Source organism: Nocardioides hwasunensis (genome assembly GCF_014779665.1).
Taxonomy (GTDB): Bacteria; Actinomycetota; Actinomycetes; order Propionibacteriales; family Nocardioidaceae; genus Nocardioides; species Nocardioides hwasunensis.
On sequence record NZ_JACXYY010000006.1, the window covers coordinates 1 to 56,001 of the forward strand.

The 56,001-nt window shown below is 71.7% G+C and carries 53 protein-coding genes, 1 pseudogene and 1 other annotated feature (1 of these 55 only partly in view); of the genes and pseudogenes, 32 read left to right on the forward strand and 22 right to left on the reverse strand.

What is annotated here, in order from left to right; all coding sequences use genetic code 11:
• Both IEZ25_RS14470 and IEZ25_RS14475 read right to left on the reverse strand, forming a co-directional pair.
• A pseudogene (locus IEZ25_RS14470) lies at window positions 1-495 on the reverse strand (transposase); the annotation flags it as partial.
• Window positions 86-214: a sequence feature (AL1L pseudoknot), on the reverse strand. It overlaps the preceding pseudogene by 129 nt.
• Before the next feature lie 48 nt (window positions 496-543).
• Entirely contained in the window at window positions 544-2,004 is a 1,461-nt protein-coding gene (locus IEZ25_RS14475) for an HNH endonuclease signature motif containing protein (protein WP_191200176.1), read from the reverse strand.
• A 341-nt stretch (window positions 2,005-2,345) separates the two neighbouring features.
• Between IEZ25_RS14475 and IEZ25_RS22310 the strand changes: the two genes are divergently transcribed.
• Window positions 2,346-2,960: a GNAT family N-acetyltransferase gene (locus IEZ25_RS22310; RefSeq protein WP_191200177.1), complete on the forward strand. Its 615-nt coding sequence runs from the start codon at window positions 2,346-2,348 to the stop codon at window positions 2,958-2,960.
• A 133-nt stretch (window positions 2,961-3,093) separates the two neighbouring features.
• Here the strand turns inward: IEZ25_RS22310 and IEZ25_RS14485 are convergent, their stop codons facing one another.
• Complete coding sequence (locus tag IEZ25_RS14485; protein ID WP_191200178.1) at window positions 3,094-3,402, reverse strand: hypothetical protein; 309 nt, start codon at window positions 3,400-3,402, stop codon at window positions 3,094-3,096.
• Window positions 3,399-3,749 (reverse strand): GNAT family N-acetyltransferase, encoded by a 351-nt coding sequence (locus tag IEZ25_RS14490; protein ID WP_191200179.1) that lies wholly within the window; start codon window positions 3,747-3,749, stop codon window positions 3,399-3,401. The genes IEZ25_RS14485 and IEZ25_RS14490 overlap by 4 nt, the downstream gene beginning before the upstream one ends.
• 151 nt (window positions 3,750-3,900) lie before the next feature.
• On the opposite strand from IEZ25_RS14490, the gene IEZ25_RS14495 reads away from it, so the two are divergent.
• The 12 genes from IEZ25_RS14495 to IEZ25_RS14550 all read left to right on the forward strand — a co-directional run bounded on the left by IEZ25_RS14495 (window position 3,901) and on the right by IEZ25_RS14550 (window position 18,912).
• Window positions 3,901-5,328: a uracil-xanthine permease family protein gene (locus IEZ25_RS14495; protein ID WP_191200180.1), complete on the forward strand. Its 1,428-nt coding sequence runs from the start codon at window positions 3,901-3,903 to the stop codon at window positions 5,326-5,328.
• Between the two features lie 4 nt (window positions 5,329-5,332).
• On the forward strand, window positions 5,333-6,199 hold the full coding sequence (locus IEZ25_RS14500; protein ID WP_191200181.1) for an FAD binding domain-containing protein: 867 nt from the start codon (window positions 5,333-5,335) through the stop codon (window positions 6,197-6,199).
• Entirely contained in the window at window positions 6,196-6,714 is a 519-nt protein-coding gene (locus IEZ25_RS14505; protein WP_191200182.1) for a (2Fe-2S)-binding protein, read from the forward strand. Before IEZ25_RS14500 ends, IEZ25_RS14505 begins: the two co-directional genes overlap by 4 nt.
• Entirely contained in the window at window positions 6,711-9,137 is a 2,427-nt protein-coding gene (gene cutA, locus IEZ25_RS14510) for an aerobic carbon-monoxide dehydrogenase large subunit (RefSeq protein ID WP_191200183.1), read from the forward strand. The genes IEZ25_RS14505 and cutA overlap by 4 nt, the downstream gene beginning before the upstream one ends.
• A gap of 76 nt (window positions 9,138-9,213) precedes the next feature.
• The gene (locus tag IEZ25_RS14515; protein ID WP_191200184.1) at window positions 9,214-9,879 is read left to right on the forward strand and encodes an SRPBCC family protein; all 666 of its coding nucleotides are present in this window, start codon (window positions 9,214-9,216) and stop codon (window positions 9,877-9,879) included.
• The gene (locus IEZ25_RS14520) at window positions 9,876-11,270 is read left to right on the forward strand and encodes an amidase (RefSeq protein ID WP_191200185.1); all 1,395 of its coding nucleotides are present in this window, start codon (window positions 9,876-9,878) and stop codon (window positions 11,268-11,270) included. Before IEZ25_RS14515 ends, IEZ25_RS14520 begins: the two co-directional genes overlap by 4 nt.
• Window positions 11,271-11,280: 10 nt before the next feature.
• Window positions 11,281-12,153: a DUF2262 domain-containing protein gene (locus IEZ25_RS14525; RefSeq protein ID WP_191200186.1), complete on the forward strand. Its 873-nt coding sequence runs from the start codon at window positions 11,281-11,283 to the stop codon at window positions 12,151-12,153.
• A gap of 471 nt (window positions 12,154-12,624) precedes the next feature.
• Complete coding sequence (locus tag IEZ25_RS14530; protein WP_191200187.1) at window positions 12,625-14,745, forward strand: hydantoinase/oxoprolinase family protein; 2,121 nt, start codon at window positions 12,625-12,627, stop codon at window positions 14,743-14,745.
• Window positions 14,742-16,739: a hydantoinase B/oxoprolinase family protein gene (locus IEZ25_RS14535; RefSeq protein WP_191200188.1), complete on the forward strand. Its 1,998-nt coding sequence runs from the start codon at window positions 14,742-14,744 to the stop codon at window positions 16,737-16,739. Before IEZ25_RS14530 ends, IEZ25_RS14535 begins: the two co-directional genes overlap by 4 nt.
• A gap of 8 nt (window positions 16,740-16,747) precedes the next feature.
• Window positions 16,748-17,440, forward strand: a complete 693-nt coding sequence (locus tag IEZ25_RS14540) for an SDR family oxidoreductase (protein ID WP_318152247.1) — start codon at window positions 16,748-16,750, stop codon at window positions 17,438-17,440.
• Between the two features lie 10 nt (window positions 17,441-17,450).
• On the forward strand, window positions 17,451-17,897 hold the full coding sequence (locus tag IEZ25_RS14545) for a GNAT family N-acetyltransferase (RefSeq protein WP_191200189.1): 447 nt from the start codon (window positions 17,451-17,453) through the stop codon (window positions 17,895-17,897).
• Window positions 17,898-17,994: 97 nt separating this feature from the next.
• The gene (locus IEZ25_RS14550) at window positions 17,995-18,912 is read left to right on the forward strand and encodes a hypothetical protein (protein WP_191200190.1); all 918 of its coding nucleotides are present in this window, start codon (window positions 17,995-17,997) and stop codon (window positions 18,910-18,912) included.
• Between the two features lie 3 nt (window positions 18,913-18,915).
• Here the strand turns inward: IEZ25_RS14550 and IEZ25_RS14555 are convergent, their stop codons facing one another.
• Together IEZ25_RS14555 and IEZ25_RS14560 are read right to left on the reverse strand one after the other, a co-directional pair.
• Window positions 18,916-19,560 carry a response regulator gene (locus IEZ25_RS14555; protein ID WP_191200191.1) on the reverse strand — a complete coding sequence of 215 codons (645 nt, stop codon included), beginning with the start codon at window positions 19,558-19,560 and terminating at the stop codon, window positions 18,916-18,918.
• On the reverse strand, window positions 19,557-20,546 hold the full coding sequence (locus tag IEZ25_RS14560) for a sensor histidine kinase (RefSeq protein WP_191200192.1): 990 nt from the start codon (window positions 20,544-20,546) through the stop codon (window positions 19,557-19,559). Before IEZ25_RS14560 ends, IEZ25_RS14555 begins: the two co-directional genes overlap by 4 nt.
• A 77-nt stretch (window positions 20,547-20,623) precedes the next feature.
• On the opposite strand from IEZ25_RS14560, the gene IEZ25_RS14565 reads away from it, so the two are divergent.
• Genes IEZ25_RS14565 through IEZ25_RS14580 form a run of 4 tightly spaced genes read left to right on the forward strand, consistent with a single transcriptional unit; the run spans window position 20,624 to window position 23,686 of the window.
• Entirely contained in the window at window positions 20,624-21,172 is a 549-nt protein-coding gene (locus tag IEZ25_RS14565; protein ID WP_191200193.1) for an SPFH domain-containing protein, read from the forward strand.
• Entirely contained in the window at window positions 21,169-21,654 is a 486-nt protein-coding gene (locus IEZ25_RS14570) for a TrkA C-terminal domain-containing protein (protein WP_191200194.1), read from the forward strand. Before IEZ25_RS14565 ends, IEZ25_RS14570 begins: the two co-directional genes overlap by 4 nt.
• Window positions 21,651-22,943, forward strand: a complete 1,293-nt coding sequence (locus IEZ25_RS14575; protein ID WP_318152248.1) for an ArsB/NhaD family transporter — start codon at window positions 21,651-21,653, stop codon at window positions 22,941-22,943. The genes IEZ25_RS14570 and IEZ25_RS14575 overlap by 4 nt, the downstream gene beginning before the upstream one ends.
• Window positions 22,944-22,957: 14 nt before the next feature.
• Window positions 22,958-23,686, forward strand: coding sequence for an SDR family oxidoreductase (locus IEZ25_RS14580; RefSeq protein ID WP_191200195.1), 729 nt, complete (start codon window positions 22,958-22,960; stop codon window positions 23,684-23,686).
• Here IEZ25_RS14580 and IEZ25_RS14585 read toward each other — a convergent pair.
• Window positions 23,683-24,168: an AAA family ATPase gene (locus IEZ25_RS14585; protein WP_191200196.1), complete on the reverse strand. Its 486-nt coding sequence runs from the start codon at window positions 24,166-24,168 to the stop codon at window positions 23,683-23,685. The genes IEZ25_RS14580 and IEZ25_RS14585 overlap by 4 nt on opposite strands.
• Before the next feature lie 214 nt (window positions 24,169-24,382).
• Between IEZ25_RS14585 and IEZ25_RS14590 the strand changes: the two genes are divergently transcribed.
• From IEZ25_RS14590 to IEZ25_RS14605, 4 genes are all read left to right on the forward strand, one after another.
• On the forward strand, window positions 24,383-25,318 hold the full coding sequence (locus IEZ25_RS14590) for a carbamate kinase (RefSeq protein ID WP_191200197.1): 936 nt from the start codon (window positions 24,383-24,385) through the stop codon (window positions 25,316-25,318).
• Between the two features lie 22 nt (window positions 25,319-25,340).
• Window positions 25,341-26,447 (forward strand): barbiturase, encoded by a 1,107-nt coding sequence (locus IEZ25_RS14595; protein WP_191200198.1) that lies wholly within the window; start codon window positions 25,341-25,343, stop codon window positions 26,445-26,447.
• Window positions 26,448-26,524: 77 nt separating this feature from the next.
• A complete protein-coding gene (locus IEZ25_RS14600) occupies window positions 26,525-29,758 on the forward strand; it encodes an ATP-dependent helicase (RefSeq protein ID WP_191200199.1) in 3,234 nt (1,077 codons plus the stop codon).
• Window positions 29,755-33,000: an ATP-dependent DNA helicase gene (locus tag IEZ25_RS14605; RefSeq protein ID WP_318152249.1), complete on the forward strand. Its 3,246-nt coding sequence runs from the start codon at window positions 29,755-29,757 to the stop codon at window positions 32,998-33,000. The genes IEZ25_RS14600 and IEZ25_RS14605 overlap by 4 nt, the downstream gene beginning before the upstream one ends.
• 389 nt (window positions 33,001-33,389) lie before the next feature.
• On the opposite strand, the gene deoD is transcribed toward IEZ25_RS14605, so the two are convergent.
• Window positions 33,390-34,100: a purine-nucleoside phosphorylase gene (gene deoD / locus IEZ25_RS14610; protein WP_191200200.1), complete on the reverse strand. Its 711-nt coding sequence runs from the start codon at window positions 34,098-34,100 to the stop codon at window positions 33,390-33,392.
• Between the two features lie 53 nt (window positions 34,101-34,153).
• Between deoD and nudC the strand changes: the two genes are divergently transcribed.
• Complete coding sequence (nudC, locus tag IEZ25_RS14615; RefSeq protein ID WP_318152250.1) at window positions 34,154-35,077, forward strand: NAD(+) diphosphatase; 924 nt, start codon at window positions 34,154-34,156, stop codon at window positions 35,075-35,077.
• 6 nt (window positions 35,078-35,083) lie between these two features.
• Here the strand turns inward: nudC and IEZ25_RS14620 are convergent, their stop codons facing one another.
• A complete protein-coding gene (locus tag IEZ25_RS14620; RefSeq protein ID WP_191200201.1) occupies window positions 35,084-35,545 on the reverse strand; it encodes a hypothetical protein in 462 nt (153 codons plus the stop codon).
• A 43-nt stretch (window positions 35,546-35,588) separates the two neighbouring features.
• Window positions 35,589-35,831, reverse strand: a complete 243-nt coding sequence (locus IEZ25_RS14625; RefSeq protein ID WP_191200202.1) for a mycoredoxin — start codon at window positions 35,829-35,831, stop codon at window positions 35,589-35,591.
• 44 nt (window positions 35,832-35,875) lie between these two features.
• Between IEZ25_RS14625 and IEZ25_RS14630 the strand changes: the two genes are divergently transcribed.
• The 5 genes from IEZ25_RS14630 (at window position 35,876) to IEZ25_RS14650 (ending at window position 39,357) form a co-directional block, all read left to right on the forward strand.
• The gene (locus tag IEZ25_RS14630) at window positions 35,876-37,957 is read left to right on the forward strand and encodes an ATP-dependent DNA helicase UvrD2 (protein ID WP_191200203.1); all 2,082 of its coding nucleotides are present in this window, start codon (window positions 35,876-35,878) and stop codon (window positions 37,955-37,957) included.
• A gap of 157 nt (window positions 37,958-38,114) precedes the next feature.
• Window positions 38,115-38,300 (forward strand): hypothetical protein, encoded by a 186-nt coding sequence (locus IEZ25_RS14635; RefSeq protein WP_191200204.1) that lies wholly within the window; start codon window positions 38,115-38,117, stop codon window positions 38,298-38,300.
• A gap of 119 nt (window positions 38,301-38,419) precedes the next feature.
• Window positions 38,420-38,803, forward strand: a complete 384-nt coding sequence (locus IEZ25_RS14640; protein WP_425572744.1) for a WhiB family transcriptional regulator — start codon at window positions 38,420-38,422, stop codon at window positions 38,801-38,803.
• Window positions 38,804-38,855: 52 nt separating this feature from the next.
• The gene (locus tag IEZ25_RS14645) at window positions 38,856-39,050 is read left to right on the forward strand and encodes a hypothetical protein (RefSeq protein ID WP_191200205.1); all 195 of its coding nucleotides are present in this window, start codon (window positions 38,856-38,858) and stop codon (window positions 39,048-39,050) included.
• A 139-nt stretch (window positions 39,051-39,189) separates the two neighbouring features.
• Window positions 39,190-39,357: a hypothetical protein gene (locus IEZ25_RS14650; RefSeq protein ID WP_191200206.1), complete on the forward strand. Its 168-nt coding sequence runs from the start codon at window positions 39,190-39,192 to the stop codon at window positions 39,355-39,357.
• A 10-nt stretch (window positions 39,358-39,367) separates the two neighbouring features.
• Here the strand turns inward: IEZ25_RS14650 and IEZ25_RS14655 are convergent, their stop codons facing one another.
• From IEZ25_RS14655 to IEZ25_RS14695, 9 genes are read right to left on the reverse strand one after another with little or no spacing between them, the layout of a single operon-like run.
• Window positions 39,368-39,853 (reverse strand): hypothetical protein, encoded by a 486-nt coding sequence (locus IEZ25_RS14655; protein ID WP_191200207.1) that lies wholly within the window; start codon window positions 39,851-39,853, stop codon window positions 39,368-39,370.
• A gap of 60 nt (window positions 39,854-39,913) precedes the next feature.
• The gene (locus tag IEZ25_RS14660) at window positions 39,914-40,375 is read right to left on the reverse strand and encodes a thioesterase family protein (RefSeq protein WP_191200208.1); all 462 of its coding nucleotides are present in this window, start codon (window positions 40,373-40,375) and stop codon (window positions 39,914-39,916) included.
• A gap of 7 nt (window positions 40,376-40,382) precedes the next feature.
• A complete protein-coding gene (locus IEZ25_RS14665) occupies window positions 40,383-41,333 on the reverse strand; it encodes a 3-hydroxyacyl-CoA dehydrogenase NAD-binding domain-containing protein (protein WP_191200209.1) in 951 nt (316 codons plus the stop codon).
• 1 nt (window position 41,334) lies between these two features.
• A complete protein-coding gene (locus IEZ25_RS14670; protein ID WP_191200210.1) occupies window positions 41,335-42,222 on the reverse strand; it encodes a BKACE family enzyme in 888 nt (295 codons plus the stop codon).
• Between the two features lie 25 nt (window positions 42,223-42,247).
• Complete coding sequence (locus tag IEZ25_RS14675; protein WP_191200211.1) at window positions 42,248-43,381, reverse strand: serine hydrolase domain-containing protein; 1,134 nt, start codon at window positions 43,379-43,381, stop codon at window positions 42,248-42,250.
• Between the two features lie 6 nt (window positions 43,382-43,387).
• Window positions 43,388-45,199, reverse strand: coding sequence for an ABC transporter ATP-binding protein (locus IEZ25_RS14680; RefSeq protein WP_191200212.1), 1,812 nt, complete (start codon window positions 45,197-45,199; stop codon window positions 43,388-43,390).
• Complete coding sequence (locus IEZ25_RS14685) at window positions 45,199-46,074, reverse strand: ABC transporter permease (RefSeq protein ID WP_191200213.1); 876 nt, start codon at window positions 46,072-46,074, stop codon at window positions 45,199-45,201. Before IEZ25_RS14685 ends, IEZ25_RS14680 begins: the two co-directional genes overlap by 1 nt.
• Window positions 46,071-47,105 (reverse strand): ABC transporter permease, encoded by a 1,035-nt coding sequence (locus tag IEZ25_RS14690; RefSeq protein ID WP_191200214.1) that lies wholly within the window; start codon window positions 47,103-47,105, stop codon window positions 46,071-46,073. Before IEZ25_RS14690 ends, IEZ25_RS14685 begins: the two co-directional genes overlap by 4 nt.
• Before the next feature lies 1 nt (window position 47,106).
• Window positions 47,107-48,696 carry an ABC transporter substrate-binding protein gene (locus IEZ25_RS14695; protein ID WP_318152251.1) on the reverse strand — a complete coding sequence of 530 codons (1,590 nt, stop codon included), beginning with the start codon at window positions 48,694-48,696 and terminating at the stop codon, window positions 47,107-47,109.
• 100 nt (window positions 48,697-48,796) lie between these two features.
• Between IEZ25_RS14695 and IEZ25_RS14700 the strand changes: the two genes are divergently transcribed.
• Genes IEZ25_RS14700 through IEZ25_RS14710 form a run of 3 tightly spaced genes read left to right on the forward strand, consistent with a single transcriptional unit; the run spans window position 48,797 to window position 52,873 of the window.
• Window positions 48,797-49,669 (forward strand): IclR family transcriptional regulator, encoded by an 873-nt coding sequence (locus IEZ25_RS14700; RefSeq protein WP_191200215.1) that lies wholly within the window; start codon window positions 48,797-48,799, stop codon window positions 49,667-49,669.
• A complete protein-coding gene (locus IEZ25_RS14705; protein ID WP_191200216.1) occupies window positions 49,662-51,995 on the forward strand; it encodes a sulfatase-like hydrolase/transferase in 2,334 nt (777 codons plus the stop codon). Before IEZ25_RS14700 ends, IEZ25_RS14705 begins: the two co-directional genes overlap by 8 nt.
• Window positions 51,992-52,873 (forward strand): formylglycine-generating enzyme family protein, encoded by an 882-nt coding sequence (locus IEZ25_RS14710; protein ID WP_191200217.1) that lies wholly within the window; start codon window positions 51,992-51,994, stop codon window positions 52,871-52,873. The genes IEZ25_RS14705 and IEZ25_RS14710 overlap by 4 nt, the downstream gene beginning before the upstream one ends.
• A 23-nt stretch (window positions 52,874-52,896) precedes the next feature.
• On the opposite strand, the gene IEZ25_RS14715 is transcribed toward IEZ25_RS14710, so the two are convergent.
• The 3 genes from IEZ25_RS14715 to IEZ25_RS14725 form a co-directional block, all read right to left on the reverse strand.
• Entirely contained in the window at window positions 52,897-53,178 is a 282-nt protein-coding gene (locus tag IEZ25_RS14715) for a DUF202 domain-containing protein (protein ID WP_191200218.1), read from the reverse strand.
• A complete protein-coding gene (locus tag IEZ25_RS14720) occupies window positions 53,175-53,546 on the reverse strand; it encodes a YidH family protein (protein ID WP_191200219.1) in 372 nt (123 codons plus the stop codon). The genes IEZ25_RS14715 and IEZ25_RS14720 overlap by 4 nt, the downstream gene beginning before the upstream one ends.
• A 113-nt stretch (window positions 53,547-53,659) precedes the next feature.
• Window positions 53,660-53,818: a DUF5679 domain-containing protein gene (locus tag IEZ25_RS14725; RefSeq protein ID WP_090969683.1), complete on the reverse strand. Its 159-nt coding sequence runs from the start codon at window positions 53,816-53,818 to the stop codon at window positions 53,660-53,662.
• A 192-nt stretch (window positions 53,819-54,010) separates the two neighbouring features.
• Here IEZ25_RS14725 and IEZ25_RS14730 point away from each other — a divergent pair, with 192 nt between their 5' ends.
• Both IEZ25_RS14730 and IEZ25_RS14735 read left to right on the forward strand, forming a co-directional pair.
• Window positions 54,011-54,829: an enoyl-CoA hydratase/isomerase family protein gene (locus tag IEZ25_RS14730; protein ID WP_191200220.1), complete on the forward strand. Its 819-nt coding sequence runs from the start codon at window positions 54,011-54,013 to the stop codon at window positions 54,827-54,829.
• Between the two features lie 130 nt (window positions 54,830-54,959).
• A protein-coding gene (locus tag IEZ25_RS14735) for a PHP domain-containing protein (protein ID WP_318152252.1) crosses the window boundary here: on the forward strand, window positions 54,960-56,001 show its 5' portion. The gene runs 8 nt beyond the window's last position; only the first 1,042 of its 1,050 coding nucleotides appear in the window; its start codon is at window positions 54,960-54,962; its stop codon lies off the right edge, out of view.

The window sequence follows — 56,001 nt, forward strand, 5'->3', positions numbered from 1 at the left end:
GCTCGGCCGCGATCACCGCCACGATCTCGGCGTCACGCCGAGCACGTCGCGAAAGACGCCTGGACCTAGCCTCGTAGTAGGTCGACGGGGCGATCTTGATCCCATGCTCAGCGAGCACACGACAGATCGGCTCGACCCCGTAGTCGGCCTTGTGGGTGTCGATGAAATCGATCAATACCTGTTGGGGCGGTCGAGCTCCGCCGCGAAGAAAGCCGAGGCGCTCTTCAAGATCTCGTTCGCCCGCCGCAGCTCGGCGTTCTCCCGCTTCAGCGACTTGATCTCAGCCAGCTCCTCGCTGGTCTTCCCGGCCCGGACACCACCGTCGATCTCGGCCTGCCGGACCCACTTGCGCACCGACTCGGTCGAGGTGATCCCGAGCTTCGCAGCGATCGACCTGATCGCAGCCGCCTCGTGCGGATAGTCCGCACGCGACTCCAACACCATCCGCACCGCGCGCTCACGCAACTCGGGCGGGTACTTCGAGGGACGTGCCATGAGAGTGATCCTTCCAACGAATCAGCTCTCCGGACATCCCGGGGCGGTTCAGGTTCGTCGGTGGTGGCCGCGCGGTGCTGGTGGTGATGGTGCTGGGCCCGGTGGTGGTTCGGGTCTGGGTGTGGGTGCCTCGGTGGTGGTGGTCCGTCCGGTGGGGAGGGTCCACTTGTAGGCGCCGCCGGGCAGGCGGCGGTAGGTGAAGTGTCCGAAGGTCTTGGCGCGGTGGTGTCGGCGGCACAGGGGTGCGAGGTTCGCGGGGCGGGTTTGGCCGGGTGGTCCGCCTTGGTCGAGGGGGATGTACTCGTCGATGTGGTCGAGGTCGGCTTGGGTGGAGGGTCTGGTGCAGGCGGGGTAGACGCAGGTGGGGTCGCGGTGGCGGACCATGGCGGCCATCCGGGCGGGTGGGTCGTGCTCATCGACGGGCGGGTGGGCTCGTGGGTCGAGGTCGACGACGGGGTTGATCGTCACGGTGCCGGCTGCCAGCAGCCAGGTGCGGAGGCGGCCGAGGAGGACGGGTCCGAGCTTTGGCGAGACAGCGACACCACGCCTGTCGTCAAGCAAGTCGCGGTCGGTGATCCGGAACTCGAGGACCACCCCACCCGAGTGGGCGTTGATCTTCTCGCTCCCCGTCTTGCTTGGGTGGCGGAACGGGTTCGCGGTGGAGTGTGCGACGTCTTCGGCGACCACCACGGCTGGGTCGTGGTCGGGATCCAGTGTCCGGTCGGGGTCGGAGAGGTCGGTCGCGGTGAGGAGGTCGAGCGTGGCCTGGGGGTTGGCGAGGACTCCGACGGCGTGGGCGCGGCGTACGTCGAGGTCACCGGGGTGGCCGAGGACCCGCATGGTGGTGGCCATCGTGGACACGGTGTGGTCGAACGCGAGGGCATCAGCGGTGTCGAGGCTCATGTACACCTCGCTGACCCCGGGTGCACCGCGGTCGTGGTCCACGTCGACGCGTCGTGCGGCGAGGGCTGCGTCGTGGTCGGCGATCGCGCGGTCGGGGTCGGCGTAGAGGCGGGCTTCGTGGACCAGGACTCCGACCCGGTGGGGGTTCAACCGGTGGGGCTGCCAGGTCAGGAGCCGGTCGGCGTGTCCGGCTGCGGCCGGGTCGAGGTCGCGGGACTCGCGGGCTGCTTCGCGGCCGAGCCGCACCGGGACGCGTAGCTGCCTTACCAGTGCCCACAGGCGTGGGAGGCGGTGGGCGAGGTCGAGGACGTCACCGAGCAACGCCAACGTGGCCTCGTGGGAGAGGTCGAGTGCGGCCGCGAGCTCGTGGACCGCGAACTCCGCGACCAGCGGGGTGCCGGGCCCAGCGATCGGGATCGCCTGCTCCCCGAACAACGCGGCCTTCGAACCGGGAGCGGCTGGGGAGTCGGCCCGCCAACCCGCCACCGACTCGGGGTCGGTGTCGGGTGCGGCGATGTGGGCGTGGGCCCACGCGAGCGCGGAGCCGAGGATGTCGACCTCAGCACGACGGCGGGCGGCGATCGCCGCAGCCGCCCTGTCCAACACGGCGCGGTCTGACACAGCGCGGTCCGACGCGACACGAGGATCCGTGTGCGACGGAGCCGGAGCGGCGGTGGACATGCGTCCATCATCCCAGAGACCACCGACACTCTGACCTGCCCGGACTCATCCGTGGAGAAGTATTTTCGAACAGGTGCACGCTGACAGAACCCGGTTCTGGGGCCTTGCTTTCGACACGCTCGCTGGCGCTCGCTGCTCAACCGGCGGACCGGAGCGGCGCTCGTCGCTCAACCGGCGGCGGGCTGGCGCGCGCTGCTCAACCGGCGGCTCACCTGCGGCGGCCTCGTGACAGCTGCCGCACCCGGCCCTTCATAGGGTGGGGTGCCGTGACCTCCTCCGACACCTCCGTGCCGTTGCCGGTCCACGTCAGGCGGGCCGGGACGGGTGAGCTCCCGCGCCTCGGGGAGGTGCTGCGCGACGCCTTCGCCGACCACCCGTGGACGCGCTGGACGATCCCGGACGACGACCACATCGGCCGGCTCGCGGCGCTGCAGGCGATCTACCTCGATCACGCCACGCGACACGGCGGGCGGATCTGGGTGAGCGACGAGCTCGACGCGGTGGCCGTCTTCGTGCCGGCGGACCTGGCCGATCCGTCACCCGAGCAGACCGAGCGCATCCTGGCCGCCCACGGTGACCGGGTCGCGCGGCTGGCGGCCCACGAGGAACGGATGGCCGGCCGTCGGCCGGCCGCTGAGTGGACGCTCGCCACCATGGGCGTCCTGCCGGCTGCGCAGGGGAGCGGCCGGGGCAGCGCCCTCCTGCGTGCCGGCCTCGCCGACCTGGCGGGCAGCACGGTGATGCTCGAGACCTCCCAGCCGAGCAACGTACGGCTCTACGAGCGGCACGGCTTCGTGATCGTCGAGCGGCTCGACGGCGTGGTCGATGGTGACGGTGCGGGGCCGCCGGTCTGGGTCATGGTCGCGCGTCCAGCGGGTTGAGAGGTCTCGTCACGGTCGCTGCGCGGCGTCCTCGACCAACGGTGGGTGGGCGGGCGGCGGCCTTGGTTTCGACACGCTCGCTGGCGCTCGCTGCCCAACCGGCGGCGCAGGCGCTCGCTGCTCAACCGGCGGGTCAGGCGGGCCGGGGCGGCAGGCTCAAGACGCTTCTCGTAGAACACGCGCGTGAACCCGTGCTCGGCCAGGTCGAGCAGGGTGCGGCCGTGGCCGTGGTGCGAGGGCGGCACGGCGCGCCGTCCTCGAGCGCCACCCACGCCTCGGAGTCCTCGACGGCGCCGGCGTGGTCGGTCTCCATCGGGCCGGGGCGCAGGCCGCCCATGCGGGCGACGTAGGGGGAGTACGCCGCCTCGGCGATGTGCTGCTGCGCGGGTACGTCGTCGGCCGTGGCGCGGCGCAGGACTCGGTGGCGTACCCGTGACCTCACGCCCTGACCGGCGTGACACAGCTGAGCTCGAGAGGTGCCACGTCGGTGTCGTCGACGGCGCGGAGCCGTCCGGGTCGGTCCGGCTCGAGACGGCTCAGACCGATCCAGCCCACGAGGACTCCGTCGTGCTCGACGACGAACTGGGCCGGACGATCGGCCGGCACCTCGGGCAGCTCCGCTTCGAGCACATCGCGCTCGCGCGGGCCGCCGAGGTGGCGGTCGACCTCGGCGTCGGACCCCAGGTCGACGAACGTCGCGCGGTCGCGTGCCTGCGGCGCCCGGAGGACGAGGCGGGCGGTGCGGACCGGCGCCGGCGGCCAGTCCTCGACGGTGAGAGGCGTCGCCATGCACCGAGATAACGGCGACTGGTGGACCCGCCGAAGAACTTGTCATCGACCTCGGCGTTCCTTCGGCAGATGTCGCCAGTGAGGGTGTGTGATGTGGCGCACTAGTTTGTGGATTCTCGGGTACACACCCCTGCGAATCTGGAGGCCAGCGATGTCGATGTTCAAGTGGGACGTGGTCGATCCCGGACCCGGAGAGGCCGTAGCCCCGCACCAGCGGCTGGCGTGGGGCAAGACGGTCGGGCTCGGCGCCCAGCACGTGGTCGCCATGTTCGGCGCCACCTTCGTCTTCCCGATCGTGATGGGCCTCAACGCCAACCTCGCGATCATGATGAGCGGCATCGCGACGATCTGCTTCCTGCTGATCGTCAAGGGCAAGGTGCCCAGCTACCTCGGCACCAGCGCCGCTTTCGTCGGCGGCGCCTCGGCGATCTACGCCCAGGGCGGCGGCCCGGCCGACGTCACCGGCGCGATCATGGTGTCCGGCATCGTGCTGGCGCTGGTGGGTGTCGCCATCCACTTCGCCGGCCCCGGCTTCGTCAACAACCTCCTGCCCCCGGTCGTCACCGGCGCGGTGGTCATGCTGATCGGCTTCAACCTCGCCCGCGTCGCCACCGGCATCTACATGCCGGCCGACCGGTGGGTCGCGCTGATCACCATGTTCGCGGTGATCCTGATGGCTGTCGGCCTCCGCGGCTTCTTCGGTCGCATCGCGATCTTCCTCGGCCTCATCTTCGGCTTCGTCGTCTCGCTCGTCTTCGACGCCATCGGCGTCGGGGGCGTCGAGGGCAAGCGCGTCGACTGGAGCGGCGTCAAGTCCGCCGACTGGTTCGGCTTCCCGCCGCACACCGTCGACGGCCTCGTGGGCAACCAGAGCCCGTTCGGCGGCGCCAACAACCTCGCCGAGGTCGGTTGGCACCTGCCCAACCTCTCGATCACCTTCACCCTGCTGGCGATCCCGGCCGTCATCGCGCTGGTCGCCGAGAACATGGGCCACGTCAAGGCGGTCTCGGGCATGACCGGCACCGACCTCGACCCCTACATGGGTCGCGCGGTCGCCGCCGACGGTGTCGGCACCACGCTCGCGTCCTTCGTCGGTGGCTCGCCCACCACGACGTACGCCGAGAACATCGGCGTCATGGCCGCCACCCGGGTCTACTCCACGGCCGCCTACTTCGTCGCGGCCGTCGTGGCGATCCTGTTCGGCTTCGTGCCGAAGTTCGGCGCCCTCGTGGCCACCACGCCCAGTGGCGTGCTCGGCGGCATCACGCTCGTGCTCTACGGGATGATCGGCCTGCTCGGCGCCAAGATCTGGGTCGAGAACAAGGTGAATTTTGCCAACCCTGCCAACCTCGTCCCGGTGGCTGCAGGACTCACGATGGGCATCGGCCTGGCCGACAACGCCTTCTTCAACATCACCTCCGACTTCCCCCTGGGCGGCATCGCCATGGGCACGCTGATCATCGTGCTCGGCTACCACCTCGCCAAGGCCGTGGCCGGCGCTGCCGGTCTGGACGACGAGGGCGCGATCCTCGCCGTCGGTGACGAGGGCGCACACAAGACCGAGGGCGAGGCCAAGTAGTTCCGTGAAGCCAGCACCTTTCGCCTACCTGCGTCCGTCCACCCTCGACGAAGCCCTCACAGCACTCGCCGGGGAGCAGGGGGCGAAGGTGCTGGCCGGCGGCCAGTCCCTGGTCCCGCTGCTGTCCATGCGCCTGGCCGCACCGGCGATGCTCATCGACATCAACGCCCTGCCCGACCTCGGCTCGGTCCAGGTGGACGAGTCCGGTGTCCGCATCGGGGCGCTCGCCCGCCACGCCGAGGTGCTCGCGTCGAGCGAGGCCGCCGAGGTGCAGCCGCTGCTCGCGATGGCGCTGTCCCACGTGGCGCACCCCACGATCCGCAACCGTGGCACCACTGTCGGCTCGATCGTGCACGCCGACGCCGCAGCCGAGATGCCGATGGTGCTGCGGCTGCTGGAGGGATCGGTCGACGTCGCGTCGGTGCGTGGTCGTCGTACGATCCCGGCCGCCGAGCTGTTCGCCGGTCCGCTCGAGTCGACGCTGGCCCACGACGAGCTCGCGGTCGGGGCGTTCTTCCCGGCGCTCGCCGCCGGTGCGGGGGTCGGGTTCCAGGAGATCGCCCGCCGACATGGCGACTACGCCCTGGTCGGGGTCGCCGCCCACGTGCAGCTCGACGGTGACGCCGTGGCGAGTGCCCGCATCGGCTTCGTCTCGGTCAGCGACGTGCCGGTCGTCGTCGACGTGACCGACGCCGTCCAGGACACCGCAGGTGATCCCGCAGCCGCGGCGCTCGCCGAGCTCGACCCGGCCGACGACATCCACGCGACCGCCGCCTACCGCGCCCACCTGGTCAAGGTGCTGGTGCCGAAGGTGCTCGCGGCCGCGACCGACCACGCCCGTGAGAGGGCCCGACAGAGGATGGACTCATGACAAGCCAGACAGAGGAGCTCCACGACGTCCGGCTGCACGTCAACGGCACCGTCCACGAGGTGCGGGTGCCCGCGCGGCGCCTGCTCTCCGACGCGCTCCGCCACGACCTCGGCCTCACCGGCACCCACGTCGGTTGCGAGCACGGCGTCTGCGGCGCCTGCACGATCCTGGTCGACGGCTCGCCGATGCGCGCCTGCCTGATGTTCGCGGTGTCCGCGGTCGACGCGGAGATCACCACGGTCGAGGGGCTCACCGAGTCCGACGGCTCCGCGCAGGGACGGTTGAGCCCGGTGCAGCAGGGGTTCTCCGACTGCCACGGTCTCCAGTGCGGCTTCTGCACGCCGGGGTTCCTGACCACGATCACCGCCGGGCTGCGCGACAACCCCGACCCGACCGAGGAGGAGGCGCGCGAGATGATCGCCGGCAACCTCTGCCGTTGCACGGGCTACCAGAACATCGTCAAGTCCGTGCTCCGCGCGGCCGAGATCGAGCGCGAGCGGGGGGAGTCGGCATGACGACCAAGCTGTTCGGCACGAAGGTGGCGCGCGTCGAGGACCAGCGCTTCCTGCGCGGCCAGGGTCGCTACGTCGACGACCTGCTCACCGACGACCCGCGGCTGCTGCACTCCGCGGTGCTGCGCTCGCCGCACGCCCACGCCCGGATCCTCGACATCGACGTCTCCGACGTGCTCGACCTCGAGGGCGTGGTGGCCGTCTGGACGTGGGACGACCTCACCGGCCCGATGGCCGAGCCACTCCCGCTGCTGATCCCGCACCCGGCGCTCACCCACGGCCGCACCCAGTACGCGCTGGCCAGGGACGAGGTCAACTACGTCGGCGAGGCGATCGCCTTCGTCGTCGCCGTCGACCGCTACGTCGCCGAGGACGCCGTCTCGCGGATCCGCGTCGACTACGAGTACCTCGAGCCCGTCGTCGGCATCCCCGCCGCCCGCGCCGCGCAGCGCACGGTGCACGACGACGTGCCCGACAACGTCGGTGCCCGGATGACGCAGGAGAACGGCGACGCCCGTGCCGCGATCGCCGACGCCCCGCACACCATCACGCTCGAGCTCGACATCGAGCGCTCGGCCTGTACGCCCATGGAGGGCCGCGGCACCGTCGCCCGGTGGGACCCCGACACGAGCCGCCTCACGGTGTGGAGCTCGACGCAGACCAGCACCGGTGTGCGCGGCTGCGTGGCCGCCAAGCTCGGCCTCGACCTCGCGAAGGTCGACGTGATCACCCCCGACGTCGGCGGCGGCTTCGGCGTGAAGATCAACCACCCGTGGCCCGAGGAGCTGCTCGTCCCGCTGGCGGCGATGACGCTGGGCCGGCCGGTGAAGTTCACCGAGGACCGTCGCGAGCACTTCATCTCCTCGGCGCACGAGCGCGCGCAGCAGCACCACGTCGAGGTCGGCTTCGACGACGACGGCCGGCTGCTCGGACTCAACGTCGAGTTCTGGCACGACCACGGCGCCTACACGCCGTACGGGCTGATCGTCCCGATCATCACCTCGACCCAGCTGCTCGGCCCCTACAAGCCGCTCAACTACCGGGTCTCCTTCGAGTCGCTCTACACCAACACGGTCATCGTCACGCCCTACCGCGGTGCCGGACGGCCGCAGGGCTGCTTCGTGATGGAGCGGACGATGGACGCGATCGCGGCCTACCTCGGCAAGGACCGCACCGAGGTGCGCAGCACCAACTTCATCCAGCCCGACGAGTTCCCCTACGAGCACGGCCTGATCTTCCAGGACGGCCGCGAGCTGACCTACGACTCCGGCGACTACCCGGCCTCCCTCGCCAAGCTCAAGGAGCTGGTCGGCTGGGACGAGTTCGAGGACTTCCGCGCCGAGATGGCCTCCCAGGGCAGGCGGGTCGGCATCGGCCTGGCCTGCTACGTCGAGGGCACCGGCGTCGGTCCCTACGAGGGTGCCCACGTGCACATCGAGACCTCCGGCAAGGTCAAGGTCGCCACTGGGCTCACCACCCAGGGTCAGGGCCACCAGACGGCGTTCGCGCAGATCGTCGCCGACACCCTCGGCGTGCGCTTCGAGAACGTCGAGATCACCACCGGAGACACCCGCAAGATGCCGTACGCGGTGGGCACCTTCGCGTCCCGCGCGGCTGTGATGAGCGGCTCGGCGATCCACCTGGCCGCACTGCGCGCCAAGGAGAAGGCGCTGCGGATCGCGGCGGAGGCGCTGGAGGCGGCCGAGGACGACCTCGAGATCAAGGACGGCGTCGTCTCGGTGAAGGGCACCGATGCCTCGATCGACCTCGGCACCGTCGCCGTCCTCTCGAACCCCTTGCGCTACGCCTTCGACGAGGCGTCGAAGGCCGCCACCCAGTTCTCCGTCGGCGACCCCGGCAAGCCGCCGGTCGACGAGGACGACGAGCCCGGGCTCGAGGGCAAGGACTTCTACTCGCCCGAGCGCTCGACGTTCGCCAACGGCATGCACGCCGTGATCGTGGAGACCGACCCCGACACCGCAGAGATCACGATCCTCAAGTACGCCGTGGTCCACGACTGCGGTCACCTGATCAATCCCATGATCGTCGAGGGCCAGATCCACGGCGGCGTCGCGCAGGGTGTCGGTGGAGCGCTCTACGAGCGGATGGCCTACGACGAGTCGGGGCAGCTGCTCAACGCCTCGTTCATGGACTTCCTGATGCCCTACGTCACCGAGGTCCCGACCACGATCGACATCGACCACCTCGAGACCCCGTCACCGCTCAACCCGCTCGGCATCAAGGGCGCGGGCGAGGCAGGCGTGATCCCGTCGGCCGCCGTCTTCGCCGCCGCCATCGAGGACGCGGAGGGCTTCCCCATCACCGCGATGCCCATCTCGCCGTCCGAGCTGTTCGACCTGCGTCTCGCGCACGCGCCCGAGGCCACGCCCACTGCTGCTGCAGCCCCCGCACCCACTGGTACCTAGGGACGGACCGGTAGGTCGACACCACGTCCGACCTACCAGGACGTCCCCAGATATCGAGCCAGAAGGAGACCCACACATGAAGTTCACCGGCGAGAACACGCTGGCCGCCCCCGTCGCCCAGGCGTGGGACGCGCTGCTCGACCCGGCCGTCCTGGTCCGCACCATCCCCGGCTGCGAGCGGCTCGAGGCGACCGGCGAGAACGCCTACGCCATGACCGTCACCGCGGGCGTCGCGTCGATCAAGGGGACCTACGCCGGCTCCTGCCTGCTCACCGACCTCGTCGAGCACGAGTCGCTGGTGATGAAGCTCGACGGCGCGGGCGCGCCCGGCACCATCGGCGCGACGGTCAACGTCCGCTTCACGCCCGAGGGCGACTCGACGCGGGTGTCGTACGACGCCGACGCGGTCGTCGGCGGCATGATCGGCGGCGTCGGGCAGCGGATGCTCACCAGCGTCTCGCGACGGATGGCCGGCGAGTTCTTCGGCAACGTCGACTCGGCGATCGCGGGCGGCGGCGCCCCGGCACCGGCGACCCAGGCCCCGAGCACGGGGGTGAGCGCGCTCTCCTCGACCGGTGCTGCCGAGGCTCCGGCCGCGGGACAGGTCTTCACCGCGCCGGCGAAGTCCTCTGCGGGCTCGGGCTCGGGCTCGCACCAGGAGTTCCTCACCGGCGTGGCCGTCGGCGCGGGGCTCGTGGTGCTCGGTGTCGTGGTCGGTGGGCTGTTCGGACGCCGCCGGTGACCGACCTCTCGGTCGACAGCACCGCGCGTGACCAGGCGGGCGCCGTGCGCGCCGGCGAGATCTCGGCGCGCGAGCTGCTCGAGCTGCACCTCGACCGGATCGAGGAGCGCAACCCCGAGCTCAACGCCATCGTGTCCCTCGACGAGGAGCGTGCCCGTGCGGCCGCGGCCGTCGCCGACCAGGCACAGGCCTCGGGCGAGGAGACCGGTCCGCTGCACGGCCTGCCCTTCGCGGTGAAGGACACCCACGCGCTCGACGGCTGGCGCACGACCTACGGCTCCCCGCTGTTCGCCGACGCGGTCGCGGACCACGACGAGCTGCTCGTCGAGCGGGTCCGCGGTGCCGGCGTGGTCTTCGTCGGCAAGACCAACGTGCCGGAGTTCGCCTCCGGCTCGCACACCTTCAACACCGTCTTCGGCGTGACGCGCAACCCCGTCGACCCCAGCCGCTCGGCCGGGGGGTCCAGCGGGGGAGCGGCGTGCGCGCTCGCCACCGGCATGGTGCCGCTGGCAGACGGCTCCGACATGGGTGGCTCCCTGCGCAACCCGGCGTCGTTCTGCGGCGTGGTCGGGATGCGTCCGTCGCTCGGCCGGGTGCCCGAGTGGCCGCTCTACAACCAGTGGGAGACCACCTCGGTCGGCGGACCGATGGCCCGCAACGTCGGTGACCTCGCCCTGCTGCTGTCCGTCATCGCCGGGCCCGACCCGCGCGCCCCGCACGCGCTCGGCGATGCCGGGGCGAGGTTCGCCCCGCCGGTGGCGCCGGCCCCGCTGGCCGGGCTCCGGATCGCGACGAGCGTCGACCTCGGCGGGGCCTTCGCGGTCGACCACCGCGTCGCGGACGTCGTACGCGCGACGGCGGCGCGGCTCTCCGACGCCGGTGCCGCCGTGACCGAGTCCCACCCCGACCTCTCGCTGGCCGACGACACCTTCCGCACCTTGCGGGCGTGGCACTTCCAGGCCAAGCTCGGCGCGCTGCTCGCCGAGCACCCGACGTCGTTCAAGCCGTCGCTGGAGGCCAACATCCGTGCCGGCGAGCCGCTCACCGGCGCCGACGTGGCCCGCGGCTACCGCCAGCGCACGGCCCTGTCCGAGACGATGCGGCTCTTCTTCGCCGACGCCGACGTGCTGCTGCTGCCGACCTCGCAGGTGCCGCCGTTCCCGGTGGAGCACGAGTTCCCCGAGACCATCAACGGCGAGGAGATGCCCGACTACCTCGCCTGGATGCGCTCGGCCTACTTCATCAGCGTCACCGGCTGCCCGGCCATCTCCGTCCCGGCCGGCACCACGCCCGAGGGCCTGCCCGTCGGCGTGCAGCTGGTCGCCCGGCACGGCGCGGACCGGCAGCTGCTCGAGGTGGCCGCGGCGCTCGAGCAGCTCCTCGCTCCGTAGGCTCCGCCCCATGGGCGAGCAGGAGGAGCGCGCGGCGTTCGACCGTCGGCACGCGGCTGAGGTCGTCGAGATCACCGTGCTCACAGGCACGACGGTCGGTGGCGCGGGCAAGGCGGGCGACGCCGCGCTGTGGACGCCGTCGGCGGACGTCATCGCGTTCGTCGACGAACGCGGCGGCGTGGTGACCGACGAGGGCCGGCTGTCGTGGCTCGCCACCGACGACCAGCGTGGGGGATGGATCCACGACCTCCAGGCGCACACCCAGTACGTCGTCCGCGTCCGGCGGGCGGACCCCGACCCCGCCGAGTACGCGAGGTGGGGCCAGCCGGTGCCCGACCTGTCGGGCCACTTCGCGCTCGTCGAGGTGGTCGAGCGCGACGTGCACGTCCCCGCGCTCGACGAGCGGCTCGCGCGCTGGCTGCAGCCGGTCGTGCTGTCGACCGACCTCGGCGACTTCACCCTCGAGCGGTCGTTCGGGCACTTCGTCGGCGTGGTGGACTGGCCCGGCGGTCGGGTGCGCGTCAGCCTCGACGTCGATGTCGACTCGGACGAAGGCGGCGAGACCTGCACGAGCGCCCTGGCCCGGCTGATCGCGTACGCCGCCGACGCGACCGGCACCGACGCGCGCTGGCGGGCGTACGCCGCGAGCACCCTCGTCGACCTGGCCGAGGACTGGCGCCAGCAGGCCGACGCGGACGACCGCGGTGACGAGCCGGTGACCGCCGAGACGTTCGTCCGGCGGATCCGACTCATCGACCTCGGTGTCGCGGCCGATGGGTCGACCACGCCCTACTACGCCGACGGCGACCTGTTCTGGGGCCACGTGATCCTCCTCGACGTCGAGCCGGACGGCTCGATGACCGACGCCTACATCGCCGGCTGACGGGGCGGCCGGCCGACCGGCCTGTGCAGGAAGCTGTGCACGAGCCTGTGCAGAACTGCCCTGGCCTGGGGATAGAGCGACCCGTTCTGGGGACGACACGCCGTGGCTGAAAAGAGGTGTCGAATCCGCTGGCGAAACCCTTGTGCGAGGCGTGCTGGCAGGCGTAGAACTCTCCCTACGCAGCCCCGCAAGGGGAGGCGGGATGGCTCCGGAAGGAGGGTCCGCACGGCGCAGAACCAGTCCGCTGGGGAAGCACCGCAGGCACCGGGTGATGAGGTGACTGGGACCGGACAGAGGGAGCGATCGACCGGGAGCATCACCACCACCGGTCAACCGAAGGGCCCTTGGCGCTCATACCGCCAAGGGCCCTTCACCCTTGTCCGGGGCACGACAGTTATTGCCGACAGATGGGTGTTTCGTCGGCAATCTCTGCCGTGGCCCCTGCCACGTCCGCGCAGTTGAATCGTCCTCATGACGGAGCGGACGCCAGAGCGACCCCAGCGGCGGATCAGGATCGGCATCGACACCGGTGGCACGTTCACCGATGTGGTCGCCTTCGACGAGGAGTCGGGGGAGCTGGTCACGACCAAGACCCCCAGCACACCGGGCAACCCGGCCGACGGATTCATCTCGGGCATCGAGAAGATCCTCGGCATCGTCGGCGGTGAGGGCGGCGACATCACCGCCGTCTCGCACGGCACCACGGTGGCCACCAACAAGCTCCTCGAGGGCAAGGTCGAGGCGCTGGGCTTCATCACCACCGAGGGCTACGAGTTCATGCTCGAGATCGCCCGCCAGTCGGTGCCCGACGGCTACGGCAACTCCTACTTCTGGGTCAAGCCCGACCGGATCGTGCCCGCCGACCGCGTGCGCACCGTCGGCGGCCGGCTCGACTTCACCGGCGCCGAGATCCGCCCCTTCGACGAGGAGGGCGCGGTCGCGACCGCCCGCTGGTTCAAGGACCAGGGCATCACCACGATCGCCGTGTGCCTGCTCCACGCCTACGCCAACGACGAGCACGAGCTGCGGCTGCGCGAGATCCTGCGCCGCGAGCACCCCGAGGCGATCGTCTCCATCTCGAGCGAGGTGCTGCGCGAGTACCGCGAGTACGAGCGCTCGATGACCACGCTGGTCGACGCGGCCGTGAAGCCCAACGTCAGCCGCTACGTCACCAACATCTCCGAGCGGCTGGTGAACTTCACCGGCAGCGAGATCCCGTTCTACGTGATGAAGTCCAACGGCGGCGTGCTGTCGGCCGACGAGGTCGTGCACCAGCCCATCACCACCGTGCTGTCCGGCCCGGCGGCCGGTGCCCTCGGTGCCGCGCTGATCGCCAAGGTCGCGGGCTTCCCGAAGATCCTCACCTGCGACGGCGGAGGCACGTCGACCGACGTGTCCGTCGTCCTCGACGGCGAGCCGACCCTCACCACCGAGGGCACCGTCGGTGCCTACCCCAGCAAGATCCCGATGATCGACGTCGTCACCGTCGGAGCCGGCGGCGGCTCGATCGCCTGGCTCTCGCCCGAGGGCACGCTCAAGGTCGGCCCGCACTCGGCCGGCGCCGATCCCGGCCCGCTCTGCTACGGCAAGGGCGGCACCCAGCCGACCATCACCGACGCGCACGTCTCCCTCGGCCGGATCCCTCCCCACCTGCTCGGCGGCGAGATCCCGCTCGACGTGGAGGCGGCCCGGAAGGGCATCTCCGACCTCGCCGACCAGCTCGGCCTCGACTTCGAGCGGTGCGCCACCGGCATCCTCGAGATCTCCGCGTGGAACCAGGCCAACGCCCTGCGCCAGGTCAGCGTCAAGCGCGGCCTCGACGTCCGTGACTTCATGCTGACGACGTTCGGCGGCTCCGGCTCGCTGCTGGCCTGCCGGCTCGTCGACATCCTCGACCTGGCAGGTGTCGTCGTACCCCCCAACCCGGGCAACGTCAGCGCCTTCGGCCTGCTGACCGTCGACGTGAAGAACGACTACGTCCAGACCCACGTCGCGAAGGAGTCGGCGCTCGACCACGCGGCCGTGCAGTCGATCCTCGACTCCCTCACCGACCGGGCCCGCGAGGCGCTCGACAAGGAGGGCTTCGCCGCCGCCGACCACCAGTTCCAGCGCACGATCGACGTCCGCTACGTCGGTCAGGCCTACGAGGTGCGCGTCGCCGCGCCCGAGGGCGTCGTCGACGCGGCGTACGTCGAGCAGGTGGCCGAGACCTTCCACGCCGAGCACCGTCAGCTCTACGGCTACGACTTCCGCGGTGACCGCGATCAGCAGGTCGAGTGGGTCAACCTCCGCGTCACCGGCATCGGCCCGATCACCCGTCCGGAGATCCCGACGCTGGACAAGGCCGACGGCGACGCGCTGGACCGCGCGGTCCGCGGGCGCCGCGAGGTCTGCTTCGACCCGGAGCAGGGCTACGTCGACACCCCGGTCGTCTGGCGCACCGACCTCGGCGCGGGCGACACGTTCAGCGGTCCCGCGATCGTGGAGGAGTTCGGCTCCACCATCCCCGTCCACCCCGGCTTCGAGGTCGTCGTCGACGACTGGGCCAACCTCGTGATCCGCAGGTCGAGCAACCAGGAGAGCGCCCGATGAGCAGCACCTTCGACACCACGGTCGACCCCGCCTACGTCACCGCCAGGCCGGTCAACCCGGCCGGGCTGCCGACCGCCTACTCCCACGGCGGCCGCCTCACGGCCGAGGGCTCGAGCGTCGACCCGATCCTCGTCGAGATCGTCCAGGGCACCCTGGCCAGCGTCGAGATGGAGGTGGAGACCGCGATCGGTCGCACCAGTCGCTCGCCGATGATCCGCGACGCCCACGACTTCCGCGCCGGGATCCACGACCGCGAGCTCCGCAAGCTCACCGGTCGCTCCTACAGCGCGCTGGTGCACCCGATCGTGCGCGACTTCCCGATCGAGGAGATGCGCGAGGGCGACGTCTTCTTCCACAACGACGTCTACGAGTCGGAGGGCGGCATCGGCCACCTGCCCGACCTCTGCGTCACCGTTCCGGTCTTCCACGAGGGCGAGGTCGTCGCCTTCGTGCAGGCCTTCGGCCACCACGACGACATCGGCGGTGCGGTGCCGGGCTCCATGCCCAGCAACGCGACCACCGTCTACGAGGAGGGCCTGGCCGTCCCGCCGATCAAGCTCTGGGACGCCGGCGTACCCAACAGGTCGGCGCTGCGGATCATGACCCGCAACTCCCGGATGCCCGACAGCCTGGCTGCCGACCTCGACGCCGAGTGCTCGGCCTGCCTGATGGGCGCGCGCCGGCTCGGTGAGCTCTTCGAGCGCTACGGCCGCGAGGCGATCGAGACGTCCTTCGACGCGATCCTCGACGCGACCACCGAGACCTACCGTCGCGAGATCCTCTCCAAGATCCCCGACGGCACCTATGTCTGGGAGGACTACGCCGAGCACGACGGCGTCGACGAGCCGCAGCTGCACACCCAGCGGATCACCCTGACCAAGGTCAGCGACGCACCGGCGGACCCGGAGATGGGTCGCCCCGCCGGCCCGCGCCTGATCATCGACTTCACCGGCACGAGCGCGCAGGCCAAGGGGCCGATCAACCACTGCGGCGACTACGTGGGCGGCAACTTCCTCAAGAAGTGGCTCGCGCCGATCCTGCGCAACCTCGCCGACACGCCGGAGCGGATGGCCGAGCTCGACGTCAACGAGGGCATCGTGCCGCTGATCGAGATGCGCTTCCCCGAGAAGGGCACGCTGCTCACGCCGATCCACCCCGGTCCGACCAACGCGCGCACCTTCGTCATCCTGCGCCTGCTCGGCGTGCTCGCCGGCGTGGTGGCCAAGGCCGTCGACGGCAAGATGCCCGCCGACCAGGAGACGATCCGCTACACCGGCGTCTACGGCAAGGACCTCGAGGGCAACGACTACCTCATGCGCGAGGTGCTCGGCGGCGGCTCCGGCGGTCGCTACTACGCCGACGGCGAGGACACCATCCACGTCGTGCCGGACTCGCGCAACCTGCCGACCGAGTTCACCGAGTCGCGCTTCCCGTTCATCGTCGAGCGCCTGGGCCTGGCCCAGGACTCCGGCGGGGCGGGGGAGTTCCGCGGCGGCCTCGGCTACGAGAAGCACATCCGGATGCTCAAGGACGCGCACTTCATGTCCATCGCCGACCGCTCGATCCTGGCCTGCTGGGGCGTGCGCGGCGGCAAGGCCGGCATGCCGTTCCAGGTCGTCATCGACCCCGGTGGCCCCGACGAGCGCGAGGTCGACGCCCTCGCCGACGCCGAGGAGATCAAGGCCGGCCAGCTCGTGCGCATCCGTACGACGGGTGGCGGCGGCTGGGGCGACCCGCTGGCCCGCGAGCCCGAGTCGGTCGTGCGCGACGTGGTCTGGGGCAAGGTCTCGGCCGAGGCGGCGCTGCGCGACTACGGCGTCGTGCTCACCGGCTCGACCGACGCCGGCGACCTCGGCTTCGACGCTGACGCGACCGTCGCCGAGCGGGGTGGCCGTGCGGCCTGGAGCCGCGACGACGACGCGTTCTTCGACCGCGGTCCGGGCTACTCCTCCCTCGCCGACGGCGCGGCGTTCGCCGACGTCGACCGGATCTGAGCGCCCTGGTGCGAGTCGCAGTCCTCGGCGGGCACGGCAAGACCGGCCGCGCGGTGTGTGCCGCGCTGGCCGCGAGGAACGTGGACGCGCTGCCGCTGGGTCGGGCCGACTGGTCCGACCTGGCGGCGGCCGTCGCCGGCTGCGAGGCGGCCTACGTCATCGCACCCAACCTGCACCCCGACGAGCCGGCCCACGTCGCCGAGGCGCTCGCAGCCCTCAGCGACGGCGGCGTGCGACGGGTCGTCTACCACTCGGTCGCCTCGCCCTACGCCCCCGCGATGCCGCACCACCTGGGCAAGGCCGTGAGCGAGGACCTGCTCCGGCGCAGCGGTCTCGACTGGACGATCCTGCAGCCGGGCGCCTACCTGCAGAACCTCGACCTCTCCGGTCCCCTCGACGTCCCCTACTCGCCCGACGCGCAGTTCGGCTTCCTCGACCTCGCCGACCTCGGCCGGGCCGCGGCCGTGGTGCTCACGCAGCCCGGCCACACGGGCGCGACGTACGAGCTGGCGACACGCGTCGCCACGGTGCGCGAGCTGGCCGACGAGGCCGGCGTGGAGGTGCGGCGGGTCCCGGACCCGAAGACGCACCCCTGGCTGTCGACGATGTTCGACTACTACGACGACCACGGGCTGCCCGTCGGCACGCAGGTCCTGTCCGCCCTGCTCGGGCGGAGCGGTGGCGAGCGGTCCGACGGATAGGATCCGTGGCGTGGTCTCCATCGCTCCCGTCACGCCCGACGACCGTGCCGAGTGGGGCACCCTCTGGGACGGCTACCTGACGTTCTACGAGGCTTCCCTCGCCGAGGAGACGACGGCGGCGACGTTCGCCCGGATCGTCGACCCGGGCTCGGGCATCCACGGCGCGATCGCCCGCGACGACGATGGGGAAGCTGTCGGCATCGTCCACTGGCTGACCCACGCCGCGACGTGGACGACGACCACCTACTGCTACCTCGAGGACCTCTTCGTCGCACCCGACGGGCGACGCACCGGGGTCGGCGGCGCGCTGGTGGATCACGTCCGCCAGTGGGCCGAGGCGCACGGGTCGGCGAAGGTCTACTGGCTGACCGCGGAGTCCAACGCGACCGCACGCGCGCTCTACGACCGCGTCGCGACGCGCTCGGGGATGATCCACTACGAGATCACGACGGCCTGACCCGTCGGCTGGTGGAGCCTGCCCTGAGCGGTCGTCGCTCCGTCACGATCCGGCAACGACCGTTGCCCGGCGCCGCCGGTGCGTCGATGCTTCCGGGATGAACCGGGGGATGGTGCTCGGGCTGCTGATCGCGGCCGGGGCGACGGGTTGCGGTGGGGCCGACAGCAGCGCAGGACCGGCGAGGCCGGCGTCCTCGCCCACGGCCGTGCTGCCCGCCGACGGTCCGGTCCGCACCGTGACGACAGTGCTCGACGAGGGCGGGGGCCCGGTGATGTGCCTCGGCATGGTCATGCAGTCGTCTCCTCCGCAGTGCGACGGCCCCGACGTCGCCGGCTGGGAGTGGGCCGACCATCCCGAGGCCGACGCGGCCGGCGGCGTGCGCTGGGGTGGCTTCGTGGTCGTCGGCGACTGGGATGGCACGACGCTCACCGTGACCGCGGCCCGGCCCGCCACGGACGACGACTGGCCCCGCACGCAGGACGACGACTTCGTCACCTCGTGCGACGAGCCCGACGGCGGCTGGGTCGTGGTCGATCCGGCCACCACGACCAACGGAGCGAAGGGGGATGCGAACCGTGTTGCGGAGCAGCTGCCGGACTACGGCCTGATCTGGGCAGACCAGTCGATCAACCCGCGTTGGCCGGACTGGCAGCGCCTGGTGGACGGCGACCTCGAGCGGGACACGCTCGAGCTCGAGCAGGCGATGAACGACCCGCGCTACACGATCCTCAACGTCGGGGTCACCGACGACCTCGCGCGAGCCGAGGCCGCGGTCCGCGAGGTCTGGGGAGGCCCGCTCTGCGTCTACGAGCTCTACAACACCTCCGCCCGGCTCCGCGAGGTCGCCGACGAGCTGCGAGACCTGCCTGGCAACCTGACGCCGCAGTTCGGGACCATCTCCAACCGCGTCGACCTGCCGGTGATCCACGACGACGGCTCGATCCAGGCCTGGGTCGACGAGGAGTACGGCGAGGACGTGGTCGAGGTGACCTCCGCCCTCACGCCGGTCGGGTGAGCCTCAGGGCTCGATCAGGCCGGCCCGGATGGCGTACCTCGTCAGCTCGACGCGGTCGCGCATGCCGAGCTTGCCGAGGATGTTGGCGCGGTGGCCCTCGACGGTCTTGAGCGCGATGTGCAGCTCCTTGGCGATCTCGCGCGACGACCGGCCCTCGGCGATGAGCTTGATGACCTGGTCCTCACGCGCCGTCAGCACCGAGGCCGGCACCCGCTCCCCGCGACGGAGCCGGTCGAGGTAGTCGCGCACCAGCGTGCTCTCCGCCCCGGGGTAGAGGAACGTCTCGCCCCGCATCGCGGCGCGGCAGGCGTCGACGAGGTCCTCGTCGGCGACCGACTTGAGGACGTAGCCGCTGGCCCCGGCCTTGAGGGCACCGAAGAAGTACTGCTCGTTGTCGTGCATCGAGAGCATCAGGATCCGCGGCGGGTTGCGGCGTCGCGCGATCTCGCCGGCCGCCTGCAGCCCGGTCATCCGCGGCATCGCGATGTCGAGCACGACGAGGTCGACCTCGGTGTCGCGGACGCGCTCCACGGCCTCCACGCCGTCGGCGGCCTCGGCCACGACCCGCAGGTCGGGCTCCTGCTCGAGGATCAGGCGGACGCCACGACGCACGAGCGTGTGGTCGTCGGCCAGCAGGATCCGGATCATGCGACCACCTCCGCGCCGACGTCGACCGGGACCTTGAGGCGCACCGTCGTCCCGTGGCGGGGCTGGCTGATCACCGACAGCTCGGCGCGCACCAGCGCCGCGCGCTCGCGCATGCCCATCAGCCCCGATCCCTCCGTCAGGTCGGCGAAGCCGCGACCGTCGTCGCGCACCTCCAGGACGACGGTCGCGCCCACCCTCTGCAGCGAGACCTCGACCTCGTGGGCGTCGGCGTGGCGGGCGGCGTTGGTCAGCGCCTCCTGGGCCACGCGGTAGACGACGACCTCGGCCTCCGGGCTGAGGGCGGGCAGCCCGGGCGCGAACGAGCGCCGCACGGGCGCGGGGCTGTGGTCGGCGAAGTCGGTGGCGAGCGCGGCCAGGGCACTGGTCAGGCCGAGGTCCTCCAGCACGCCCGGGCGCAGCCGACGCGCCACCCGGCGTACGTCGTCGAGGCCGGCGCGGGTGCTCTCCCGCACGGCGCGCAGGTCCTCGACCAGGTCGGCGGGCGCGCGCTGCTCGACCTGCTTGAGCCCGAGCAGCACCACCGTCAGGCTCTGCCCGACCTCGTCGTGGAGCTCCTGCGCGATGCGGTGTCGCTCGGCCTCCTGCGCGGCGAGGGCCCGTGCGTCACCGTCGCGGCGCTCCTCGGCCAGGCGCGTCAGCAGGCCGTTGACGCTCTGCGCCATGCCCCGGACCGGGCCGGACCCCTCCTCGGGCAGGCGGGTCGGCTCGAGGTGCTCGATGTCGCCGAGCCGCTGGATCAGCCGGTGCAGCGGAGCCAGCGCCCAGCGCAGCAGGAGAGCGTTCATGGCCAGGATCACCACCAGCCCCAGCCCGATCACGGCGAGCTCCGAGGGCAGGGGATCCGCGGAGACGCTCGCGGGCGAGAGCACCAGGACCAGGACGCCGACCACGAACACCACGCCGTTGATCAGACAGATCGTCCAGAACAGCGGGAGGTGGAGCGGACGGCGCACGGGCTGCGGCATGGGGCCAGCCTCCCATCCCGGCCAGATGGGGTCAGGCACCCATGTTCTGGTGGACCCACGACCCGTTGACTTGAGCCATGCCGCCGCCTGACGAGAACACGACGGTCGACCCGACCGGTGCGGCGTGGGTCGTGTGGCTGGTGATCATCGGCCCCGGCCTGCTGGTGGCCACCTTCGCGTGCGTACGCCGGGTCGGTCCCGGCGAGATGGTGCTGGTGGTCCGCCAGGGCCTGGTCGTGCGCTCGCGCCGCTTCGGCTTCGTGCCGCGCGCGCCCGTGCTCGAGTCGTTCGAGTCGGTGCCGACCGGAGCCCGCGTGCTCCCGCTGGTCGTGCGCGCGCGCACGAGCGACGGCGTCGACGTGATCGCCCTGGCCGACCTGACCCTGGAGGTCCACGAGGTGGAGTCCGGCACGCCCTGGGTCCCCACGACGACCGTCGTACGCGTCGCGGAGGAGACGGTGGGCTCGGCCGTCCAGCAGCTCGAGGTGCGCACGCTCGTCGACGAGCTCGAGTCCCTCGAGGAGCGCTGGCCGGCCCAGGTGACCCGCCGGCTGCCCTGCGGCACCGAGGCCACGGCCCTGGCCGTGACCGAGGTCGAGGCGCGCCTGACCGGAGGAGCCGCATGAGCGAGACGCCCTACCTCCTGCAGGTCGCCGTCTCGGTCGCGCTGCTCGCCTCCGCGATCGGCTTCGCCGTCGGCCTGGCCGTCGGTCGCGGACGTCAGCCCCGCTGGCAGGAGAAGGGCAGCTTCGTGCACAAGGTCTCGATCGGCTTCGCGAGCCTCGACCGGCTCGACGCCACGATGCTGCGCTTCGAGGTCGAGCCCGGCTCGCGCCTGACCGGCGTCGAGATCGGCGAGCTGCGGCTCCCCGAGGGCTCGGGCGTGGCCATCGTGACCCGCGGCAAGGACGTCATCGTCCCCGAGTCCCGCAGCGTGCTGCGCACCGGCGACCAGGTGCTCGTCGTGGCCGCGATCGGCCAGGTCACCACCGTCGAGGAGCGGCTGCGCTCGGTGAGCCGCTACGGCCGGCTCGCCACCTGGGCCGAGAACATGGACGACTACTCCGGATCTGCCCGCGCCTTCGGCGTGCGGAGGCGGATCGCGTGATCCTCACCTCGGCCGCCCTGGCGGTCTTCATCGTCGCGTACGCCCTCATCGCGACCGAGCGCGTCCACCGGGTCGCCGCCGCGCTGGGCGGTGTCGCCGGCATGGTGGTCATCGGTCTGGTCGACGCCGAGACGGCGTTCTTCGACGAGCACACCGGTGTCGACTGGAACGTCATCTTCCTGCTGTTCGGGATGATGATCATCGTCGGCGTGCTCAAGCAGACCGGCCTCTTCGAGTTCCTGGCGCTCTGGGCCGCGCGGAAGTCGGGCGGACACCCCTACAAGCTGCTCGTCCTGCTGGTGCTGGTCGGGGCCGCAGTGGCACCGATCCTCGACAACGTCACCTGCGTCCTGCTCGTGGCTCCGGTGACGCTGTCGGTCTGTCGCCGGCTCGGCCTGCCGTCCGCGCCGTACCTGATCTCGCTCATCCTCGCCTCCAACATCGGTGGGATGTCCACGCTCATCGGCGACCCGCCCAACATCATCATCGCGAGCCGCGCCGGGCTGACGTTCACCGACTTCCTCGTCCACTCGCTGCCGCTGACCGTCATCTTGCTGGCGCTGTTCGTGGTGATGGCACGCTGGCTCTTCCGCAAGGACCTCCAGCAGATGGGCGACGTGCACGGCCTCGACGACCTGCGCCCGGCCGACGCGATCACCAACGTGCGGATGCTGCGCCGCTGCCTGGTCGTGCTGCTGCTGGTGATGGTCGCCTTCACCCTGCACGCCGTCCTCCACCTCGACCCGTCCGTCGTGGCGATGATGGGTGCCGGCGCCATGGTCCTGGTCTCGCGCACCGAGCCCGAGGAGTTCCTCGAGGAGGTGGAGTGGGCCACCCTCGCGTTCTTCATGGCGCTCTTCGTGCTCGTCGGCGCACTCGTGCAGGTCGGCGTGATCGGCGCGATCAGCGAGTGGGCGGCCGAGGCGATGGGCGGACGCGAGCTGCTGGGCGCCACCGCGCTGCTCTTCGGCTCGGGTGTGGTCGGTGCCTTCGTCGACAACATCCCCTACACCACGGCCACCGTGCCCGTGGTCGAGGAGATGGTGGCCAGCACCACCGCCACCGGTGCCGACAGCCCCCTGTGGTGGGCCTTCGTCTTCGGCGCCGACCTGGGCGGCAACGCGACCGCGGTGGCGGCGGGCGCCAACGTCGTGGTGCTCGGCATCGCGGCCAAGGCCGGCGAGCCCATCAGCTTCTGGGGCTTCACCAAGTACGGCATCCAGGTGACCGTGATGACCCTGCTCGTCGCGTGGGGCTGGGTCTACCTGCGCTACTTCGCCTTCGTGTGAGGTAGACACCTCTCATGCGTACCCTCGTCACCGGCGGCACCCGCGGCATCGGCGCGGCGGTCGCCCGGCGGCTAGCCGCGGACGGCCACGACCTCGTGCTCGGCTACGCCCGCGACGACGCGGCGGCTTCTCGTACGGCGTCCGCGTGTCGTGAGCTCGACGTCTCGTGCACCACGGTCCGTGGCGACCTCACCACGGACGCCGGGATCGAAGCGCTCTTCGCCGAAGCCGGCGAGCTGACCGGCGTGGTCAACAACGCCGGCGCGACGCTGCACCTCGGCCCGCTCGCCGCCACCCCGTCCGACGTCGTACGCGCGACGGTGGACCTCAACCTCACGTCGGCGCTGCTGGTGGCGCGGGCAGCGGTCCAAGCACTCGGGCGCTCGTACGGCGGCTCCGGCGGCGTGCTGGTCAACATCAGCTCCGGCGCCGCGACCCTCGGCTCGCCGGGGGAGTACGTCCAGTACGCCGCCGCCAAGGCCGGTGTCGACGCGCTGACCCTCGGGCTCGCGCAGGAGGTCGCGGGCGACGGCGTCCGCGTGGTCGGCGTCGCGCCCGGCATCATCGAGACCTCCATCCACGCCGACGCGGGTGAGCCCGGACGTGTCCAGCGGGTCGGACCGCTCGTCCCGATCGGTCGCGCCGGGTTGCCGGACGAGGTGGCGAACGCCGTGGCGTGGCTGCTGTGCGACGAGGCGTCCTACGTCACCGGCACGACGCTGCGGGTGGCCGGCGGCCGCTAGCGGCTGCGCTCGATCTCGTCGACCACCTCGGCGAGCGGCCGCGTCGAGTCGATCGGGACGGCGTCGGCAGGGATGTCCTCGCGCGACGCGTGGAGCCGCAGCACCATCGCCGCCTCCTCCGGGTCGCCGCCCCACTCGTCGGCGGGTCTGGCGGCGAGGCGCTCGGCCAGCGTCGCTGCGTCCAGCTCCAGCACGAAGACCTCGTCGAAGAGGTCGATGAAGCGCTCGAAGTTCCGGGACCCGCCGCAGAAGTACGTCGCCGGGGTGCTGTGATCGGCAATGATCCGGCGGACCTCGGCCACGTCCCAGACGTGGTGCTCGTGGACGTGGCCGGGAAGCGGCTCGCCGGTGACCGGGTCGCCCTGGTAGGCCAGCGCCCGGTCGCCGTGGACGACGTGGTGCCCCCGGCGCTCGAGCTCGGTGGCCACCGTCGTCTTGCCCGCGCAGGAGACGCCTTCGACGAGGTAGTTGCGGATTCCCACCGGGCCAGTATCGGCGAACTCGGTCGCGACACGTGTCCGAGAAGTGGCCCTCTCTGGCCCGGATCCAGGGCAACATCGCGGACACGTGTCTCGCGCAGCCTCGCGGGTCGTACGCCTCACGCGACGGCTATCGTCAAGACCTGCCCCTCTCCCAGTCTCGGACTGACAACTGTTGCCGATGGGGTGAGGTGGCCGTGATCACTACGGTTGCGACATGAGGGTCCTGCTCGCGCTCGGCGGAAACGCCATGACCAACGCCGACGGACGGGCGCGCCCGGAGGACCAGATCGCGGCCGCCGGTGTCGCCATGGCCGCCGTCGCAGGCCTGCTGGAGCACGACCACGAGGTCGTCATCACCCACGGCAACGGTCCCCAGGTCGGCAACCTGCTGGTGAAGAACGAGCTGGCCGCGGCCGTCGTGCCCCCGGTCCCGCTGGACTGGTGCGGCGCGCAGACGCAGGCCACCCTCGGCTTCGTCCTCATGGACGCCCTCGACCACGAGCTCGCCACCCGGTCCGTGCAGCGCCGCAGCGCCGCGGTGGTGACCCGCACCCTGGTCGACGCCGACGATGCGGGCTTCACCACGCCCACCAAGCCCATCGGTCGCCACCTGCCCGAGGCGGACGCGCGCCTGCTGATGAGCCACGGCGAGACCTGGGAGGACCGTGGCGAGAAGGGCTGGCGCCGCGTCGTCGCCTCACCCGAGCCGCTGGAGATCCTCGACGCACCCGCGGTGCTCGCGCTCATCGAGGCCGGCTTCGTCGTCGTCGCCAACGGCGGTGGCGGCATCCCGGTCGTACGCCGTCCCGACGGATCGCTCGGCGGAGTGGAGGCCGTCATCGACAAGGACCTCGGCGCCGCGCTGCTCGCCCAGACCACCGAGGCCGACGTGCTCGTCATCGCGACCGACGTGCCCAACGCCGTCATCGGCTGGGGCACACCCGACGCGCGACCGCTCGGCACGGTGAGCGTCGCGGAGCTCCGCGGGCACGCCGCCGACGGTCACTTCGCGTCCGGCTCGATGGGCCCCAAGGTCGACGCGATCTGCCGCTTCGTCGAGGCGACCGGCTCGCGCGGCGTCATCACCAGCCTCGACCAGATCACCGCCGCCGTCGCCGGTGACGCCGGCACCGTCGTCGTACCTGAGTAACTCCACCGAAAGGAACCCTCGAATGCCCAGCGCCATCGAAGTACGCAAGGTCCCGATCCACTCCGTGGCCGACGCCTCCGAGCTGACCAAGCTCATCGACGAGGGCGTCATCGCCGCCGACCGGGTCTTCGCGATCATCGGCAAGACCGAGGGCAACGGTGGCGTCAACGACTACACCCGCATCATCGCCGACCGCGCGTTCCGCGAGGCCCTGATCGCCAAGGGCGCCGACCCCGAGCAGGTCAAGGGCGTGCCGATCGTGTGGTCGGGCGGCACCGACGGCGTGATCAGTCCCCACGCCACCATCTTCGCGACCACCGACGTGGCCGAAGACGACCCGTCGCGCGAGGAGATGCGGCTGACCGCCGGCTTCGCGATGAGCGAGCCGATCCTGCCCGAGGAGATCGGCTACGTCGCGATGATCGAGAAGGTCGCCGCGGGCGTGAAGGTCGCCATGGAGCGCGCCGGGATCACCGACCCGGCCGACGTGCACTACGTCCAGACCAAGACCCCGCTGCTGACGATCCACACCATCCGCGACGCCAAGGCGCGCGGCAAGAGCGTGTGGACCGAGCACACCCACGAGTCGATGGACCTCTCCAACGGTGTCACCGGCCTCGGCATCGCCGTCGCCCTCGGTGAGATCGAGATGCCCACGGACGCCGACGTGATGCACAACCGCGACCTCTTCTCGGCGGTCGCCTCGTGCTCCTCGGGCGTCGAGCTCGACCAGGCTCAGATCGTCGTCGTGGGCAACGCCAAGGGCGTCGGCGGCAAGTACCGCATCGGCCACTCGGTGATGAAGGACGCCCTCGACTCCGACGGCATCTGGGAGGCCATCCGCACCGCGGGCCTCGACCTGCCCGAGCGCCCGCGCACCAGCGACCTCGACGGCAAGCTCGTCAACGTGTTCCTCAAGTGCGAGGCGAGCCAGGACGGCATGGTCCGCGGCCGTCGCAACGCGATGCTCGACGACTCCGACGTCCACTGGCACCGCCAGATCAAGGCCACCGTCGGCGGCGTCACCGCGGCCGTCACCGGCGACCCGGCGGTCTTCGTCTCGGTCTCCGCGGCCCACCAGGGCCCCGAGGGCGGTGGCCCCGTCGCCGCCATCGTCGAGGTCTCCTGACGCCTGGGCTCCGCTCCACCACCGACACCGCGTGCCGTACGGCGCGCGGTGTCGGTGCTTCGTGATGGGGTGTGCCCATGAGCTCCCCGACCACGCGCTACCGGCTCGTCAGCCCGGACCGCGAGGTCGTGGTGCCCGAGCTCGACGAGCACCAGCAGCGCGTCGTCGACCACGAGGGCGGCCCGCTGCTCGTGCTCGCCGGCCCCGGCACCGGCAAGACGACCACGCTGGTCGAGGCGATCGTCGACCGCATCGAGCACCGTGGTGCCTCGCCCGACTCGGTGCTCGCACTCACCTTCTCCCGCAAGGCCGCCGAGCAGCTGCGTGACCGCGTCACCGCGCGCGTCGCCCGCACGACGTCGGCCGCCGCGTGCTCGACGTTCCACTCCTTCGCCTACGCGCTGGTCCGGAAGTACGCACCCGCCGAGCTCTACGAAGGTGCCATCCGGTTGCTGTCCGCGCCGGAGGCCGACGTCGTGCTGCGCGAGCTGCTGCGCGACAACCCCGAGTCGGTCGTGTGGCCTGCCGCGCTGCGTCGCGCGGTCGGCACCCGCGGGTTCGTCCGTGAGGTGCAGGCGGTGCTCGCGCGGGCCAGGGAGAAGGGTCTCGACCCGGCCGGGCTGCGCAGCCTCGGCATCGAGCACGACCTGCCCGAGCTCGTCGCGGCCGGGCTCTTCCTCGAGCAATACCTGACGGTCCTCGACAACCTCGGCGCCACCGACTACTCCGACCTCATCCGCCGCGCGGTCATCGAGGCCGAGACGCACCGCGACGAGCTGCGGGCCCGCTACTCCCACGTCTTCGTCGACGAGTACCAGGACACCGACCCCGGCCAGGTGGCGCTGCTCAGGGCGATCGCCGGCGACGGCCGCGACCTGACGGTGGTCGGCGACCCGCACCAGTCGATCTACGGCTTCCGCGGTGCCGACGTGCGTGGCATCCTCGACTTCCCGGCCAGCTTCCCCACCGGCGCCGGGGCGCCGGCGCCGGTCGTGGTGCTGCGGCGCACCCGACGGTTCGGTCCCCGGATCCTGCTCGGGGCCGGTCGGGTGGCCAGCCGGCTGTCGTTGACCGGCAGCATCGACGCCGAGGCGCGCGCGGCCTTCCTGTCGCCCGAGGCCGTGCCCGGCCCGCAGGGCGAGGGCCGGATCGAGGTCGTCACCTACGACACCGAGCGCGCCGAGGCCGAGCGCCTCGCCGACCTGCTGCGTCGCGCACACCTCGAGGACGGCATCGAGTGGGACCGGATGGCGGTGCTGGTCAGGTCGGGGCGCACCAGCATCCCACCGCTGCGCCGGGCACTCGCCGCCGCGGGGGTGCCCGTCGAGGTCGCCTCCGACGACCTCGCGCTGGTGCACGACCCCGCCGTGGTGCCGCTGCTCGACGCGCTGCGCGCGGTGGTCAACCTCGACAACGACGATCCCGACTCGCCAGGCCACCTCGATCCCGGGCGCATCGAGTCGCTCCTGCTCTCGCCGCTCGGCGGCCTCGACGCCTCCGACCTGCGTGCGCTGGTGCGGCGCCTGCGCGGCCGCGAGAAGGAGCAGTCCGACCCCGACGCCCGTCGCACCTCCCGTGAGCTGCTCCGGCTCGCCGTGGTCGAGGAGGGCTTCCTCGACGACCTCGAAGGACCGGACGTCGAGCGCGCCGTCTCCCTGGCCACCCTGCTGCACGACGGCGCCCGGATGCTCGCCGACAAGGACGGCGTCGAGGACGTCCTCTGGCACCTGTGGTCGAGCACCGGCTGGCCGCAGCGCCTGCGCCGCCAGGTCGATGTCGGCGGAGCCGGTGCCCGGCGGGCCCACCGCGACCTCGACGCGATCGTCGCGCTCTTCGAGCTCGCCGCCCGCGCGGTCGACCAGCGCGACCACGTCGGCGTCGCTGCGTTCTTCGCCAGCCTCGTCGAGCAGCAGCTGCCGGCCGACACCCTCGCCGAGCGCGGGGTGCGAGGGCAGTCGGTCCGACTGCTCACCGCCCACCGGTCCAAGGGGCTCGAGTGGGACCTCGTCGTCGTGGCCCACGTCCAGCAGGAGGGGTGGCCCGACCTGCGCCGCCGCACCACGCTGCTCGGTGCCGACCGGATCGGCGTCGACACCTCCGGCCTTCCCGACCTGGTGCCGCCGGTGACCTCGCGCGCGCTGCTGATGGAGGAGCGCCGCCTCTTCTACGTCGCCTGCACCCGCGCCCGGCGCCGCCTCGTGGTGACCGCGGTCGAGTCCCCCGACGACGACGGCGACCAGCCCTCTCGGTTCCTCGAGGAGCTCGGCGTGACGATCGAGCACCAGGACGGTCGCCCTCCTCGGCCGCTGTCGCTGGGCGGCCTGGTCGCCGAGCTGCGACGCCACGCGGCCGACCCGTCGTCCACGCCGGCGTTGCGCGAGGCTGCCGCCCGACGTCTCGCGGCGCTGGCAGCGGAGGAGGTCGACGGTCGCCAGCTCGTGCCCAGCGCTGACCCCGCCACGTGGTGGGGCACCCGCAGCGCCACCCGGTCCGTCGAGCCGATCCGCGACCCCGAGCGTCCGGTGCCGATCTCGGCCAGCATGCTCGACTCGATCCTCGTCTGTCCGGCGCAGTGGTTCTTCGAGCGCGAGGCGGGCGGCGTCTCCGCGGTCCACCAGTCCGCCAACCTCGGCCAGGTCCTGCACGCGCTCGCGGAGCGCGTGGCGACCGGTGAGCTGCCGGCCGAGGTCGACCCGCTGATGGCCGAGGTCGAGGCGATCTGGGACCGGCTCGCCTTCCGCACGCCGTGGTCGCGCCAGCGCGAGCTCGCCCGGATCCGCAAGGCCGTGGGCCGCTTCGTCCGCTGGCACCTCGACAACCCGCGCGAGGTCCTCGGGGCCGAGCAGCGGTTCCAGAGCGTCGTCGACGTCGACGGCCGGCCGGTGATGCTCACCGGCTTCGCCGACCGGCTCGAGATCGACGACGCCGGCCGCGTCGTGGTCGTCGACTTCAAGAGCGCCCGCACCGCGCCGTCGGGCCCCTCGGTCGCCGGCAACCTCCAGCTCGCCCTCTACCAGTACGCCGTCGACGCCGGCGCCCTCGACGAGGTGGCCGGCCGTGCCGTCGGCTCGGGCGGCGCCGAGCTCGTGCAGCTCGGCATCGACGACGACTCGGCCGGCGCCAAGATCCAGGCCCAGCCGGCCCACTCCGCCGACGGTCCGGAGCGCACCGTGCTGCGTGCCGGCCTGGCCCGCGCCGCCGAGCTGGTGCGTGCCGAGAACTTCCCGGCCACGGCCGGTCCGCACTGCCGCGACTGCCCGTTCGTCGCCATCTGCCCGGCGAAGGGCGCAGGGAGCGTGACCGTCCAGTGACCGAGGAGACCCTCGCCGACCGACCCGAGCCGTCCTTCCAGCCGGTCCGGCTCGAGACCCCTGCGGACCTCCAGGCGCTGATGGGTGCCCGGCACGCCGCGAGCGACGAGCAGTGGGCCGCCATCACCGCACCGCTGCGACCGACGGTCGTCGTGGCGGGCGCCGGCAGCGGCAAGACCACCCTCATGGCGCAGCGCGTCGTGTGGCTGGTCGCCACCGGACGGGTGCGCCCGGAGGAGGTGCTCGGTCTGACCTTCACCACCAAGGCGGCAGCCGAGCTGCGCCACCGCGTCACCTCGGCTCTCGGGGCCGCCGGCCTGCTCGACCGCTCGGTGGTCGCCGAGGGGGAGGACGTCCTCGAGCCCACCGTCGCGACCTACCACGCCTATGCCGCCAACCTGCTCACCGACCACGGCCTCCGGATCGGCCACGAGCCCGACACCCGGGTGGTCTCCGACGCCTCGCGCTACCAGCTCGGCTCTCGCGTCATCGAGCGCTTCACCGGCCACATCGAGCTGCTGACCGATCACCCCGCCACCGCCATCCAGAACCTCCTCGCCCTCGACGGCGCGATGAGCGAGCACCTCGTCGGCGCCGACGACGTACGCCGGGTGGACGAGGAGGCGCGCCGCGGGTTCGTCCGCGCGCTCGAGGAGGAACAGGCCGGCAAGGCGCGCAAGACCTACCTCGACCCGCCGGCCAAGGCGATCAACGCCATCGACCGACGAGCCGAGCTGCTGCAGCTGGTCCAGGGCTACCGTCGGCTCAAGGCCGACCTGGGCCTGATGGACTTCGGCGACCAGATCGCTCTCGCCGCCCGGCTCGTCGACGACCAGCCCGAGGTGGGGGAGCTCGAGCGGGCACGCTTCAAGGTCGTGCTCCTGGACGAGTACCAGGACACGTCCGTCGCGCAGGCCACGATGCTGGCGCGGCTGTTCTCCGGCCCGGACGACGACCACGGCCTCGGACACCCGGTGATGGCGGTCGGCGACCCCAACCAGGCGATCTACGGCTGGCGTGGCGCGTCGGTGTCCAACATCCTCAACTTCGCCGACACCTTCCCGGCCGCCGACGGCGAGCCCGGCCGGCTCCCGCTCACGGTCAACCGCCGCTCCGACCGGCGCATCCTCGACGTCGCCAACCGCCTCGCCGAGCCGTTGCTCGCCGCCTACGGCGACAAGGTGGCCCGCCTCCGGGCAGCCGAGGTCGCCGGCGACGGGCAGGTCGAGACGCACGTCTTCGAGCGCGCGACCGACGAGCTCGGCTGGCTCGCCGAGGAGGTCCGAGGCGTCCACGAGGCCGGCACCAGCTGGTCCGACATCGGCGTCCTGAGCCGCGACAACGCCCAGGGCGAGGAGGTCTACGACACCCTCACCTCCGCGGGCATCCCGGTCGAGATCGTCGGGCTGTCCGGTCTGATCCGGCTGCCCGAGGTCGCCGAGGTCGTCGCCACGCTGACGCTCCTGCACGACGTCACCGCCAACTCCTCGATGCTGACCCTCCTCACGGGACCGCGCTGGGCGATCGGGCCACGCGACCTCCGACTGCTCGCGCAGCGCGCCGCGGAGATCGCCGGGGTCCGCGGCCGCAAGGAGGTCGCGACGGTCGCTGACCAGCTCCTGCAGATCGCCGACGGCGTCGACGCCTCCGAGCTCCCTGCGTTGAGCGACGCGGTCGAGTCGCCGGGCGAGGCGGCGTACTCGCCGGAGGCGCTCGACCGGTTCGGGCTGCTGGCCGCCGAGCTGCGTCGCCTCCGCGCACACGTCGGCGACCCGCTCCTCGACGTGGTCCGCCGCATCATCGACACCACCGGCGTCGACGTCGAGCTCGCCTCGGCGACCTCACCGGCCGCGCCCGCGCGCCGCGACAACCTCGACCTGTTCGTCAAGGCCGTCGCGGAGTTCCAGTCCGTCGACGGTGACGTGACCCTGCCCGCGCTGCTCGCCTACCTCACGGCCGAGGACGACCAGGGCAACGGGCTCGACGTGGCCACCCCCACGGCCGCCGACTCGGTGAAGCTGCTGACCGTCCACCGCGCGAAGGGTCTGGAGTGGTCGTCGGTCTTCTGCGTCGGCGTGGGGGAGACCCGCTTCCCGAGCAACCGCTCACGCACGCTGTGGACGTCCTCACCCGCCGTGCTGCCGGCGCCGCTGCGCGGCGATCGCGCCGACCAGCCGCAGCTCCTCGGTCACGACAAGGCCGCGCTGGACGCCTATCGCGCGGAGACCAAGGCCCACGACGCCGAGGAGGAGCTGCGCCTCGGCTACGTCGCCTTCACCCGCGCCGCCCACCACCTCGCCGTGACGTCGTACGTCTGGGGGCAGCGGTCCACGCCGTTCGGTCCCTCGACCTACCAGGCCGTCGTGCGCGACCAGCTCGAGGAGTGGGGCGAGCCGGTCGAGCACTGGATCGAGAAGCCGGCGCCGAAGTCACCCAACCCCAACGACGAGGTCGACCCCTCGCGACCGTGGCCCGTGCCCGGACCGGGGGAGGAGGCCGCTCGCCGGCTGGCGGCCGCCGAGCTGGTCCGCACCGTCGACCGCACGGCACCCGACGAGGGGCTCGACATGGTCGAGGCCGCCCGGGTCGCGGAGTGGGACGAGGACCTGGCCCAGCTGATCTCCGAGGCCCGCGCCGAGCGCGCCACCACGATCGACCTCCCGCTGCCGAGCAGCCTCTCAGCGACGTCGGTGGCCCGGCTGCGCGACGACCCGGACGCGTTCGCCCACGACCTCGCCCGGCCGATGCCGCGCCCGCCCGCCCCGGCAGCGCGCTTCGGGACGGCGTTCCACGCGTGGGTCGAGGAGCGGTTCGGCCAGCAGGCGCTGATCGAGCCCGACGAGCTCCCGGGCCGCGCCGACGCCGGCATCGACGACGACGCGGACCTGGGCGAGGTGGTCAAGCGCTTCGAGGACGGCCCCTTCGGCGACCGAGCGCCGCACGCCGTCGAGGCGCCCTTCGCGCTCGTCCTCGCCGGACAGGTGGTCCGTGGTCGCATCGACGCCGTCTACGCCGAGCCCGCCGGCTCCGCGGCGGACTTCCTCGTCGTCGACTGGAAGACGGGGCGCCAGGAGCTCGCCGACCCCCTCCAGCTCGCCCTCTACCGCCTTGCCTGGTCCGAGCTCACCGGCACGCCCCTCGACCGGGTCCGGGCGGCGTTCCACTACGTCCGCTCGGGCCGCACCGTCGAGCCGGCCGACCTCCCCGACCGCGACCAGCTCGAGCAGCTCCTCGACCTCTGACGCCCGGCGGTGCGCCCACATGTTGATTGCGACGTGCGCGTGGGCGGTGGTTCACCCACATGCGGGAGCGCAGGCGTGTGGGTCGGCCACCACCCGCGGCGCGTCGTACGCCTACACGCGCAGCAGCGGTGCCCAGGCCACATCTGAGGCGCACGGAAGGTGGGTGAACCACCGCCCACGTCACTCACCGCTCGGCGGACCAGCGGTGAGTGGGACATCTTTCGAGCGCCGATTTCCTGCGTCACTCACCGCTCGGCGGAACAGCGGTGAGTGAGACATCTTCCGGGCGGACAAAACCTGCGTCACTCACCGCTCGGCGGACCAGCGGTGAGTGAGACATCTTCCGGGCGGACAAAACCTGCGCCACTCACCGCCCGACGACGAGGGTGTCAGGCGAGAGCGGCGGTGAGCGCGATCTCGATCATCTCGCCGAAGGTCTGCTCGCGCTCCTGCGAGGTCGTCTCCTCACCGGTCACGACGTGGTCGGAGACCGTGCAGATCGTCAGCGCGCGCCGCCCGTGCTTGGCGGCGAGGGTGTAGAGCCCGCTGGCCTCCATCTCGACGGCGAGGACGCCGTACTTCACCATCTCGCCCAGCAGCTCGGGGCGGGAGGCGTAGAACGAGTCGCTGGAGAAGATCAGGCCGACGTGGAAGGGCGAGCCGCCCTCGCGCGCCTCGGCTGCCTCGACGGCGCCACGGAGCAGCCCGAAGTCGGCGACCGGGGCGTAGTCGAGGCCGTGGAAGGTGATCCGGTTCATCGAGGAGTCGGTGCAGGCGCCGGAGGCGATGATGATGTCGCGCACGCCCACGTCCTCGGTGACCGCGCCGCACGAGCCGACGCGCACGATCGACTGCACGTCGTAGTCGGTGAAGAGCTCGTGGACGTAGATCGCCATCGAGGGCTGCCCCATGCCCGAGCCCTGCACGGAGACGGGTTGCCCGCGCCACGTGCCGGTGAAGCCGTACATCCCGCGCACCTCGCTGTAGCAGCGCGCGTCGTCGAGGAAGTTGTCCGCGATCCACTTCGCACGCAGCGGGTCGCCGGGCAGGAGGACGGTGGGGGCGATGTCGCCGGACTCGGCGCCGATGTGCGTGCTCACCGCGCCAGCCTAGGGCCCGCCCGCAGCGGTGACGCCACCACTAGCCTGACCTGGTGACCTCCGAACGTCCCCTCCCGCACGTCGCCCTGTCCGACCACGCGCACAACCGCCTGGGCCTGCGTCGCACCGACGCCGACTGGCTCGACGAGCGGATGGCGGACGAGGCGACCCGGGTCCTGGTGGTCGCCGGCAACCGGCTCCGGCCACGGAACGGCGCGGTCGAGTGGGTCACTCCTGCTGCGGCCCCGGACGGCACCGTGGTCCTGCTCGGTGACGCCGACGGTGTCGTGCACCTCGCGGTGATCGTGGCGCCCGAGGAAGCGCCGGGCGAGCCGGACGAGTGGGTGCCGCTCCGCTCGGTGCTGACCGTCGTGGCCGACCACGCGGCCGACCAGGCGCCGCTCCTCATGCACGCCGTCGGGCTGGCCGAGTGGCACCACGCGACGAAGTTCTGTCCCCGCTGCGGCGGCACGCTGGTGAGCCGCTCTGCCGGGCACGAGCTGCGCTGCACCCAGTGCGACCGGGCACAGTTCCCGCGCACCGACCCGGCGGTGATCATGGCGATCACGCACGGCGAGGGCGACGACGAGGCGATCCTGCTCGGTCGCAACGCAGCATGGCCGGAGGGTCGCTGGTCGACGCTCGCCGGGTTCTGCGAGCCGGGGGAGACCCTGGAGGACTCCGTACGACGTGAGGTCGACGAGGAGGTCGGCGTGCGGGTGGGAGAGGTGTCCTACTTCGGCAGCCAGCCCTGGCCGCTGCCCGCGAGCCTGATGCTCGGCTTCACCGGCAAGGCCATCAGCACCGAGATCGACGTCGACGGTGCCGAGATCGCCGAGGCCCGCTGGTGGACGCGGACCGAGTTCGAGGCGGCCGGCCGGTCGGGCGAGCTCGTCGTCCCGCGCGGCATCTCGATCTCGTCGTCGCTCATCGAGACGTGGTTCGGTCGCCCGCTCGACGGTCCCGGCTGGGACTGAGCCTGCTCAGTCGCAGTTGTCGCAGATGCCGGTCGCGGGAACGGCGATGAAGCAGCGGGGGCACAGGGTGACCGGCCGGTCGGTGGCAGCCACGCGCGTCGGACGCGGTGTGCCGGTGTTGCGGGCCGGCGATCGCGAGCCCGACGACGTACGCGGCGTGCGGGCGCGGGTGCCCGGCACCCGCTCGCTGGGCGGGGAGTCGTCACGGACCTGGAAGCCGAGCCGGACCAGTGCCTTGCTGGCGCCGGCGCCACCTCCGGGGATGTCGGCGGGCGTCAGCGTGCGACCGGTCGCCAGCCCGTGGGCGATGCCCATGATCGCTGCGGCGTCGTACTCGCGGCCCCCGTGCAGGAGCACGTGCGTCGAGACGCCGCCGCGGACCAGCATGTAGTTGGCGCCGCCCGCCTTGTCCCACGTCTCGATCGCGGTGAGGACGTGGGGACGGTCGATCGAGTTCAGCAGTGACACGACGTCAGGCTAACCCCGGTGGCCGGCGGGTCCACGGGCAGCCTCATGAGAGGGCAGCCAGCTTCTCCTTGACCTGTGCCACGGACGGATTGGTGAGCGTGCTGCCGTCGGCGAAGAGCAGGGTCGGGACGGTCTGGTTGCCGCCGTTGGCCTGCTCGACGGTGAAGACGTGCTCGGGCTCGGCCTCGATGTCGACCATCGTGAACTCGATGCCCTCGCGGTCGAGCTGGCTCTTGAGGCGATGGCAGTAGCCGCACCAGGGGGTGCTGAACATCGTGAAGGTCATGGGAACCAGTGTCCCCTCTGCCGTCTAGGCTGAAGAAGTGGGTGGTGGACACCCTCTTCAACCACGATCTCGCAGGAGTTGTTCCGTTGCTCGAAGCGCTCGACCCCGAGCAGCGCCAGGTCGCCGAGGCGCTCCGCGGGCCGGTCCGGGTGCTGGCCGGCGCGGGCACCGGCAAGACCCGCGCGGTCACCCACCGGATCGCCCACGGCGTCGCCGAGGGCGTCTACGCGCCGACCGAGGTGCTGGCGCTGTCCTTCACCACCCGCGCGGCCGGCGAGATGCGCGAGCGACTGCGGGCGCTGGGGGCCCCCGGCGTCCAGGCGCGCACGTTCCACTCCGCCGCGCTGCGCCAGCTGCGGTTCTTCTGGCCGCGGGTCCACCAGCGCGACCTGCCCGAGCTCACCGACTCCAAGCTCGGCATGATCGCCCTCGCCGCGCGCCGCCAGCGGCTGAGCGTCGACCAGGCGACCCTGCGTGACCTCGCCAGCGAGATCGAGTGGGCCAAGGTCTCCAACGTCAGCCCCGACACCTACGCCGACCTCGCGCGGCGGCGCGGCCGGGCCGTCTCCGGGCTCGAGCCCGAGGTGGTCGCCCGCGCCTTCGACGCCTACGAGGAGGTCAAGCGCGGCCAGGGCCGCATGGACATGGAGGACGTCCTGCTCTTCGGCGCGGGGCTGCTGGCCGACAACGAGGCCGTCGCCGCACAGGTGCGCAGGCAGTACAAGTGGTTCGTCGTCGACGAGTTCCAAGACGTCTCGCCGCTCCAGCACGCCCTGCTCGACCTGTGGCTCGGCGGTCGCGACGAGCTCTGCGTGGTGGGCGACCCGGCCCAGACGATCTACTCCTTCGCCGGCGCCGATGCCCGCTACCTCCGTGAGTTCACCCAGAAGTTCCCAGCCGCGACCAGCGTCGAGCTGGTCCGCAACTACCGCTCCACGCCCGAGGTCGTGGCCGCCGCCAACACGCTCCTGGCCGGCACCTCGAGCAAGGGCGTCGACCTCGTCGCCCAGCGCCCCGCCGGTGCCCGCATCACCTACCGCGAGGCCGCCGACGAGGTGGCTGAGGCCGATGCGGTCGCCGAGCGGATCGGCGCCCTCCGGGCGCAGGGCACGCCCGCGAGCCGGATGGCGGTGCTGCTGCGGATCAATGCCCAGTCCGAGCGGTTCGAGGAGGCGCTGGCCGCCCGCGGCCTGCCCTACGTCGTCCGCGGCGCCGCACGCTTCTTCGACCGTGCCGAGGTGCGCCAGGCGATCACCCTCGTCCGCGGCGCGGCTCGTGGGGGTGAGGCGCCCGGGCCGGTCGCCGAGTCGGTCCTGGCGGTCCTGTCGCAGATGGGACACACCACCGAGCCTCCCGAGGGCAGGGGAGAGGTGCGCAACCGCTGGGAGTCCCTCCAGGCGCTCGTCGACCTGGCCGCCGACTTCGGTCGCGAACGACCCCAGGCGAGCGTGGGCGACTTCGTCGACGACCTCGACCGGCGGGCCAGCGAGCAGCACGCCCCCGTCGCCGACGCCGTCACCCTGGCCACCATCCACTCCGCCAAGGGCCTCGAGTGGGACGCGGTGTTCGTCGCCGGCATGCACGAGAAGATGATGCCGATCTCGCAGGCCAAGACGCCGACCGAGGTCGAGGAGGAGCGGCGCCTGCTCTACGTCGCGATGACCCGCGCGCGCGACGAGCTCAGCGTGTCGTGGGCGACCGCGCGCGAGCCCGGCGGCCGGCCCAACCGCGGCAGCTCACCCTTCCTGGCCACCCTCCTCGACGGCACGCCCGGCGTCTCGGCGAGCCACAGGGAGCGGAGCAAGCGCAACCGGGCCGCGATGCACTGCCGCGAGTGCGGCAAGCCCCTGTCGAACTCCCGCGAGAAGAAGACCGGGCGGTGCGCCGACTGCCCGGCGTCCTACGACGAGGCGCTCTTCGAGAAGCTGCGCGAGTGGCGGCTGGCGCGGGCGTCCGACGACAGCGTGCCGGCGTTCGTGGTCTTCACCGACGCGACGCTCCAGCTCATCGCCGAGCACGTCCCCACCGACGAGAGGGGCCTGCGCGCGATCAGCGGCGTCGGCCCGGGCAAGATCGCCAAGTACGGCGACGAGGTGCTCGCCCTGGTCGCCGCCGAGGCGTCCTGACCAGCCTCGAGAGCAAGGTCGAAAGAAATTTCCGGTAATACCCATAAAATCGTTTGCCCCTGACACGAGTCGCGGTCTAACGTTCCTCTCACAACCGCACGCGCACTCAGATCGCTGACAACGATCCGCGCCCGACGCCCCGAAGGAGGTGGCCAGCATGGAGAACTACACGAAGACGATGACGGCTTGGACGCCGTCCTTCGGCATGTCCACCCTCGGTCGCCCCTGCGCTCACGTGCGCGCACTCGGTGCCGTTCGGCTGGCTGTCCAGGGCGACGCCGCCGCCATCGTGCGCATCAAGGGCGATTTCCCGGGTTCACCTGCCTGGAGTCCGTCGAGCTAGGTCACTCACCAGCATCGGCAGCCTCCAGGCCGCGGAACCCGAACCCCGGGATCCGCGGCCTTTCTGTTTGTCCAGCGTCATCAAACCCGCGATCAGGTCATCGAGTAGGAGGTGAACACATGACCATCAGCGTTCTCGACCGCAACCGAGCTGCCGACGTGAAGTCCCCGATGGAGGCCCAGGCCCCCCTCGGAGCCCTGCACGACGCAGCCGCCGGAGTGGATGAGGAGTTGCTGCCCTGCCGCGTCTTCGACGCAGAGCTGTGGTTTGCCGAGTCCCCCGCGGACGTGGAGCACGCCAAGGCGCTCTGCATCGACTGCCCCGTGCAGGCGCTGTGCCTCGACGGAGCCCTCGAGCGGCGTGAGCCGTGGGGCGTCTGGGGAGGCGAGCTCTTCCTCCAGGGCGTGGTGATCCCGCGCAAGCGGCCGCGAGGCCGGCCCCGCAAGTCCGAGCAGGTCGCCGCACAGGCCGAGCAGGACCGGAAGGGCGGGGCCGCCGCGTAGGCGTCACCGCGAACTCAACTCCACCTCGAGGAAACACAGGAAAACAACACCCATGAAGACCTACCGAAACGGAAGCACCGACATGAATCTCATGCATGAGGAACTCGCACGCGCGCAAATGTCCGCGCGCCTGGGAGAGGCGCATCACCTGCGACGGGGCCACCAGCTGGCGCTCGCCCGTCGGATGAGCCGCAAGGCCGAGCAGGCCGCGGCACAGGCGCGTCTCGCTCTCGCCCGCGCGCTCTGACCTTCTGGGGCAGGTCCCCAGAAGCCCTCACCCTGATCGCGGGTGAGCACCACACCACGAGCCGGTACGTCGTCACCGTGACGACGTGCCGGCTCGTCGGCCATTTCGGGCTGGCACCCCGAGGGCTAGCCTCGAGGTCGTGAGCGAGCTCGTCACGTGCGACTTCTGCGGCGCCCAGGCCCCGGAGCCCGAGACCCTGACCTGGACCACCGCCGTCGAGCGCGGTCGCAAGCAGGTCTTCTGCGACGCCTGCTCGCGCACCCACCTGCGCGCGATGGAGAGCAAGCTCGACAGCGAGTGGTGGTGAGCCCGCCGGCTCAGCCCGTCTCGAACCACGCGCACCCGCAGTAGGGGTGGCGCTGCCATCGCCGCAGGCGGGGCTGGGGCTCGTGGTCGAAGCGCCACGACGTCAGCCACGTGTGCGGCGACTCGCCCCGCACCCACGTGGCCACGTCGCGCGCGACCGCACCGGCCGCCTGCACCAGCAGCGGCAGCGGCGCTCGATCCGAGACGGCAGGTTGGCCCTCGTCGAGCACGGAGGCCGCCACGCACCGGGCGCACGGCCCGACCCCCGGCGCCACCCACGGGCCGACGTCGACGGCCCAGGGCCAGACGGCGACCAGCAGGTGGGGGAGCGAGGACACGCTCCAGTCGTCCACCGTCGGCGAGACGAGGCGACCGGAGCAGACCCCGATGCCCACGGGTGCCCCGGCGTCGATGACCACACCGGCGGCGGTCAGGGCGGCGGAGACCGGTGCGCGCCACACGTCAGGACAGTCGAGCTGGGCTCTCACGGGCTGCATGCCGCCGACGCTGCCACCGCGACGGCGTACGTGGGCCGTTGTCCACAGCCCGAAGCTGGATCACCCGCTGGCGACGCCGATCGGCCGGATCCGCCCGCTCGCCTCCTCCGGTGGCGCGACGAGGAGGGACCGGGCGCGCTCGGCGACGGCGTCGGGGAACGGCGCCGAGCTCCCGCCCACGACGTGCACGCCGAGGACCTCCTCGGTGGCGCGGAGCCGGTCCTCGACCCACAGCTCGTGCCAGATCCACAGGAGCTTGCCGCTCGCGCCGATGACCGTGGACCGCACCTCGAGGTCGGCGCCTGCGGAGACCTCGTCGAGGTAGCGCACGTGCGCCTCGACGGTGTAGAGCGAGGCGTCGCGCTCCGCGCGGTAGTCGGGCCCGATCCCGACCGCGTCCATGACGTTGTCGGTCCCGTGGCCGAAGACGAGGACGTAGTAGGGCTCGGAGAGGTGGCCGTTGTAGTCGATCCAGGCGTCCTGGACCGGCTCGCGCCAGACCAGCGGGTCGCGCTCGCTCATCGGCGACTCACGCCCTGCCGAGGGCGCGGAGCACGGCGACGACGCCGCGGTCGCGCTCGGCGACGAGGTCGTCGATGCTCCTGCCGTCGGCCTCCCGCTCGCAGCCGTCGACGACGGCGTCACGGAGCTCGGGGGTGAGGTCGGCGGCGACCAGTCGGGTCCAGGGGGAGAGCAGCGAGGGGCCGAAGTGGTCGAGCATGTGCGCCATGCCGCCCTGCCCGCCCGCGAGGTGGAAGGTGAGCATCGGCCCGAAGACCGGCCAGCGCAGACCGGGGCCGTCGGTGATGGACAGGTCGATCTGCTCGACGGTGGCCTCCCCGGCCGCGACCATGTGCAGGGCCTCGCGCCACAGGGCCTCCTGGAGCCGGTTGGCGATGAACCCGGGCACCTCGTGGTCCATCGTGATCACCGACTTGCCGGCCAGCTTGAAGAACTCCGAGGTCCACGCCACGACCTCGTCCGAGGTGCTCGTGCCGCCGACCACCTCGACGAGCGGGATGAGGTAGGGCGGGTTGAACGGGTGGCCGACCACGGTGCGGTCGGGGTGGGCGCACTTGCCCTGCATGTCGCTCATCCCGTAGCCCGAGGTGGACGAGGAGATCACCACCCCCTCGGGGGTCGCGGCGTCGATGTCGGCGAGCAGCGTCCGCTTGAGCTCGAGGTCCTCGGGAGCGCTCTCCTGGACGAAGTCGGCCTGCGCGCACGCCACGGCGAGGTCGGGCTCGAAGGTGAGGTTGTCCAGGCTCGCCCCCTCGGCCAGGCCGAGCTCGGTCAGCGCGGGCCACGCCGCGCGGACGAGGTGGCGCAGCCGCTCCTCGCCGTCGGGCGCGGGATCCCACGCGACGACGTCGTAGCCACGGGCCAGGAAGTAGGCCACCCAGCCGCCGCCGATGACGCCGGCGCCGACGCAGACCACGGTGCGTACGTCGGCAGGTGCGGGCCGAGACGAGGTGGCCATGTCAGGACCGCGCCTTCAGCTGGAGGATCTCGCGTCCCTCGTCCGGCGTGGCGACCTTCGCGCCCATGTTCTCCACGATGGCCCGCGCCCGTTCGACCAGCTGCGCGTTGGTCGCCTTGACGCCCTTGGACAGGTAGAGGTTGTCCTCGAGACCGACACGGACGTGGCCACCGAGCAGGACCGACTGGGCCACCCACGGCATCTGCATCGGACCGAGCGCGAACGACGCCCACACCGCGCCCTCCGGGATCCGCGCGACCATCGCGGCGAGCGTGGCCGGGTCGGCCGGGGCGCCGTAGGGGATGCCCATGCAGAGCTGGTACATCGCGGGGGCGTCGATCAGACCCTCCTCGACCAGGGTGTTGGCGAACCACAGGTGGCCGGTGTCGAAGATCTCCATCTCGACGCGCACGCCGAGCTCCTGGATCCGCTTCGCACCCTCGCGGAGCATGTCGGGGGTGCTGACGTAGACCAGGCTGCCCTCGCCGAAGTTGAGGCTGCCGCAGTCGAGGGTGCAGATGTCGGGGAGCAGCTCCTCGACGTGGGGGAGCCGGTCCACCCCGCGCACCAGGTCCGTGCCCTCGACGAACGTGGTCGGGTCCGTCGGGTCGAGCACCAGGTCGCCGCCCATCCCGGCCGTGGTGTTGATGATGACGTCGACGTCGGAGGCGCGGATGCGTTCGACGACCTCGCGGTAGAGGGCCACGTCCCGCGAGCCGACGCCGGTCTCGGGGTCGCGGACGTGGATGTGGATGATCGTGGCGCCGGCGCGAGCCGCGGCGATCCCGGACTCCGCGATCTGCTCCGGGGTCACCGGCACGTGCTCGGAGCGCCCGACGGTGTCGCCGGCTCCGGTCAGGGCACAGGTGATCATCACGTTGCGGTTCACGAGAATTGCTCCTTCTGGTGGGGTTTCACTGGGGTGTCAGCTGGTCGAGGAGGGTGTGGATGCCGAGGTAGCTGAGGTCGCGGGCCTGGCGGTCGGCGAGGGCGTCGTCGTAGGGCCACAGCGAGGTCTTCACCACCACCGCACCGGTGGAGCGGTCGGCGGCGGCGAACTGGCCGCGGCTGCCGTCGGCGGTGACCCGGGCGCCGTCATCGTCGAGCGGCCACCAGTGCAGACCGAAGCCGGCGTGGGTGGTGATCGAGCTGGGCAGGCGACCGGTCGCGGTGAAGGCGTACGCCGCTCGCGCGGCGGCGTCGACCCAGCCGACGTCCAGCACGCGGGTGCCGTCGTGGGTGGTGCCGTCGACGGCGAGCAGCGCGATCCTCGCCCAGTCGCGCGAGGTCGCGGCCAGTCCACCGCCGGCGAGCGCTGCGCCGTGACCGTCCACGGCGACGACCGCGTCGTGGGTGCAGCCGAGGTCGTGCCACAGCAGCGCCGCGTCGTCGGCGTACGAGCGTCCGGTGGCGCGCTCACGCACCCAGTCGAGCACCTGCGAGTCGGCGGTGTTGTAGACCCATCGACGCCCGGGCGCGACGTCGGGACCGATGGTCCGCAGCAGCGCACGTGAGTCCCCGCCGTCGCCGAAGGCCGCGAGGAGGCGCGACGCCGGGCCCGCGGGATCGCGGTGGTCCTCGACCCAGTCGACGCCGCTGGTCATGGTCAGCACGTCCTGGACCGTGGGACCGTCGTAGCCGGAGCCGCCCAGCTCCGGCACGTGGCTGGTCACCGGGTCGTCGAGGTGCAGCACGCCGTCGGTGACCGCCCGTCCGACCAGGTGCGCCAGCACCGACTTCGTCATCGAGGCGCCGAGGAACAGCGTGTCGCGGCCCAGCCCGTCGGCGTAGGACTCGTGCACGATCCGGTCCTGCTCGAGCACGAGCAGCGAGGTGGTCGACGTGGCCGCCTGCCACTCCTCGAGCGAGTGCATCCGCCCGGCGCCCGCCACCTCGACGGACAGCGGGCGCGGGGCTGCGGGCAGCTCACGACCACTGGGGGCCGGCACCACGACGTGGCGCCACCCCGGCTCGTGCTGGGGGTCGGTGAACCGCAGGCTCGAGAGCCGGGAGCCCTCGGCCGACCCCGCGGGTGAGGCGGTCGGCATGGGTGTCTAGTCGATCCTCGGGCTGTTGCCGAGCAGCGTCTTGGTGTAGTCCTGCTGGGGCGTGTCCATGACCCGCACGACTGAGCCCTCCTCGACCACCTTGCCCGCCTGGAGGATCTCCACGCGCGCGGCGATCGAGCGGACCAGGGCGAGGTTGTGGGTCACGAAGAGCATGCTGATGCCGCGCTCGAGGCGCAGGCCCTCGAGCAGCTCGACGATCGAGCCCTGCACCGAGACGTCGAGCGCCGAGGTGATCTCGTCGCAGATCATCACGTCGGGCTCGGCGGCCAGCGCCCGGGCGATGGCGACGCGCTGCCGCTCGCCGCCGGAGAGCCGGCTGGCCTGGTAGTGCAGCATCTGCGAGCCGAGGGCGACCTGGCCCATCAGCTCCACCACCCGCTCGGTGGCCTCCTTGCCCTTCGCCAGGCCGAACAGCTCCATCGGACGCTTGATGATCTGCTCGATGGTCAGGCGCGGGTTCAGCGAGAGGTAGGGGTTCTGGAAGATGTACTGCATCCGGCGGCGGTCGTCGGAGGTGCGCTTGCGAGCGCTCGTCGCGAGCGGTCGGCCCTCGAAGGTCAGCGTGCCGGTCCAGTCCTTGTGCAGCCCGCCGACCGAGCGCGAGATCGTGGTCTTGCCGCTGCCGGACTCGCCGACCAGCGCCACCACCTCGCCCTTGGCCAGGTCGAAGGTGACGTCGTGGACGACCTGCTTGCGGCCGTAGAAGACGTTGAGGCCGTCGACCGAGAGGATCACGTCGCGCGGCTTGTCGGGATCGGCGTCGGGCACGGTCCCGATGTTGATGTCCCACGTGCCGATCTCGCCGACCCGGTGGCAGCGGACCTCGTGCTCCGGCGCGATCTCGCGCAGCGCCGGCACCTCGTCACGGCACCGGTCGACGGCGAAGGAGCAGCGGTCGTTGAACCGGCACCCGCCCGGACGTCGCCCGGGCGAGGGCGTACGACCCGGGATGCCCTTGAGGGCGCGGGCCTGGCTCAGGTGGGGGATCGAGTCGAGCAGCGCCCGGGTGTAGGGGTGCGAGGGGTTGGCGAAGATGGTGTCGCGCGGGCCCAGCTCGGCGATCTGGCCGGCGTACATCACCGCGACGCGGTCGGCGATGTTGGCCACGACGGCGAGGTCGTGGGTGACGTAGAGAGCGCTGACGCCGTAGGTGCGGCACAGGGCCGCCATGGTGTCGAGCACCATCTTCTGGGTGGTGACGTCGAGCCCGGTGGTCGGCTCGTCGAGGACCAGCACCTTGGGCTTCGGCAGGAACGCCATGGCCAGCGCGACGCGCTGCACCTGACCTCCGGAGAGCTGGTGGGCGTAGCGCCTGAGGAACTCGTCGTCGCTGGGCAGGCCCACCTCCTCCAGGCCGGCGCGAGCCGCGGCGAGGCGCGACTCGGACGTGCCGATGCCGCGCAGCTGCTGGAGCTCGACGAGCTGCTTGCCGATCCGGATGCTCGGGTTGAGCGCGGAGGCCGGGTCCTGCGGGACGTAGGCGATCTCCTCGCCGCGCAGCTTGCGGACCTCCTTCCACGGCAGCTGGAGCACGTCGCGGTCCTCGAGCAGCACCTTGCCGGACGAGATGTGGGCCCCGGCTCGGGAGTAGTTGAGGAGCGAGGTGCCGACCGTGGTCTTGCCGGAGCCGGACTCGCCGACCAGACCGACGACCTCACCCGGCTTGAGCACCAGGTCGATGTCGTCGACGACGTCGACGTCCTTGCCGGTGAGGCTGACTCCGAGGTCCTCGATGACCAGGCCGCCGGTCGTGCGCACCTGGTGGTCGGCCTGGTCGCTGTCGGTCGCGCTGGTCATCAGTCGTCCCCTCGCTGGCTGGCCTGGGCCAGGCCGTCTGCCATCAGGTTGGTCGCGATGGTGAAGATCGCGATGACCATGACCGGCGCCAGGACCGCCCACGGCTGGGTCTGGAGGCCGAGCCGGTTCTCGTTCATCATCTGGCCCCAGTTGGCCGCACCCGGGTCGGCGGCGAAGCCGAGGAAGCCGAGGGCGGCGACGATGCCGATCGAGTAGGTGAGCCGCAGGCCCGCCTCGGCCAGCAGCGGGCCGGTCATGTTGGGCAGCACCTCGGCCACGATCACCCGCGAGCGCTTCTCGCCCAGCGCCTCGGCCGCGACGACGAAGTCACGGGAGACGATGCCGAGCGCGACGCCGCGCGCGACCCGTGCCACGCGGGGTGCGTGCCCGGCGGCGACGAGCACGATGATCACCCAGGCCGACGGGTTCTGCAGGGCGGTGAGCACGACCAGGGAGAGCAGGATCTGGGGGAACGCCAGCAGCACGTCGTTGAGCCGCATGATGATCTCGTCCCACCAGCCGCCGGCGTAGGCCGCGACGACGCCGATGAGGATGCCGAGCACCATGCCGAGCACCGTGGCCAGCACCGAGATGGTCAGCACCTCCTGGCCACCGTGCATCACCCGGCTCAGCACGTCCTGGCCGATGTAGTCGGTGCCGAACACGCCGTCCTTGGAGTAGGGCGGGCCGGCGGTCTGCTTCTCGCCGTAGGGGGCGAAGAAGGGCGCGAGGATCGCGAACAGCACCACCAGGACGGTGCCGGCGAGGCCGAACACGAACCGCTTCTGCCGCAGCGCGCGGCGGAAGAACGACGAGGGAGGGGGAGCCGTCGCGGGCCCGGCTGCGGTGGTGTCGGGGGGAGTCGTGGCACTCATGACGAGATCGCCGTCCTCGCTCGGGGCGTCAGCAGGATGGACAGGACGTCGGCGACGAGGTTCACCACGATGTAGACGCCGGCGATGATCATGCTGAGCGCCTGCACCATCGCCACGTCGTGGTTGCGGACCGAGTCGACGAGCTGGCGGCCCACGCCGGGGTACTGGAACAGCGTCTCGACCAGGACCACGCCACCGGCCAGCCAGGCCAGCTGGAGCGAGACCACCTGGATGCCGGGCACGATCGCGTTGAGCAGGGCGTGCTTGCGCATCACCACCGGCTCGGGGATGCCCTTGAGCCGGGCCAGCTCGACGTAGTCGCTGTCGAGCACCTCCAGCAGCGTGGCCCGGACGATGCGGGAGACGTACGGCGTGACCGCGATGACCAGTGTGAGGACCGGCAGCACCATGCTCTTGGGCTCGTCCCACGGGGCGCCGCCCGGCGCCACGAGCGTGACCGCGGGGAAGATCTTGAAGACCGTCGTGGAGAAGACGGACACCAGCAGGATGCCGGTCACGAACTCCGGCACACCGGCCAGGGCCAGCAGGATCGTCTGGATGACGGTGTCGGGGCGCTTGCGTCGGTAGTGCGAGGAGATCATCGCGATGCCGAAGGCGAGCGGCACCATGGCCAGGGCCGAGAGCAGCACGAGCACCAGCGAGTTGACGACGCTGCTGGAGATCTGGCCCCAGACCGGCTGCTGGTTGGCCAGCGAGGTGCCGAAGTCGCCGGTGAGGAGGCCGCCGAGCCAGTCGAAGTAGCGGGTGATGATCGAGTCGCCGATGCCGAGCTGGGCCTCGAGCTGCTCGCGACGGGCGACGTTCGTGCCGTAGTCGCGGCCGAGGATCGCGCGGACCGGGTCGCCGAGCGCGGCGGTGGCCAGGAAGACCACGATCGAGACGAGCCACAGCGTCAGCACGGCCAGGCCGAGGCGGCGCGCGAGCCAGATGCCCCACGCCGCCCCGCCGGAGCGTCCCCGAGGAGGTGCGACCTCCGCGAGCGGATCAGGGAGAGTCGCTTCCTGTGTCATGTCAGAGGGAGACCTTGCGGAACCCGTAGTTGCCGAGCGGGAGGTACTTGCTCGGCTCGAGGCCCTGCACGGTCGAGCCGTAGGCGTCCACCTGCTGGCGGAAGCCCCAGATGATGTAGCCGCCCTCGTTGTACTCGATCTCCTGCGCGTCGTGGAGCAGCGAGGCGCGCTTGGTCTCGTCGACCTCCTTGGCCGCGGCGTTGACCAGGTCGCGGTGGTCGGCGTTGTCCCAGTGCGTCTCGTTGTAGGTGCCGCCCTGGTCGGGCGGGAACGTGCCCACGACGGCCTGGGGGATGTAGTTGCGCGTGTTCCAGAAGTCCTGGGCGAACGTGTAGGACAGGTAGTCGTCGTCGTAGAACGGCGTCTTCTTGGTGACCTTCACGTCGACGCCGGCCGCCTTGGCCTGCTCGGCGAACAGGTTCGCCGCGGGAACAGCCACCGAGCCGATGTCGTCACCGGTGAACAGCTCGACCTGGAGGTCGGAGACACCGGCCGAGGCCAGCAGCGACTTGGCCTGGTCGAGGTCCTGCTCGCGCTGGGGGAGGTCCTTGGCGTAGGCCACGTCGAGCGGGGCGTACATGTCGTTGCCGAGCGAGCCGTAGCCGCTGAGCGTCTGGTCGATCATCGCCTGGCGGTCGACGATCAGGCGCATGGCCTGGCGGACCTTGACGTCGTTGAACGGTGCCTGGTCCACGCGCATCGTGAACGGGACCCACTGCCCGCCCTCGGCGGTGAGCACGCCGGCGCCGGCGCCCTTGATGGTGTCGACCAGGTTGTAGGGCAGGTTGTCGAGGGTCTGGATCTGACCGGCCTGCAGGGCGTTGACCTTGGCGTTGTCGTCGGCGAAGTCCTGGATGACCAGCTCGTCGAGGAACGCCGACTCGCCCCAGTAGTCGTCGAAGCGGGTGAAGGTGCTGGTCTTGCCCGCCTCGAACGACTGGTAGGCGAACGCGGCCGTGCCGACCGGCTTGCTCGGGTCGAACTCCCCGCCGGGGATGATGCCGAGGGTGTACTCGGCCAGGAGCGAGTCGAGGATCGCGTAGGGGGTCTTCAGCACGATCTGCAGCGTCGCGTCGTCGACGACCTTCGAGGACTGGAAGTCGATGATCTGCGACAGCTGGCCACCGGCGGACAGCGGCGCCTTGGGGTCCGCGACGCGGCGGATGCTGAGCCAGGCATCCTCGGCCGTGACCGGGGCGCCGTTGTGGAAGGTGGCGCCGGAGCGCATCTTGACCGTCCAGGTGATGGCGTCCTTCGACGGCTCGACGGACTCGGCCAGGGCCGGCTGGAGCTCGTAGTTGTTGTCCCAGATCAGCAGCGGCTCGTAGAGGTTGAGGCACCGGGCGATGTCGGCCGCGGTCACCGGCTGGTGCGGGTCGAGGGTGTCCTTGGCGCCGCCGCCGGTGGCGCCGTGGACCAGCCGTCCGCCCGAGCTCTGCGGGCCACCGCCACCGCCACCGCCGCCTCCGCCGTCGTCCCCGCCGCACGCCACGAGGAAGCTGCTGCCTCCGATGGCGGCCGCGCTGACTCCGGAGTAGCGGAGCAGCTGGCGTCGTGAGATGTTCCAGTGGCCGGGTGAGTTCTGGTTCACTTTGTGAGCCCCTTGTTGCGCAATGCGAACGGGATTGTGGTAGACGCAACATAGGCGTGAAGCTGGCGAGAATCAATGAACTGAAGGGAAAACAGAGGAGATGTCGGATTCTCCCGCCCGTCCCGGTTCCCCGCGGGTGCAGTCGGTGGAGCGCGCCGCCGCGCTCCTGCGTGCCGTGGCGCTCGCCACCGGCCAGGACGGGACAGCCACGGCGCTGGCCGAGGCGGTCGGGCTCAACCGCACCACCACCTGGCGGATCCTGACCACGCTCGAGGAGCAGCGCCTGGTGAGCCGCGACGACCGGAGCGGCGTCTACTCGCTCGGGTTCGGGTTCCTCGACCTGGCCGGGCAGGCGGGCGGCGTGGCGCTGGCCCGGATGGCGCGGGTCGTGCTGCACGAGCTGTCCCAGCGCGCGGGGGAGACCGCGGCGCTCGCGGTCGTCCGCAACGGGGTGCTGACCTATGTCGCCGAGGTGACCGCCGACGCGGTGGTGGCGGCCGGCTGGCGCGACCGCGAGGTGTCGATGCACGCGACCTCGACGGGCAAGGTGCTGCTCGCCTACTCCGACGCCGAGGACGTCCGCGTGCTGCTGCGGCAGCCGCGCGGCACCCGGCTGCCCCGGCACACCTCCACCACCATCACGACGTACGCCGCACTGGAGAAGGAGCTGGCCCTCACCCGCGAGCGGGGCTTCGCGGTGTGCCGCGGTGAGTTTGAGAGCTCGGCGTGGGGGGTCTCGGCTCCCGTCCTCGACGTGACCGGCCGTCCGGTCGCGGTGGTCAGCCTCTGGGGGCCGAGCGAGCGGCTGACGGACGACCGCTTCGAGCCGCTCGGTGCCCTCGCGATGTCGGCGGCCGCGGAGATCGCCGGGCGCCGGACGTCGTCGCAGCGCGCGTCGCGCCCCGGATCACCCGCCACCGGCACCACAATCGCCCCACCACCACGGAAGAAAGAGGATCTGAGCGTTGAGTGACGACACCCCCAGCCGGCCCGGACGCACGGAGCCGGACCGGACCCGCCTGCCCCTCGACGTCGACACGACGGCGCGCCCGATCCGCCCGGTCGAGACACCGCCGAAGTCGCCCAACGTGGTGGTCGTCCTCATCGACGACATGGGGTTCGGCGCCTCCTCGCCCTACGGCGGGCCGTGCGAGATGCCGACCGCGCAGCGCCTGGCCGACGAGGGCCTGCGCTACAGCAGGTTCCACGTCACGTCGCTGTGCTCGCCGACGCGGCAGGCGCTGATGACCGGTCGCAACCATCACTCGGTCGGCATGGGCGTCACCTCGGAGATGTCGACGCCCGAGCCGGGCTACCACGGCTACCGGCCCCCGAGCGCTGCCACGATCGCGCAGATCCTCAGCGGCAACGGCTACTGCACCGCAGCCGTCGGCAAGTGGCACCAGACGCCACCGGTCGAGGTCAGCCCGTCGGGTCCGTTCCCGCGCTGGCCGATGGGGGAGGGCTTCGACTACTTCTACGGCTTCATGGGCGCGGAGATGAACCACTGGTACCCGCAGCTCTACCAGGGCCGCTACGCCTTCGAGCCCGACAAGCTGCCCGAGGACGGCTACCACCTCTCCGAGGACCTGGCCGAGCGGGCGATCTCGTGGATCGAGAACCAGCAGGCGATCACCCCCGACCGCCCGTTCTTCACCTACGTCGCCTTCGGCGCCACCCACGCGCCGTTCCACGTGGCGCCCGAGTGGCGCGACAAGTACGCCGGGAGGTTCGACGACGGCTGGGACGCCCAGCGGGAGGCGACCCTCGCCCGGCAGAAGGAGCTCGGCATCGTGCCGGAGTCGACGGACCTCGCGCCGTGGGCCGAGGGCGTCCCCCACTGGGACGAGCTCGACGACGACGCCAAGCGCGTCGCCGCCAGGTTCATGGAGACCTACGCCGGCTTCGCCGAGCACACCGACGCACAGGTCGGTCGCCTCGTCGACGCCCTCGACGAGATGGGCGTGCTCGAGGACACGCTGATCTTCTACCTGCTCGGCGACAACGGGGCCTCGGGCGAGGGCGGTCCGCGCGGCACCTTCCGCGAGCACCTCGTCGGCCACGGCATCCAGGACGAGACCGCCGACATGGCCGCCCGGCTCGACACGCTCGGCGACCCGACGACGTACGCCATCTATCCCGTCGGCTGGGCGCTGGCGATGAACACGCCCTACCCCTGGACCAAGCAGCTCGCCCACCTCGGCGGCACCCGCGACGGGATGATCGTGCGCTGGGGCAACGGGATCGCCGCCCGCGGCGAGATCCGGCACCAGTGGCACCACGTGATCGACGTGCTGCCGACGATCCTGGAGGCCGCCGGGGTCCCCGCGCCGGACGTCTTCGGCGGCGTGGAGCAGCAGCCGATCGAGGGCACCAGCCTCGCCTACTCCTTCGACGAGGCGGAGGCGCCCGACCGCCGCAGCACCCAGTACTTCGAGATGATCGGCAACCGCGGCATCTTCCACGAGGGCTGGACCGCCGTCACCCAGCACAGCATCCCGTGGGAGATGGTGGGGGACGACAAGCCGCCGTTCGACGAGGACGTCTGGGAGCTCTACGACCACACCAGCGGCGACTGGAGCCAGGCGCACGACGTCGCGGCCGAGCACCCCGACAAGCTGCGCGAGATGCAGGAGCTCTTCATGCAGGAGGCGGCGCGCTACCACGTGCTGCCGCTCGACGACCGGGTCACCGAGCGCGAGAACCCCGACGTCGCCGGCCGCCTCGACCTGCACCTCGGGCGCTCGTCGCTCTCCTTCGGGCCGCGCGTCGGCCGGCTCACCGAGGAGGCGGCGCCCAACGTGAAGAACCGCTCCCACGTGATCACCGCGGACCTCGAGGTCGTGACGGGCACCAACGGTGTCGTGGCGGCCCAGGGCGGGCGCTTCGGCGGGTGGTCGCTCTACGTCGTCAACGGCGTCCCGCACTACGCCTACAACTTCGTGGGACGCGACCTCACGGTCGTGCGTGGCGGCAAGCCGATGACGCCTGGGCGCCACGACCTGGTCGTGCGCTTCGACTACGACGGGGGGCCGGTGGGCAGCGGGGCGGACGTGACGCTGCAGGTCGACGGCGTCTCCGTCGGCACCGGTCGGATCCCGGTGACCACCGCCTACTACTTCTCCTTCGACGAGACCTTCAACGTCGGCGTGGACCGTGGCACCCCGGTCGTCGACGACTACCTCCCGGTGCGCAACACCTTCGAGGGCCTCATCCACCGGGTCCGCTTCGACCTCGACGAGGTGGTCGACCCCGGCACGGTCGAGGGCCGGGAGCGCGGGGTGATGGTCCACCAGTGAGCGGCTGCTGCTCCCCGTCGGGGCCGGGTGGCGAGGCCCGACCGGCCTCCCCGCCCACCGGCGTACGACGTGCCGGCGACCCGCGTGAGGGGCTGGTGCACCTGGCCGGTGCCACCGTCTCGGTGGGCAGTGACGACCCCGACCACCCCGAGGAGTGGCCGGTGCGTGAGGTCACGCTCGCGCCGTACCTCATCGGCACCTGCGCGGTGACGAACGACGAGTTCGCGGCGTTCGTCGCTGCGACCGGGCACCGCACCGATGCCGAGGCCTTCGGCTGGTCGTTCGTCTTCGGCGGCCTGCTGCCCGACGACTTCCCGCCCACCCGCGGGGTCGCCGCTGCGCCGTGGTGGCGCGAGGTGCACGGCGCGGACTGGGCGCACCCGGAGGGCCCGCGGTCCGACGTGGCCGATCGGGCGGACCACCCGGTGGTGCACGTGTCGCGGCGCGACGCCGAGGCGTACGCCGCCTGGTGGGGCGGGCGGCTCCCGACCGAGGACGAGTGGGAGCACGGCGCGCGCGGCGGACTGGTGGGCCAGCCGTTCCCGTGGGGGTCCGAGCTCGAGCCGGGCGGCGAGCACCGGATGAACGTGTGGCAGGGGACGTTCCCCAGCGACGACACCGGCGCCGACGGCTGGCGCGGCACCAGCCCGGTCGCGGCCTTCCCGGCCAACGGGCTCGGGCTCCACGGCACGACCGGCAACGTCTGGGAGTGGTGTGCCGGCGCCTGGTCCGACACCGATCCCGACGGCGTCAGCCGCGGTGGCTCCTACCTCTGCCACGCGTCGTACTGCCGGCGCTATCGCGTCTCGGCCCGCCAGTCGCATGCGGCCGACTCGACCGCGGGCAACCTCGGATTCCGGGTCGCCGCCGACCTCTGAGGTCCGACGATGGCCGCGGTGGGTCAGCGCAGCAGGATGCCGCGCAGTGCCAGCGCGCCGAGCAGACCCAGCCCGGCGACCATGGCGAGCCCGGTGACCGCGACCAGGCGGGCCCGGCCCAGCCACACGAACCCCAGCACCCCGCCGAGGCCGACCAGCAGCACGAGGAGCGCCACCTGCCCGGTGCCGACGACCGAGAAGTGGGCGACCAGCAGGCCCACTGCGACGAGCGAGAGTGCCGTACGCCGCCAGGCCAGGAGCGTGCGCTCGTACTGGTCCTCCAGGCCGACCGGGGCGCCTGTCACAGGACCAGCACCACGAGCAGTGCGGCGACCACCACCAGCGCGAGCGAGAACCACGCCAGCGCGATCGTGCCCGGCAGCGGGCGGCCCAGGCGCATCGCGCGCTCGGCCGCGGCCCAGCGCACCCAGGACGCGGCGGCGCCCAGCAGCCCGAGCAGCACGAGCGTGACGGCGAGCGCCGTCTGGAGGCCGCGCGGACCGTCGAGGTCGACCGCGTCGAGCGCCACCCCGCCGGCGAGCAGGGCCATCGAGGTGCGCACCCACGCCAGGAAGGTGCGCTCGTTGGCGAGGCTGAAGCGCTGGTCGGGATCGGTGCCCTCCCGGTAGACCCAGGATGGCCAGCCGACGCGCTGGTCCGGACGTCCGCTCACGCAGGCGACTCTAGAGGGGTGACAGGCCGTACCGTTCACGGCTGGCCCGAAATGCAGAGCAGCGGCGCCACCCGAGGGGTGACGCCGCTGCTGTCAGCTCGAGAGCCGAAGGCTCACGCCTTGCCGAGGATGCGGTTCAGGTTGGTACCGCAGACCGGGCAGACGCCCTTGGCCATCTTGGTGCCCTTGTCGTTGACCTTGATCTCGCCCTCCGCCTCGCGCTTCTCCTTGCACTTGACGCAGTAGAACTCACCGCTCCAGGTCTCCGCCATGACGGCCTCCTTGCTTCGTTACTTCTTGGTCGTCGCGACGGGAGAATGATCGGGGAAGCCCGCCGGGGAACCTGGCGGTCGCCAGCGCTCCGCGCCCGACCCTACGCCACGCGTGGGTCACGCTCACGCACCACACGCGCTGAGCGTGAAACCCGATGAATTCACGCTCAGCGCGATCAGTACCCTCGCTGCATGTCCCAGACCCCTCCAGACACCTCTGCGAACCTCGGCCACCTGCGACTCGAGCGCCCCTCCGAGGGGGTCGCGCTGCTCACCCTCGACAACCCGGGGATGCGCAACGCGATGAGCGACGAGATGACCTCCTCGTGGGCCGCGGCGATCGATCAGCTCGCCGCCGACACGACGCTGCGTGCCGTGGTCGTCACGGGCGAGGGAAGCGCCTTCTGCTCCGGCGGCAACACGTCGTGGATCGCCAGCGAGCCCGACGCGAGCGTCGACCACCTCCGCCGGCGGATGCTGCCGTTCTACCGGGCATGGCTCTCGATCCGGCAGCTCGAGGTGCCCACGATCGCCGCGGTCAACGGCCCGGCCATCGGCGCCGGTCTGTGCCTCGCGCTGGCGTGCGACATCCGCTACGCCGCAGCGGGCGCCAAGCTGGGCATGCCGTTCAACAAGCTCGGCATGCACGCGGGGATGGCCGGCACCTGGCTGCTGCCCCAGGTCGTGGGGCCCGCACACGCGCGCGACCTGCTCCTGACGGGCCGGGTGGTCGAGGCCGACGAGGCGTTGCGGCTGGGCATGGTCTCGCGGGTGGTCGACCCCGACGGCTTCCTCGACGAGGTGCTCGCGACCGCGGCCGGCATCGCCGCGACCGCGCCGATCGCCAGCCGGCTGACCAAGATCGCGCTCGCCGACGGCGGCCACGCCGACTTCGATGCGGCGCTCCAGTGGGAGGCACTGGCCCAGCCGGTCACCCTGGCCACGGCCGACCTGCAGGAGGGCATCCGTGCCGCGCAGGAGAAGCGCACGCCGGAGTTCCGGGGTCACTGAGCGTCGGATCGACCTCCACCCCTGTGGACAGACCTGTGGACGAGGTGGGGACGGTCGACCGCCCGCGGATCGCCGTACGCTGCGGGTGACCAGCGCGTACGACACCTCGTGGCTTGTGGAGGAGGACCAGGTGAGCCCGACGACACCGTCAGGGGAGGCCCGCGGCCCGGTCGCGACCCTGCGCCGGATCGCGTTCCTCATGGAGCGCCAGCGTGAGGAGACCCGCCGCATCGAGGCGTTCCGCAACGCCGCGCGCACCATCTTGCCGCTGCCCGAGGAGGAGGTACGCCAGCGGGTGGAGGCCGGGACGCTCACCGAGCTGAGTGGGATCGGGCCCAGCACGGCCGCGGTCATCACCGACGCGGCGAACGGTGTCGTCCCCGAACGTCTGGTCGAGCTCGAGAAGACGGCCGGGCCGCTCGCGACGGGCGGCGAGGAGCTGCGCGCGCGGCTGCGGGGCGACCTGCACTCCCACTCCGACTGGTCCGACGGCGGCTCGCCGCTGGAGGAGATGGCGATGACGGCCATGGAGCTCGGCCACGACTACCTCGTGCTGACCGACCACAGCCCCCGGCTGCGGGTCGCCAACGGGCTCAGTCCCGAGCGGCTCACCCGCCAGCTCGGCGTCGTCGAGGCGGTCAATGAGCACCTCGACGGCGCGTTCACGCTGCTCAAGGGGATCGAGGTCGACATCCTCGACGACGGCTCGCTCGACCAGACGCCCGAGATGCTCGACCGGCTCGACCTCCGGGTGGCCTCGGTGCACTCCAAGCTCAAGATGGACGCGGCGCCGATGACGAAGCGGATGCTCGGCGCGGTCCGCAACCCCCACACCAACGTGCTCGGCCACTGCACCGGCCGCCTGGTGACCGGCAACCGTGGCACCCGTGGCCAGAGCCAGTTCGACGCGAAGGCGGTCTTCGGCGCGTGCGCAGAGAAGGGAGTGGCCGTCGAGATCAACTCGCGCCCCGAGCGGCGTGACCCGCCGACGAAGCTGCTCGAGCTCGCCCGCGACCTCGGCTGCCTGTTCTCGATCGACTCCGACGCACACGCGCCGGGCCAGCTCGACATGCTCGACTTCGGCGCCGCGCGGGCCACCGAGGCGGGCATCGACCCCGACCGGATCGTCAACACCTGGGAGCGCGACCGGTTGCTGGAGTGGGCCTCAGCGC

What these genes read in the sequence shown, in the direction of transcription:
- IEZ25_RS14515 (WP_191200184.1), top strand. Translation starts at nt 9,214, where the DNA reads ATGAAGTTCACCGGCGAGAACACGCTGGCCGCCCCCGTCGCCCAGGCG.
- IEZ25_RS14700 (WP_191200215.1), top strand. Translation starts at nt 48,797, where the DNA reads ATGTCGGATTCTCCCGCCCGTCCCGGTTCCCCGCGGGTGCAGTCGGTG.
- IEZ25_RS14600 (WP_191200199.1), top strand. Translation starts at nt 26,525, where the DNA reads ATGAGCTCCCCGACCACGCGCTACCGGCTCGTCAGCCCGGACCGCGAG.
- IEZ25_RS14635 (WP_191200204.1), top strand. Translation starts at nt 38,115, where the DNA reads ATGGAGAACTACACGAAGACGATGACGGCTTGGACGCCGTCCTTCGGC.
- IEZ25_RS14535 (WP_191200188.1), top strand. Translation starts at nt 14,742, where the DNA reads ATGAGCAGCACCTTCGACACCACGGTCGACCCCGCCTACGTCACCGCC.
- IEZ25_RS14660 (WP_191200208.1), bottom strand. Translation starts at nt 40,375, where the DNA reads ATGAGCGAGCGCGACCCGCTGGTCTGGCGCGAGCCGGTCCAGGACGCC.
- IEZ25_RS14595 (WP_191200198.1), top strand. Translation starts at nt 25,341, where the DNA reads ATGCCCAGCGCCATCGAAGTACGCAAGGTCCCGATCCACTCCGTGGCC.
- IEZ25_RS14645 (WP_191200205.1), top strand. Translation starts at nt 38,856, where the DNA reads ATGAAGACCTACCGAAACGGAAGCACCGACATGAATCTCATGCATGAG.
- IEZ25_RS14675 (WP_191200211.1), bottom strand. Translation starts at nt 43,381, where the DNA reads ATGCCGACCGCCTCACCCGCGGGGTCGGCCGAGGGCTCCCGGCTCTCG.
- IEZ25_RS14730 (WP_191200220.1), top strand. Translation starts at nt 54,011, where the DNA reads ATGTCCCAGACCCCTCCAGACACCTCTGCGAACCTCGGCCACCTGCGA.
- IEZ25_RS14570 (WP_191200194.1), top strand. Translation starts at nt 21,169, where the DNA reads ATGAGCGAGACGCCCTACCTCCTGCAGGTCGCCGTCTCGGTCGCGCTG.
- IEZ25_RS14590 (WP_191200197.1), top strand. Translation starts at nt 24,383, where the DNA reads ATGAGGGTCCTGCTCGCGCTCGGCGGAAACGCCATGACCAACGCCGAC.
- IEZ25_RS14655 (WP_191200207.1), bottom strand. Translation starts at nt 39,853, where the DNA reads ATGCAGCCCGTGAGAGCCCAGCTCGACTGTCCTGACGTGTGGCGCGCA.
- IEZ25_RS14685 (WP_191200213.1), bottom strand. Translation starts at nt 46,074, where the DNA reads ATGAGTGCCACGACTCCCCCCGACACCACCGCAGCCGGGCCCGCGACG.
- IEZ25_RS14490 (WP_191200179.1), bottom strand. Translation starts at nt 3,749, where the DNA reads ATGGCGACGCCTCTCACCGTCGAGGACTGGCCGCCGGCGCCGGTCCGC.
- IEZ25_RS14640 (WP_425572744.1), top strand. Translation starts at nt 38,420, where the DNA reads ATGACCATCAGCGTTCTCGACCGCAACCGAGCTGCCGACGTGAAGTCC.
- IEZ25_RS14565 (WP_191200193.1), top strand. Translation starts at nt 20,624, where the DNA reads ATGCCGCCGCCTGACGAGAACACGACGGTCGACCCGACCGGTGCGGCG.
- IEZ25_RS14550 (WP_191200190.1), top strand. Translation starts at nt 17,995, where the DNA reads ATGAACCGGGGGATGGTGCTCGGGCTGCTGATCGCGGCCGGGGCGACG.
- cutA (WP_191200183.1), top strand. Translation starts at nt 6,711, where the DNA reads ATGACGACCAAGCTGTTCGGCACGAAGGTGGCGCGCGTCGAGGACCAG.
- IEZ25_RS14665 (WP_191200209.1), bottom strand. Translation starts at nt 41,333, where the DNA reads ATGGCCACCTCGTCTCGGCCCGCACCTGCCGACGTACGCACCGTGGTC.
- IEZ25_RS14625 (WP_191200202.1), bottom strand. Translation starts at nt 35,831, where the DNA reads ATGACCTTCACGATGTTCAGCACCCCCTGGTGCGGCTACTGCCATCGC.
- IEZ25_RS14725 (WP_090969683.1), bottom strand. Translation starts at nt 53,818, where the DNA reads ATGGCGGAGACCTGGAGCGGTGAGTTCTACTGCGTCAAGTGCAAGGAG.
- IEZ25_RS14530 (WP_191200187.1), top strand. Translation starts at nt 12,625, where the DNA reads ATGACGGAGCGGACGCCAGAGCGACCCCAGCGGCGGATCAGGATCGGC.
- IEZ25_RS14505 (WP_191200182.1), top strand. Translation starts at nt 6,196, where the DNA reads ATGACAAGCCAGACAGAGGAGCTCCACGACGTCCGGCTGCACGTCAAC.
- IEZ25_RS14495 (WP_191200180.1), top strand. Translation starts at nt 3,901, where the DNA reads ATGTCGATGTTCAAGTGGGACGTGGTCGATCCCGGACCCGGAGAGGCC.
- IEZ25_RS14680 (WP_191200212.1), bottom strand. Translation starts at nt 45,199, where the DNA reads ATGACCAGCGCGACCGACAGCGACCAGGCCGACCACCAGGTGCGCACG.
- IEZ25_RS14690 (WP_191200214.1), bottom strand. Translation starts at nt 47,105, where the DNA reads ATGACACAGGAAGCGACTCTCCCTGATCCGCTCGCGGAGGTCGCACCT.
- IEZ25_RS14555 (WP_191200191.1), bottom strand. Translation starts at nt 19,560, where the DNA reads ATGATCCGGATCCTGCTGGCCGACGACCACACGCTCGTGCGTCGTGGC.
- IEZ25_RS14525 (WP_191200186.1), top strand. Translation starts at nt 11,281, where the DNA reads ATGGGCGAGCAGGAGGAGCGCGCGGCGTTCGACCGTCGGCACGCGGCT.
- IEZ25_RS14560 (WP_191200192.1), bottom strand. Translation starts at nt 20,546, where the DNA reads ATGCCGCAGCCCGTGCGCCGTCCGCTCCACCTCCCGCTGTTCTGGACG.
- IEZ25_RS14580 (WP_191200195.1), top strand. Translation starts at nt 22,958, where the DNA reads ATGCGTACCCTCGTCACCGGCGGCACCCGCGGCATCGGCGCGGCGGTC.